The organism is Aquabacterium sp. A7-Y, from assembly GCF_026153205.1.
Lineage (GTDB): Bacteria > Pseudomonadota > Gammaproteobacteria > Burkholderiales > Burkholderiaceae_C > Caldimonas.
The window spans coordinates 1-56,538 of record NZ_JAPFBW010000010.1 but is presented as its reverse complement, the minus strand read 5'-3'; the positions used below and the strand labels follow the sequence as shown (position 1 = coordinate 56,538).

Genomic DNA, 56,538 nt, shown 5'->3' with positions numbered 1-56,538 from the left:
GCTGGCGACTGCGCGAACTCGGCCGCGAGCTGATGCTGCGTGTGCAGCGCCAGGCACCCGATCACCTGGATTTGGCCGACTTCGCGGTGCGCAGCTTTTCGACGCCGCACTGACGCTCGTTTCTCCCGCGCTGGGATTGCAATTTGCTGAAGTCCGGGACGGCGGGGCCGCGGCTCCGCCCTCGCACGCGGCCGGGTCGCGCTTCGCGCCTGTCGCCGCCATGACGGACATCCGCAGGAGGCTCCCCCATGCATCACCCTCACGGCTTGGCGGCAGGTTTGCTGGCCGGGCTGTTGCTCGGCGCACCGCTCGCGCACGCGCAGCTGCCGCCCGGTGACGGGCCGGTCACCCTCACCGGCACCCTCACTGACCCCACGCCGCTGCCTTTCGACGAGAGCCGGCTGGCGTCGCTGAAGCTGCCGCCCGGCTTCAAGATCTCGGTGTTCGCGCAAAACCTGCAGAACGTGCGCTGGCTGCAAGTCGCGCCGAACGGCGACGTCTATGCCTCGCGGCGCCAGCAGGGCGACGTGCTGCTGCTGCGCGACACCAACCGCGACGGCGTTGCCGACGAGCGCAAGACGGTGGCGCAGAACATCAAGTGGCTCAACGGCCTCGCGCTGCACGGCAAGCGGCTCTACATGGTCTCGGACCGCAAGGTGCTGCTCGCCGATGTGCAGCCCGACGGCTCGCTCGGCCTGCCGCGCGTGATCATCGACGATCTGCCCGACGCCGGGCAGCACCCCAACCGCACGCTCGCCATCGGCCCCGACGGGCAGCTCTACATCACGGTCGGTTCGACCTGCAACAGCTGTCGCGAGACGAACGGCGAAAGCGCCACGCTGCTGGTGGCCCGACCCGACGGCAGCGGCCGCAGCGTCTATGCGCGCGGCCTGCGCAACACCCTGGGCTTCGGCTGGCATCCGGGCAGCGGTGCCCTCTACGGCTTCGACCATGGCTCCGACTGGCGCGGCGACGACCAGCCGCCCGAAGAGCTCAACCGCATCGAGAAGAACAAGGACTACGGCTGGCCCTGGTGTTACGGCGAGCGCCAGGTGGACCGGTTGCAGGCCAACGAACCGCCCCACACCACCAAGGCGGACTTCTGTCCCACCACCGAGGCGCCGGCCTTGACCTACACCGCGCATGCCGCGCCGATCGGCATGGTGTTCTACACCGGCAGCCAGTTCCCGGCCGACTACCGCCACAGCGCCTTCGTCGCGATGCGCGGCTCCTGGAACCGCGCCGTGCCGAGCGGCTACAAGGTGGTGCGGGTGCGTTTCGACGCGGCGGGCAAGCCGCTGGCGATCGAGGACTTCGCCACCGGCTGGCTGGTGGCGGCGCCGCCCAATGCGCAGGACCCGGGCCACAGCCACAGCGTGGCTGTGCACCAGAAGGTGCAGCGCCCGGCACGTTTCGGCCGGCTGGCCGGGCTGGCCCAGGCCCCGGACGGCTCGCTGCTGGTCGCCGAGGACGAAAACGGCGTGATCTACCGCATCAGCTACGAAGGACGATGACATGTTGCTGCCCCAGCTTTCATTGACCGCCTTCGCCTGCGTCCTGGCCCTGGTCGGCGGCGCGGCGGCTGCGCAGGCGCCGGGGGCGCGCGCGGTCCTGCTCGACGAGCGCGGCCGCGAGGCCGGCCAAGTGCGCCTGAGCGAAACGCCCGACGGCCTGAGCCTGGACATCGAGGTCCAGGGCCTGGCACCCGGCGCCCACGGCGTGCACATCCACCAGAACGGAGAGTGCGCGCCGGGACCCGACGCGGACACCGGCAGCATCGTCGCCTTCGGCGCCGCCGGTCCCCACTTCGATCCGCGGCAGAGCCGCAACCATGGCCATCCCGAGCAGCCAATGGACCAGGTCCATGGCGGCGACCTGCCCAAGCTCCAGGTCGGCAGCGACGGCCGGGCCCGGCAGACGGTGCAGCGGAAAGGGCCGACGCTCAGACCCGGCCCGGCGGCGGCCATGGGCCGCACGGTGGTGGTCCACGAGCGCAGCGACGACTACGTCACCGACCCGGCCGGCAACTCCGGCGCGCGCCTGCTGTGCGGCGTGATCGAGCCGCACAGCGAGCCCCCGGTGCCGCGCCACACCTTGCCCGGCAGCGATGTGTTCCCGGAGGGAATCGCCGTCGATGAGGCCAGCGGTGTCGCCTATGTCGGCTCGTCCTCGGAAGGCCACCTCTACAAGCTGGAGCCCGGCAAGCCGCGGGCGGAACTGCTGTCCTATGGCGGCTCGCCCGGACGGCAGGCGGCGCTCGGGCTCAAGCTCGACACGCTGGGCCGGCTCTGGGTTGCCGGCGGCGCGGCCGGTACGGTGGCGCTGGTCGATGCGCACAGCGGCCAGACCCTGGCGGTGCTGAAGACGCCGCACAGCCCGCATCCCTTCATCAACGACCTGGTCATATCGAGCGACGGTTTTGTCTACGTCACCGACTCGCAGCGCCCGGTGCTGTTCCGGGCACGCAACGTCGCCAACCAGCCGACCGCGCTGGAGCCCTGGCTGGACCTGGCCCGCACGCCCATCCGGTATGTCGACGGCGCCGTCAACCTCAACGGCATGGTCGTCACGCCCGACGGCCGCTACCTGGTCGCGGTGCAGACGGCGACCGGCCAGCTCTGGCGCATCGACACACGCAGCCGCGAGGTGAGGCAGATCGAGGTGGACGGGGCGCTGCTCCACGGCGATGGGCTGGTGCTGCAGGGCCGGGCCTTGTGGGTGCTGCGCAATGTCGAGAACGAGATCGCGCGTGTCGAGCTCGACGCGGGCTACACCCGCGGGCGCGTCACGCAGCGGCTGACCAGCGCGCGGCTCAAGCACCCCAGCACGGCGGCGCTCGCGCGCGGGACGCTGAAGGTCGTCAACAGCCAGCTCGACCGGCAGAAGAACCCGCCGCCGCTGCTGCCCTTCGACGTCATCGAGCTGCGCCTGCCCTGAGCGGGCGGTCGCCACGGGCCGCACCATGCCGCCGACTTCCGCACCCGCACAGCCCGGTTTGCCGGGCGAGGGCGCGCGGTGCTACCGCATGCTGTTCGAACACAGCCCCTTGCCGATGTGGGTGTACGCACTGGACAGCGGGTGTTTCCTGGCGGTCAATGCGGCGGCGCTGGCGCACTACGGCTACTCGGAGGCCGAGTTCCTCGCGATGGGGGTGGAGCAGCTCGGCCCGGCGGTCGACAGCGCTCCCGGTGCGGAAGTGCCCGGCACCACCGCGCGCCTGTCGCGCCACCGGCGACACGACGGCAGCGAGATCGATGTCGAGCTGCTCAGCGAGGCGGTCGATTTCGATGGCGTGCCGGCCCGGCTCGTGCTGGCGCAAGACGTCACCGAGCGGCTGCGCGCCGAGCGGGGACTGCACGAGAAAAAGGCCCTGCTCGCGCTGGCGGGCCGGGTGGCTCATCTGGGCGGCTGGTCGATCGACGTGCCGGACATGCGCTTGCGCTGGTCGGACGAGGTCTGCGAGATCTATGGCGTGCCGCCCAGTCTCACGCCCGGTTTTGCCGAGGCGATCGAGTTCTACGCGCCGGAGGACCGTCCCCGCTTGCAGCAGGCCCTCGACGCGTGCATGCGCGACGGCCAGGGCATGGACATGGAGGCGCGGCTGCGCACCGCCGACGACCGCCTGCGGTGGGTGCGGGTGATCGGGCAGGCCGAGCGGGACGAACTCGGCCGCGTGGTCCAGGTGCGCGGGGCCATCCAGGACATCACCGAGCGCAAGCTCACGGAGCAGGAGGCGTGCGACCTGGCCGAGCGGCTCAGCACCACCCTGGAGAGCATCACCGACGCGGTCTTCACGCTCGATCGCGACTGGAATTTCACCTATGTCAACCGCAGTGCCGAGCAGGTGCTGCAACGCAGCCGCGAATCGCTGCTCGGCCGGCGCATCTGGGACGAGTTTCCCAAGGCGGTCGGCAGCGTCTTCCAGCGCGAGTACGAACGCGCCCTCGCGCAGAACCGCGCGACCAACTTCAAGGAGTACTACGCGCCGCTGGGTCGCTGGCTGGAGGCGCATGCCTACCCGTCCGAACTCGGGCTCACGGTCTATTTCCGCGACGTCTCCGAACTGCGGGAGGCCGAAGACGCGCGCCAGGCCCGGATCGAGGCCGAGGAATCGAGCCGCAGCAAGACGCGTTTCCTGGCCCGCCTGAGCCACGAGATGCGCACCCCGCTCAATGCCATGCTGGGTTTCGCGCAGCTGCTGTCGCTGGGGCCGGTGCGCGAAGGCGGCGGCAGCGAGCAGGAGGACTATGCCCATCACATCCTGCAGGCCGGCCGCCACCTGCTGGCCCTGGTCAACGACGTGCTGGATCTGCAGCAGGTCGAGGAAGGACGCCTGAAGCTGAACCCGGCCGCCATGGAGCTGCGCGGCGTGGCGGCGACCGCGGCCGAGCTGATGGCGCCACTGGCGGCCACGCGCGAGATCGCGCTGCACAACGACATCCGCCCCGGACTGCGGGTGCTCGCCGACGAGCAGCGGCTGCGCCAGGTCGTCATCAACATCGTCTCCAACGCCGTCAAGTACAACCGCCACGCCGGGCGGGTGCAGCTCACCGCCGAGGCGCGCCGGCCCGGCTTCGTGAGCTTGGCAATCTGCGACACCGGCCCCGGCATCGCGCCCGAGCAGCTGCAGGCGCTGTTCCAGCCCTTCGAGCGCCTTGGCCGCGAAAGCAGCGCCATCGAAGGCACCGGTCTCGGGCTGATGATCGCCCGGCGCATGACCGAGGAGATGGGCGGCACGCTGGAGCTCGACAGCCGGGTGGGCCAGGGCACCTGCGTGAACATCGAGCTGCCGCTGGCGAGCGAGGAGGTGCCGCAGCAGGGGGCCGGCGGCGCCCCGGCACCGGCGCAGCAGCGGTTCGCAACGCGGTCTGCAGCGGTCGCGCCGGCGCACCCGCCGGCGGCTGGCGCGCCACCCCGGCCGACGCCCGAGCGTGCGCTGCGGCTCCTGTATGTCGAGGACAACCCCATCAACGCCTTGCTGTTCCAGGAGACGCTGGCCTTGCATCCCGAGGTGACGCTGCGCATTGCCGACAACGGCAGCCAGGGCCTGCAGGCTGCGAGCGAGGAGCGGCCCGACGTGCTGGCGCTCGACGCCAACCTGCCCGACATGAACGGCTTCGAGCTGCTGAAGCGCATGCGCGAGCTGCCCGGGCTGCAGGACGTGCCGGCCTACATGTGCTCGGCCGACGCGATGCCGGAGGACTTGAGGCGCGCCCGCGAGGCCGGCTTTGCCGGCTACTGGACCAAGCCGGTGGACCTGGCCCAGGTCATTGGCGATCTGCGCGCCCTGCACGCCGCCTTGCGTCGCCCTTGAGCGGCCTCAGCGCGCATCCGCCAGCATCCATTCGGCCGCACGCTCCGCGATCATCAGGGTCGGCGAGTTGGTGTTGCCGCTGGTGATGGTGGGCATGACGCTCGCGTCGGCGATGCGCAGGCCGGCCACGCCGCGCACACGCAGCCGCGCGTCGACCACCGCCATCGGGTCGTCGGCGCGGCCCATGCGGCAGGTGCCGACCGGGTGGAAGATGGTGGTCGCGATGTCGCCGGCCAGCCGGGCCAGCTCCTCATCGCTCTGGTATTGCAGGCCGGGCTTGAGCTCCGCGGGCTGCAGGCGCTGCAGGGCCGGCTGCGCGACGATACGGCGCGTCACGCGCAGCGAATCGGCGGCCACCTGGCGGTCCTCGGGCGTGGAGAGGTAGCGCGCGTTGATGCGCGGCGCGTCCCCGGGCCGCGGCGAGCGCACCCGCACGAAACCCCGGCTGGTCGGGTTGAGGTTGCAGACGCTCGCGGTAAAAGCGTTGAAGCGGTGCAGCGGCTCGCCGAAGGCGTCGAGCGAGAGCGGCTGCACGTGGTACTGGATGTCCGGCCAGGCCTTCTCGGGCGATGAGCGCGTGAAGGCGCCCAGCTGGGAGGGCGCCATGCTCATCGGGCCGCTGCGTCGCCACGCGTACTCCAGCCCGATCAGGGCGCGGCCCCACCAGGAGGCGGCCAGCGTGTTGAGCGTGCTGACGCCCTGCACCGAGTAGACCGAGCGGATCTGCAAATGGTCCTGCAGGTTCTCGCCCACGCCGGGCAGCTCGTGCTGCACCTCGATGCCGTGCTCGTGCAGCCAGGCCCCCGGCCCGATGCCCGAGAGCTGCAGGAGCTGCGGCGTGTTGACGGCGCCCGCCGCCAGCACCACCTCGCGCACCGCGTGCACCTGCTGCAGGCCGCCGGGTGTCATCACTTCGCAGCCGCTGACGCGCAGCGCACCGCTGGTGTCGCGCTCGCACAGCAGGCGGGCCACCTGGGCACCGGTCCACATCTCGAAGTTGGGCCGCTGGTGGCAGGCCGGCCGCAGGAAGGCCTTGGCGGTGTTCCAGCGCCAGCCGGCGCGCTGGTTGACCTCGAAGTAGCCCACGCCTTCGTTGCTGCCGCCGTTGAAGTCCTCGGTGGCCGGGATGCCGGCCTGGCGCGCCGCCTCGGCGAAGGCGTCGAGCACGTCCCAGCGCAGGCGCTGCTTCTCGACCCGCCATTCGCCGCCATGGCCGTGCACGGCCTTGAAGCTCTCGCTGGCGCCCGCCGCATGCAGCGCATCGAGCCGCCAGTGGTCCTCGTGGCGCTTGAAGTAGGGCAGGCAGTGCTCCCAGCGCCAGGCCGGCTCGCCGCACAGCTCGGCCCAGCCGTCGTAGTCGCGCTGCTGCCCGCGCATGTAGATCATGCCGTTGATGCTGGAGCTGCCGCCCAGACCCTTGCCGCGCGGGTAGCGCAGGGAGCGGCCGTTGAGGCCGGGGTCGGCTTCGGTCTGGTAGAGCCAGTCGGTGCGCGGGTTGCCGATGCAGTAGAGATAGCCGACCGGGATGTGGATCCAGTGGTAGTCGTCCTTGCGGCCGGCTTCGAGCAGCAGCACCCGCTTGGCGGGGTCGCGGCTCAGCCGGTTCGCCAGCAGGCAGCCGGCGGTGCCGGCGCCGACGATGATGTAGTCGAAGCTGGGCGCTGTCGCCACGGTGTTCTCCTCGGCCCCGGGGGCGACCGAGGAGCAGCCGGCGGCGGGTCGTCGATCCTGCCGGCGGGCCTGTCGATGGGTTGTGCTCGGCCGCTGCAGTCTACGGGGGCCCGGCCCCGTTCGCACCGCGGCTTTCCCTCACCCTCAGGGCGAGATGACCGTCAGGCTGTGGACATCCACGGCCGGGGCCTCGGAGACCCCGCTCTCGATCTCGCCGATGACCTCCACCGTGGTCTGGCCAGTGATCTTGCTCGGCTCCGGCAGCGGTGTGCCGACGGCATCGATGCGGATGATGCCTGAGCCGTCGGAGAGCAGGTAGCGGCCTTCGCCGACCTGGCGCACCAGCCGGCCGCGCAGACGGATCTCGGTGCCCTCCACAGGCGCTTTCAGGACGTCGGCCACATTGCTCTGCGACGGCCCGGCGCCGCGCGCCGGTGCAGCCTGGCCCCGGCTCGGCGTGGCGGCGCCCAGGGCCGCCAGCAGCACCAGGGCGGACAGCAGCAGCCTTTCTTGCATCTTCATCTCGGGTCTCCCGGCCCCACGGTCGGCATCGACGCGGAGGGCCGACCCGCCGCCGAGGGCCCAGGGTATGGAGCGACTGGCGTGCCGACTCGCACGGCCCGGCCGGCGCGCCCGCGCGCTCGATGTGCGGGACGTTCGCGGGCAGTTCTTGCGGTCCTGCGAAAAAGATACGCACCGCGCCGGGCCCGCTCAGCGCCGGCTCGCCCCCTGCGAATAGCCCTGTGCCCGCCGCGCCGCGGAGAGCGTGCCGGCCCGCAGCCCGCGCAGCAGCTCCTCGACATAGGGCGCGAACTCGATCAGGGCGGCGGCGCCCAGCACCGTCACCACGTACTGCCAGGGCAGCGGATTCTGCTTCAGCTCCAGCGTGAAGCGCGCCGGCTCGCTGCCGGCGCCGAACAGGGCCAGGAACTGCGACCAGTGCATGCCGATGATCAACAGGCCCGCGGCCAGCGGGATCATCTCGAGGAAGCTGTGCACGTGCTGCTCGATCGGGCTGACGCGCCGCCCCGTGACCGCATAGCTGACGTCCCACAGCGCGGTCGCCTCGTGCACGAAAAACAGCACGATGATGAGACCGATGATGAGGGCGTTGACCTCGAAGATCAGCGCCGCCGCCAGCGGCAGGCCGACCTGCACGAACATCAGCAGGTGGATCAGCGATTCCTTGGCCCCGGTGGTGTGCTCGATGTCCGAGGCGCGGTGGCAGAACCAGTCCGCGATGCCGGCGACGAACCAGAGCGGGATGACGAAGTACAGCAGCATCGTCAGCAAGGGGTCGGTGTGCATTGAAAGTCCTCCATGTGGGTGTCGGGCCGCCGCGAGCCCCGCGCGGCGGCCGAGGGCGGCTGTCACCGTTTCGGCAACAGGCATGCCGGCGGCCCGCCATCCCGGAGGAACTGTCAGGTCGACGCACGGCCAGCCGGGGTCGCCGGCGCGCTCCCGAGTTGCGCCGACAGGCCGTACCAGTCCAGCTTGCGCGTCACCACCATGACCGCGGCGAGCACCGCGAACAGCAGCAGCGAACCCAGCACGAGGGCGGTCTGTTCCATCTGCAGCAAGGTGTACAGGGCGCCGTACAGCAGGCCGACGCCTGTCCCGAAGGCCAGGCCCGCGAGCCAGCCGCCCAGGATGTGGCCGCCGTAGTAGGCCAGCAGCAGCGCACAGCCGGTGCTGGCCCCCGCATAGGCGAGGCCGAAGGGCAGGTGTTCGGACAGGCTGACCAGCAGCAGGAAGAAGGTCACCAGCGCACAGCCCACCAGCAGGTACTGCACGGGGTGCACGCGGCGGCGCTTGAGCACTTCGACCATTGCCACAGCCACGAAGGTGAGCCCGATGAACAGCAGACCGTATTTGGTGGCGCGGTCGCCCAGCACATAGGGGTTGACCGGGTCGATGAAGGAGACGCCGAAGGTCTCGATGCAGCCGCCGTCGTCGCCGCTGGCCGCCGTCGACACGTGGTCCTGCGCCGCGTAGCCGCTGTCCGGCAGCGACCATGCCGAGGCGCTGCAGAGCCGCGCGCCACGCACGAAGTCCGCCGGCGCGGTGGTGGCCAGCGACGAGACACGCCAGGTGGCGCTGAAGCCTTCGGGCTTCACGTCGCGGTTGGCCGGCAGGAAGCGCCCGGCGAAGGAGGGATGCGGCCAGTCCGAGTCCAGCTGCACGCGGGTGTCGCCGGCGACCGGCGCCAGCGACAGCTCGGCGGTACCGATCAGCTCCAGCTCCAGCTGCGCCGCCATCGGCTGGTCGAGCGGGAGGGACGCCGGCAGCACTGCGTGGAAGCCGCGCGGGTAACTGCCGTGGAAGGTGCCCGCCTCGGTCTTCAGGGGCTGGCCCTGCACCTGCACCTGGGCAGCGAGAAAGCCGCGCGGGTCGCTGGAGGTCACCATCAGGATGGGCGCACCGCAGTTCATGCGCGAGTCGGCATGCTTGCGTTCCGGTACCAGGGTGGCGAGGCTGTCCCACTGCGCCTTCAGCACCGCCTTGCCGCCGAAACTGTTGACCTTGAAGAGGCCTCGGTAGCGGGGTTGCAGCGACGCGCTCGCCTGCACCTCGAGGCGTGCCGGCACGGCGGTGAGGCGAAACTCGCGCTTCTCGGCCAACAGGCTGCTGTTGGCGCCTTGCCCCACGGGCCGCTCCCACTCCTCGACACAGGAGCGGTGCAGCACCGGGCCGAGCAGGGTCTGGCGCCCGGCCTGGCTCTGCTCGACGCTTTGCTGCGCCTGCTGCTGGCGGGCGCGGCGTTCGTCGACCAGCCCCTCGATGCGCGAAAGCGCCAGCAGCAAGGCGAGAAAGACGGCGACCAGCGCCAGCGACTTGAGGACCAGGGGATGTTTCATGTTCAGTGCGCGACAGTGGAAATGCCGCGCACTGTGTCCAGCGCCGGTGAGGCGCGTTTGAAGTGTGTGAAGCGGGCGTGAAGTGGGGCCGTGCCTTGCAGCCTGGCGCCGCGGAACTTCAGGCCGATGATCGCAGTGGCAGGCTGAGGCGGGCACACAGGCCGGGGTGCGCCGGCTGCAAGCTCAGCCGGCCGCCGTGCAACTCCATGATCTGGTGCACGATGGCCAGGCCCAGGCCGCTGCCCTTGGCGCCGTCGGGCTTCACGGTGGAATAGAACGGTTCGGTCAGGTGCGGCAGGGCGTAGTCGGCCGCGCCCGGACCGTGGTCGCGCACCTCGACCAGCGCCTCCGTGCCGTCGTGGCGCACGGCCAGCTCCAGCACGGAGCCCTGCGGCGCGAAGTCGATCGCGTTCTGCAGCAGGTTGCTCACCGCGACGCTGAGCAGCTCGGCATCGCCGTGCACCTGCAGCGCCTCGCGGGCGCCCCAGGCGACTTGCAGGCGATGGCGCGCCAGCGGTGCCTGCCGATCGGCCAGCGCGCGTTCGACGCAGGCGTCGAGCGTGACCGGCGCGGCGTTCGCCAGCGCGCGCTGGCCTTCGAGCTTGGACAGCTCCAGCATGCGGTCCACCAGGGTGCGCAGGCGCTCGGTCTGCTCGCTGACCTGGGTCGCGAAGAGCCGGCGGTCCGCTGCCGGCAGCTCGTCCTGCAGCAGCTCGGCCGCACCGCGGATGGCCGCCAGCGGACTCTTGAGCTCGTGCGTCAGGGCCCGCACGACCCTCTCCAGGTGCTCACGGTCGTCGAGCCGCTCGCGCATCGCGTCGACCGCGCGGGCCAGGTCGCCCAGCTCGCCCGACAGCCGCGGCACCGGCATCGTCGGTCGCCGCGCCTGCACATGCTGGGCGTAGTGACGCAGGCGCCGCACCGACCAGACCAGCCAAGCGGTGACCGCCACGCCCACCGCCAGCGACAGGCCCAGCAGCCACAGGCCGCTGATGAGGATCTTGCGCTCGGCCCGCTCGATGAACTTCTGCACCGTGACCAGCGGCTTGGCCAGGGTCAGCACGCCGATGATGCGGCCGTCCTGCATCACCGGCGCCGCCACGTACATGACCGAGGTCCGGTCGTCGAGGTAGACCTCGCGTGTGGCGCGTGCGCCGTACTCGCCGCGCAGGGTGCGCGCCACGTCGTTCCACTTCGAAAAGTCCTGACCCAGCGCGGTGCCCTGGCGCGAATCGAAGACCACCCGGCCGCGCGCATCGGTGACGTAGACGCTGAAATCGAGCGAGCGTTTGCTCAGACCCCAGATCTTCGCGTCGATGGGGCGGCTCGCGTAGTGGCGCACCTGCTGGGCAAAACGGCCGTCCTGCAGATGGCCGCCGGCCGGCAGCGCGGTCAGCTCCCCGGCCACCTGCTCGGCCAGCAGGTTGGCCGTGTCGACCATGATGTCTTCCATCACCTCGCGCACGCTGGGCTTCACCTCGGCGACAAACACGCGCAGCACGAAAAAGGCGGCGATGCCGGCGATCAGGAAAAAAACCCAGGAAGAGCCGCAGCCCCAGCTTCATGCAGGCAGTTCCAGCGAGTAGCCCATGCCGCGGTGGGTGGCGATCGGGTCGAGGTCGGCGCGCACCTCGCGCAGCTTGGCGCGCAAGGTCTTCACATGGGTGTCGACGGTGCGGTCGGTGCTGTCGGCGCCCTGGCCCCACACCGCATCGAGCAGCGCCTCGCGCGAGTGGATGCGCCCGGGCGAGCGCAGCAGGAGGCGCAGCAGGCCGTATTCGCGCCGCGTCAGCGTCAGCCACTGCCCGCAGTAACGGATGCGCGCGGCCCCTTCGTCGCATTCGAACAGCGAGGCCGGCGCCGCTGCCGCGGGCGCCGGTGCGCCCAGCCGGGCCCGCCGCAGCAGCGCGCGCACCCGGGCCACCAGCTCACGCGGGCTGAAGGGCTTGGCGATGTAGTCGTCGGCGCCGAGCTCCAGCCCGAGCACGCGATCGGTCTCGTCGCCGCGCGCGGTCAGCAGCACGATGGGCAGCGCCGGCCGCTGGTGGCGCAGTTCCCGGCACAGGTCCAGGCCGCTGCCGTCGGGCAGGCCGACGTCCAGCACCGCCAGCTCGGGCGCATCGGCCGCGCTCAGCCGCGCCCAGGCTTCGCGCACCAGCAGCACGTGCTCGACGACAAAACCCTCGCGCTCCAGCGCATAGGCTACCGTGCGGGCGATGGCGGGGTCGTCTTCGAGCAGCAGCAGGCGGGCAGGCGTGTTCATGGGCGGGGCAGGGCGTTCCGGCGGCGGCAGCTTAGCGCCACACCCGCACATCCGGCGCGCCGGCGAAGTCGCGGCGTTGCGGGTGGACCACGCAGAAGCGGTGGCCGGTGGGCGCCTGCATCACGGTCCAGCGCGCACGCACGTCCACCACCGTCGCGCCCAGGCCTTCGAGCCGCGCCACCTCGGCAGCGATGTCGTCGGTCTCGATGTCGATGTGCACGCGGGGCGCGTGCTCGACCCGCTGCACCAGCACGCGCGCTTGGTCGCCTGGCACGGCGAGGTTGACATAGCGTTCGGCCCAGGCCTCGCTGGTGGTCTCGCGTTCGTAACCCAGCGCACGGCTCCAGAACTCGCCATGGGCGGCGAGGTCCCCGCCCTGGCAGTCGATCACGAGGGCGCCCAGTCGGCTTCGGTGCATCGTTGGCTCCTTGTCGCAAGTGCCTGCCCGGCTCGTTCGGGTCGTGCAGGCTGGGGTGGAAGTCGGCAGCGAAGTGTAGGCCGGCAGGCGGCGACGCCCCTGGGTCTCAGGCGCCTAGCCGGCGACGGCCGGCCAGCTCGTCGAGCTGCGCGATGATCCAGGCAGCGCAGGCTTGGGGCCGGGTCTGCAGCAGGAAGTGCGGGCCGTCGATGGCCTGCACTGCGCAGTCGCTCAGGTGCTGGCTGAACCACCTCGCGGCGGCCGCGGGGACCAGGCGGTCGCCGTTGGCTTGGAGGTAGCGGCAGGGCACCGCGACGGGCCGGTGAGGCGGCTTGCTGCGGGTGCGCAGCAGTGCCATGCGAGACTCCAGCACGGTCGCCGGCACGGCGTTCAATGCCTCCCGCAGCAAGGCCAGGGTGGCAGGGCCCGCGTCTGCGCCGACGCAGAATCGTCGCAGCAGCGCTGCCGGTGCGATACGGGGGAGGCTCCCCAGGCCGGGCAAGCGTGAGGCGAGATCCAGCAAGCAGGGTCGCGGCGGCTCCGCGAAGCAGGCGACAAACAGCCAGGCGGCAATCCGCGGGCAACCCCGCCGCAGCAGTTCGAGCGCGACCAAACCGGAAAAGGACTCGGCCAGCACCACCGTCTCGCCCTCCGGCCACTGCGCTTCGACCCAATCGGCGTACTCCCCGAGGTTCAGCCGGCGCTCTGTCGGGTAGCTCAGAGGCCGCACCCGCAAGTCCGCCGGCAAGGACGCCAACAGGGGACGGAACAACACGGCGGTGCCGTCCAGGCCGGGCAGCAGGACAAGAGTGGGTCGGGTCGGTGCCATATGAAGCGGCGCAGGGCGGTTCGGCAGCGGCATTCTGCCTTCTCTTTTTGCCAGGCGACGCAGCGCCGCGCTGCTGCAGAATCACGCCGATGTCCTCGTTGTTGTCTTCCGATGTCCCGTCTTCTTCCGTCCCGGCCGTGATCGTCGGTGGCGGTCCCGCCGGCCTGATGGCCGCCGAAACACTGGCCGCCGCCGGCTGCAGGGTCGAGCTCTACGACGCCATGCCGTCGGTGGGCCGCAAGTTCCTGCTGGCCGGCAAGGGCGGCCTCAACCTGACCCACTCCGAGCCGATCGAGCCCTTTTTTCTGTCCCGCTATGGCGAGCGGCGCGAGCAGGTGGCACCGTGGCTGGCCCGCTTCAGCCCGCAGGCCTTGCGCGAGTGGGCGCAGGGCCTCGGCGTTTCGACCTTCGTCGGCAGCTCCGGCCGCGTGTTCCCGGCCGAGATGAAGGCCGCGCCGCTGCTGCGCAGCTGGCTGCACCGGCTGCGCGAGGCCGGCGTGCGCTTCCACATGCGGCATCGCTGGCAGGGCTGGGGCGAGGACGGCTCGCTGCGGTTTGCCTCGCCCGCCGGCGAGCAGCGCGTGCAGGCCGGTGCGGTGGTGCTGGCGCTGGGCGGTGCCAGCTGGCCGCGGCTGGGCTCGGACGGGGCCTGGGTGCCGCTGCTCGAAGCGCGCGCGGTGCAGGTGGCACGGCTGCGGCCGTCCAACTGCGGCTTCGACGTGGCCGCCCGGGGACCCGGGGGCTGCGGCTGGAGCGAACATTTTCAAAGCCGTTTTGCGGGCGAGCCGCTGAAGTCGGTGGTCCTCACGCATGCCGGCACCGACGGCCAGTCCTTCAGCCGCCAGGGCGAGTTTGTCGTCACCGGCACCGGCATCGAGGGCAGCCTGGTCTATGCGGCCTCGGCCCGCCTGCGCGACGAGATCGAGCGCCATGGCAGCGCCACCCTCGAACTCGACCTGATGCCGGGCTGGGACCCCGCGCGCGTGCTCAGCGAGGTGGCCCACCCGCGCGGCGCCCGCTCGCTGTCCAGCCACCTGCAGAGCCGGCTTCATCTGAAGGGCGTCAAGATGGGCCTGCTGCGCGAGCTGCTCGATGCCGAGGCCTTCGCCGACCCGGCCCGGCTGGCCCGGGCGATCAAGGGTCTGCCGCTGCGGCTCGTCGCGCCGCGTCCGATCGAGGAGGCGATCAGCACGGCCGGCGGGGTGCGGCTGGAGGCGCTCGACGAGCAGCTGATGCTCAAGGCGCTGCCTGGCGTGTTCTGCGCCGGCGAGATGCTCGACTGGGAAGCGCCCACCGGCGGTTACCTGCTGAGCGCCTGCTTCGCCAGCGGCCGGGTGGCCGGCGCGGCCGCAGCGGCCTGGCAACAGGGAGGTTCGCGGGCTGGTTGAGCGGCTTCGCTTCAGCGCTCACGACCCGGGGCGGCCGTGCCGTGGTGCCGCCGCCAGGTGGCCGAAGGCGTTTCGCCGAACAGCTCGCGGTACTCCTGCGAGAAGTGGCCCAGGTGCCAGAAGCCCCAGTGCAGCGCCGCCTCGGTGACCGAATCGGCGCTGCGCAGCAGGCGGCGCACGCCGGCCAGCCTCACCGCGCGCAGGAAGTGGGCCGGGCTGGTGCCCAGTACGTCCTGGAAGCTGAGCTGCAGGCTGCGCCGGCTGATGCCCAGCTGCAGGCACAGGCCCTGCACGCTGGGCGGCTCGTCGGGCCGGCTCAGCACGATGTCGCGCGCCCGGGCCACCAGCTTCCAGCGGCGCTGCGCGGTCAGGTCGGGCTCGTGCGGCGCCGCGTCGTCGGTCAGCAGCTCCGCCACTGCCTGCACGGCCGCGCTGCGCAGCGCGGCCGCGTGGCGGACCGCCAGTCCGGCCGGCGCTGCCGCCAGCGCCTCGAAGGCGTGTGTCACGAAAGCCCGCCAGGCCGAACAACGGGCGGCAGGGGCGGGCCTCAGGCCGGCCTGCTCCGGCACCCGGCTGCCTGCACCGAGCAGGCCGGCGTCAAGCTCGATGCCCGCCATTACCAGACCGGCCGGCGCACCGAACTCGAAACCGGAAGCGCCCGAGAACACGAACAGGCTGTCGCCATCGCGGGTGCTGGCGGCGCAGAAGGTGGCTGCGGCCGGCAGCGCCAGCGGCACGCCCAGCGCGAGGCGGCCCGGTGACAGCGCACCGACCTGCAGCAGCTGCCGGCTGGTGCGCTCGACAAACAGGTGCACGCTGCCATCGGCCGCGGGCAGCCAGGCCTCGCGGATCTCGCCCTCGAAGACGCCCCGGGAGAGCTGGGCGTAACGCTGGTTCCAGCCACGCAGCAGCGCGGCCTGCTCGTCCACGTCGCAAGTGTGTTGCTGGTGCAGCGTCGGGCTCATTGATTAACCTCCGTGCCGAGCACTGCGGTGCGAGCCCCTTCGGGCGGCCGGGCGGGGCTCATGGCAGTGTTCGACCTGGGGCCCGCGCTCGAAGCAAAAGCCGGGCCGCCGCCGTTGTCCGGAAAGCGTGCCGAAACGGGATAGCGCTGGTCGTCGCCGCCGCCTACCGTGTGGCAAGTGCGACAGGACCCTAGGAGCGAGCGATGCAGCAGCCACAACTCAAGCCCACGCTCAACGCGTGGCATCTCTGGGGCCTGGCGGTGGGCCTGGTGATCTCCGGCGAGTACTTCGGCTGGAGCTACGGCTGGGCCAGCGCGGGCACGCTGGGTTTCCTGGTGACCTCGCTGGTGGTCGCCACCATGTACACCACCTTCATCTTCAGCTTCACCGAGCTGAGCACGGCGATCCCGCATGCGGGCGGGCCCTTCGCCTATGCCCGCCGCGCCTTCGGTCCGACCGGCGGTTTCGTTGCCGGCTTCGCGACACTGGTCGAGTTCGTGTTCGCGCCGCCGGCCATCGCGCTGGCGATCGGCGCCTATCTCAACGTGCAGTTCCCCGCCGTGGATCCCAAGCTGATGGCGGTCGGCGCCTACCTCGTGTTCATGACGCTCAACATCATCGGGGTGCGCACGGCCGCCACCTTCGAGCTGTTCGTCACCGTGCTCGCGATCTTCGAGCTGCTGGTTTTCATGGGCGTGGTCGCGCCCGGCTTCTCGGTCAGCCGTTTTGCCGCCGGCGGCTGGGCCGGGCAGGACGGCTTCTCGATCGCCGCCATCCCCGGCATGTTTGCGGCGATTCCCTTCGCCATCTGGTTTTTCCTCGCGATCGAAGGCGTCGCGATGGCCGCCGAGGAAGCACGCGACCCGCGCCGCACCATCCCGATTGCCTACATCGCCGGCATCCTGACCCTGCTGGCCCTGGCGCTGGGCGTGATGGTTTTCGCCGGCGGCGTCGGCGACTGGCGCCAACTCGCCAACATCAACGACCCGCTGCCGCAGGCGATGAAGGCGGTGGTCGGTGCCGACAGCGGCTGGCTGCACATGCTGGTGTGGATCGGCCTGTTCGGGCTGGTGGCCTCCTTCCACGGCATCATCATCGGCTACTCGCGCCAGATCTTCGCGCTCGGCCGCGAAGGCTACCTGCCGCGCGCGCTGGCCGCCGTGCACCCGCGTTTCGGCACGCCCTGGGTGGCGGTGCTGGCGGGCGGCGCGGTCGGCATCGCGGCCATCTTCAGCGACAACCTGATCACCCTGGGCGGGCAGACGCTGACCGCCAACATCGTCACGATGGCCGTGCTCGGTGCTATCGTGATGTACATCATGTCGATGGCCAGCCTGTTCGCGCTGCGCCGCAAGGAGCCGAGCTTGGCGCGGCCCTTCCCGGCGATCGGCTATCCGCTGTTCCCGGCCGTGGCGCTCGGGCTGGCGGTGGTCTGCCTGGTCACCATGGTGTGGTTCAACCCGCTGGTCTCGGCGCTGTTCGCGGGGCTGATGGCGCTCGGCTGGGCCTACTTCCGCCTGACCGCCGGGCAGCGCGCCGCCATCCCCCCTGCGGCGCCCGCCGCCCGCATCGTCTGAGGCGCGCGCACGATGGCCGGCTTCGCACATGACCTGGGCGGCCAGCGCTGGCGCTTCGCCGACCTCAAGACCTTGCTTGCGCGCGCCACGCCGGCGCGCTCGGGCGACCAGCTGGCCGGCATCGCGGCGAGCACCGCGGCCGAGCGCATGGCGGCGCGCCTGGCGCTGGCCGAGTTGCCGCTGCGGCACTTCCTCAACGAGGCCGTCGTGCCCTACGAAGACGACGAGGTGACCCGCCTCATCGTCGACACCCACGACGCCGACGCCTTCGCCGAAATCGCCCACCTGACGGTCGGCGGCCTGCGCGACTGGCTGCTGTCCGACGCGGCCGACAGCGCCGCGCTGGCGCGCGTGCGCGCGGGCCTCACGCCCGAGATGGCGGCGGGGGTGTGCAAGCTGATGCGCAACCAGGACCTGATCCTGGTGGCCCGCAAATGCCGGGTGGTGACGCGCTTCCGCGACACCCTCGGCCTGCCGGGCCACATGGCGGTGCGCCTGCAACCCAACCACCCGGTCGACGACCCGCGCGGCATCGCGGTGTCGCTGCTCGACGGGCTGCTCTACGGCGCCGGCGACGCGGTGATCGGCATCAACCCGGCGAGCGACAGCCTGGGCGCGCTGATCGACCTGGTGCATGTGCTCGACGAGGTGATCCAGCGTTTCGAGGTGCCAACCCAGTCCTGCGTGCTGACCCATGTGACGAACACCGTCCAGGCGATCGAGAAAGGCGCACCGGTGGACCTGGTGTTCCAGTCCATCGCGGGCACCGAGGCGGCCAACCGCGGCTTCGGCATCGACCTCAGCCTGCTGGGCGAGGCGCGCGAGGCGGCGCTGTCGCTCCGGCGCGGCACCCTGGGCGACAACGTCATGTACTTCGAGACCGGCCAGGGCTCGGCCCTGTCGGCCAATGCCCACCACGGCGTGGACCAGCAGACCTGCGAGGCGCGCGCCTACGCGGTGGCACGCGCCTTCGACCCGCTGCTGATCAACACCGTGGTCGGCTTCATCGGACCCGAGTACCTTTACGACGGCAAGCAGATCACCCGCGCCGGCCTGGAGGATCACTTCTGCGGCAAGCTGCTGGGCCTGCCGATCGGCTGTGACGTCTGCTACACCAACCACGCCGAGGCCGACCAGGACGACATGGACAACCTGATGACCCTGCTCGGCGCCGCCGGCGTCAGTTTCCTGATCGGCGTGCCGGGGGCCGACGACGTGATGCTCAACTACCAGAGCACCTCCTTCCACGACGCGCTCTATCTGCGCCGGGTGCTGGGCCTCAAGCGCGCGCCCGAGTTCGAGGCCTGGCTGCAGCGCATGGGCATCACCGACCCGGCGGGCGAACTGCTTCCCGCCGCGCCGGGCAACCCGCTGCTGGCGCACTGGCCGCTGGCTCGCGACGCAGCGCCGGCCGGCCCGTGGGGGGCGCTGTCATGAACACGGCACGCGGCGGCGACACGGGCCGCGAGATCGACGCCGTGCCGGAGGCAAAAAGCCTTGCGGCGCCGGTGACGCCCGACCCCTGGTCGCACTGGCGCGGGCTCACGCCCGCACGCGTCGCGCTCGGCCGCGCCGGTGCCAGCCTGCCGACGCGCGAGCTGCTGGCCTTCGGTTGCGCCATGCGCAGGCCCGTGACGCAGTGCACCTGCCGCTCGACGTGCCCTCACTGGTGCGGCGCATCGAGGCGCTGGGGCCCGCCGTGCAAAGCGTGTGCAGCGCCGCGCCGGACCGGGCCACCTACCTGCTGCGCCCCGACCTGGGCCGCCGGCTGTCCGATCACAGCGCGGCGGCGCTGGAGGCGCGTGCCGAGCCGCCCTGCGACCTGCTGCTGGTGGTCGGCGACGGCCTGTCCTCGGCCGCGGTCGAGCGGCAGGCGGTGCCGCTGCTGGAGCGCGTGCTGGCGCGTTGCCCGGCGGACTGGCGGCTCGGCCCGGTGGTGGTGGCCACCCAGGCGCGTGTCGCGCTGGGCGACGACATCGGCGAGCGGCTGCAGGCGCGTTTTGTCGCCATGCTGATCGGCGAGCGGCCCGGGCTCAGCTCGCCCGACAGCCTCGGCATCTACCTCACCTATGCCCCGCGAGTGGGCCGCAGCGACGCCGAGCGCAACTGCCTGTCCAACGTGCGGCCCGAAGGCCTGAGCCACGACGAAGCGGCGCGCAAGCTGCTGTGGTTGGCACGCGAGGCGCTGCGGCGCCGCATCACCGGCGTCGCGCTGAAGGACCTCAGCGATGTGCAGGCCTTGCCGGAGGACAAGGCCTGACAGCGCTGACAGCTTGTCCCGGTCAACCGTTCGGTAATGATCGCCCACGAAAGCAGCACAGGCGAAGCGCTTGGTTCCGAGGGCAAGCAGAGGCACTCCGCGCCGCCGCCGGTTCAAGCCGGTGCCCGTCTGCGGTGGGAGACGAGCGTGGACCTGCGCTTGGCGGCGGGCCTGCCCGGCCCGACCACGGGTACGGCACTTGCCGCGCCGCTGAAGGCCATGTCATCACCCTCAAGGAGCCGCACATGCCCCGTTCCACCAATGCGCTGGACGTCTTGCGTCGCGATCACAAGAAAGTCCTGACGCTGTTCCATCGCTTCGAAAAGACCGAAGACGAAGGCGAGCAGCGTGAACTGTGCGACGAGATCGTCAGCGAGCTCAAGACGCATGCCGAGATCGAGGAAGAGGTGTTCTACCCGTGGCTGCGCGAGGCCACCGCGCGCGAGGACCTGTTCGAGGAAGCCTCCATCGAACACCAGACGACCAAGGACCTGCTGGCCCGGCTGGAGGAAGAGCAGGCCGGTACGCCGCGATTCCATGCCATGGTGAAGGTGCTGGGCGAGTACGTGGCCCACCACGTCAAGGAAGAGGAAGGCGAGATCTTCCCCCAGGTCGAAAAGACCGGCGTGGACCTCGACGCGCTGGGCCAGGAGCTCGAAGAGCGGCGCGCCGGCGGCCCCGGAGTCGACGGCGCGGCATCGGCTGCGCCGTCGGGCAAGGCCGAGATCCGGGCGTCACGGCAGGCCGAGCGAGCGGTTTCGGCAGACGACGTGGCGCAAGAAGTCGCGGACCAGGCCGCCGGCGAAGATGCGGCGGACCAGCCCGGCGACGCCCAGGCCGCCCTGGCCGACAGCGACGACTTCGCGGCCGCCCCCAGCGTCGAGGACGACGACCGCTACCTCGAGGAACATGCCGAGGGGCTGTCGCGCAGCACCCGGCACGCCAAGTGGATCCACACCCCCGAGGACGAGCCCGACCACGACGGCCAGACCCTGGCGACCCGCAATCCTGAAGTCATCCGGCGCTGGGCCGAGGCCCGCGGCGCCCGGCCGGCCACCACCCCGGGCGGGGATGCGGAGCGTCCGCGGGTGCTGCGCTTCGACTTCCCGGACTACGACAAGGGCCTGCAGGAAGTCAGCTGGGAAGCCTGGCTGGGTACCTTCGATGAACGCGAGCTCACCTTTGTTTTCCAGGAGCGCCAGAAGGCCGGCAACCAGAGCAACTTCTTCCTGCTCGACAGCCCGGAGCGAGAGGAGGGCTGAGCGGCTCGGGCTCTGAAGGACGCAGACTGTGCAGGACCCAGCCGGACCGGGGCGAAGCGACCGGCCACCATGGTGGCAGTCGGCCGTGATCTGCCAGGTCTATCCACTCTCCTTCCAGGACAGCGACGGCGATGGCCGCGGTGATCTGCCGGGCCTGCTGTCGCGCCTGGACTACCTCTGCGAGCTGGGCATCGACGCGATCTGGCTGGCTCCGGTGTACTGCAGCCCGATGCGTGACTTCGGCTACGACGTCGCCGACTTCACCGGCATCGAGCCCTGCTTCGGCAGCCTCGGCGATTTCGACCGGCTGGTGCAGGCCTTGCACGAGCGGGGCATGCGCCTGGTGCTGGATTTCGTGCCCAACCACACCGCCGACACCCACCCCTGGTTCGTCGCCTCGCGCAGCTCACGCAACCACCCGCAACGCGACTGGTATGTCTGGGCCGACGCGGGGCCCGACGGTGGGCCGCCCAACCGCTGGACCAGCCGCTTCGGCGGCAGCGCCTGGGAGTACGACGCCGGCACCGGCCAGTATTACTACCACGCCTTCCTGAAGGAGCAGCCGGACCTGAACTGGCACAACCCCGAGGTGCGGCAAGCCATGGCAGAGGTGCTGCGTTTCTGGCAGGCCCGCGGCGTCGACGGCTTCCGCATCGACGCCGCCGCGGTGCTTGCCGAGGACGTGAAGCTGCGCGAGGACCCGCCCAAGCCCGACGCCGACGGACAGACTCCCGAGCCCGAGCGGGTCGAGCGCGTCTACACCGACTACCGGCCGGAAGTGCTGGACTGGCTGGCCGAGCTGCGCCGGTGCGCCGAGGCCGATGGACCGTCACTGCTGCTGGGCGAGGTGGACGGCTCCGGCGACCGCATCGTCGACTTCTACGGCGATGCGGGCCGCCCCATCCTGCACCTGCCGCTCAACTACCGCCTGATCGACACCGACTGGCAGGGGCCCCTCCTGCGCGAGACCGTGGAGCACTACCTGACCCTGCTGGACGCCCTCGGCCCCGAGCCGGGGACCGCCGGTGCGCGGCAAGGCGGTCCCGGCAAGCCGAAGGGCTGGCCGTGCTGGGCCGTCGGCAGCCACGACAAGCCTCGCGTCGCGCGCACGCTGGGCCCCGAACGGGCCCGGCTGGCCGCGCTGCTGCTCTTCACGTTGCCCGGCACCGCGCTGTTTTTCGCCGGCGACGAGCTCGGCCTGGAGGGCTGCCCGGTGCCGAGCGAGCAGAGCCGCGACCCCTTCGAGCGCCAGCTGCCCGGTTTTGGGCTGAACCGCGATCCACAGCGCGCGCCCATGCCCTGGAGCGACGCGCCGCAGGCGGGCTTCACCACCGGCGAACCCTGGCTGCCGCTGGAGCCCGGTCATGAGCAGCGGCATGTGGCACGCCAGCAGCGCGACCCGGCCTCGATGTGGTCGCTCTACCGGCGCCTGATCGCACTGCGCAAGGCGGAGGCGGCGCTGGGGGTCGGCAGCTGCTTCGGGTTTTTCACCGCCGATGCCTTGCTCGGCTTCCAGCGCGCCTGGGCCGGGCGACGCCTGCAGGTGGTCGTCAACCTCGCGGGCACACCACAGGTGCACCGGCCCGACGATGGCCGGCCGGCGCGGCTGCTGCTGTCGACCCGGCCCGATCCCGAGGCGCCGGGCAGCAGCGAGGGGATCCGGCTGGAGGGCTACGAGGGCGTGGTGCTCGTACTCGACTGACGCCTGTTGGTGCTCAGCCGGCCTGCCAGCCGCTCGCCAGCGTGGCGACCAGCTGCGCGGCCGGCATGGGCCGGGCCAGCGGCACCGCCTGGCCGGCCCACAGCGACAGGAACTGCGCCGCACCGGCCTTGCCGGCAGCCTGTCGCAGCGGGCGGGTCAGGGCATTGGGGATGGGGAAGTCGGGCAGCGCCAACGGAGCCATCTCACGCATGAAACGGTTCTCGATGCCGCGCGCCCAGCGGCCGCTGAAGGCGCGCGTGAGCGCGGTGTCGCTGTCGGCCGCCTCGGACAGCGCCGCCTTGTAGGCGGCCGAGATGGGGCACTCGTCGGCCAGCAGGAAGGCCGTGCCGACCGCGGCGGCGCTCGCGCCCAGCGCTTGCGCGGCCCGCACGCCGCGGGGGTCGGCGATGCCGCCGGCCGCGATCACCGGGATGTGCACCGCGTCGACCACCTGGGGCACCAGGGCCAGGGTGCCGACCAGACCCTCGTCCCGCGTGCCGAGGAAGCTGCCGCGATGGGCGCCGGCTTCCGCGCCCTGGGCCACCACTGCGTCGGCACCGCCGGCTTCGAGCTGGCGGGCTTCGCGCACCTGGGTGGCGGTGCCGACCACCAGGGTGTCGCGCGCCTGCAGCGCGCGCGTGAGGGTCGAGCCCAGATCCCCGAAGGTGTAGCTGAACAGCGGCACGTCGGCCGAGAGCACGGCCTCGAACTGCTCCTCGAAGGACTCTTCGAAACGCTGCGGCACCTGCGGCGGTGGCAGTCCCAGTTCCTGGTGGTAGACCGACAGGGCTTCGATGAAGGCGGCCAGGCGCGCCTCGTCGCGCTGCCAGGCTTGCGGACAGAAGAGGTTGACGCCGAAGGGCCGGTCGGTGAGGGCGCGGATCTCCGCGATGGCCTCGACGATGCGGGCGGGCGTCATGTAGGCCGCCCCCAGGATGCCCAGGCCGCCGGCCTGCGAGACGGCCGCCACCAGCGCCGCGGAAGCGGCTTCGCCGCCCATCGGGGCGAGCATCACGGGGTGGCGGATGCCGAGGCGTTCGATCAGTGGGTTCATGGTGTTCAGGCCCCGAGGGCGGGGAAGAGCTTCGCCAGGCCGTCGGCCATGATCTCGACCGCCAGCGCGGCGAGGATCAGGCCCATCAGCCGGGTCATGATGTTGATGCCGGTCTGTCCGAGCAGCCGGGCGATGCGACCGGACGCCGACAGCGCGAGAAAGGCCGCGGCGCCGATCACGATGCCGTAGCCCACCAGCACGCCCAGTTCCCACCAGTGGTGGGTCTTCTGGGCGTAGATGACCATGGTCGAAATGGTGGCCGGGCCGGTGAGCAGCGGGATGGTCAGCGGCACCACCGCGATGCTGGCGCCGGCGTCGGCCTTGGAAGCGCCTTCGTTGACGTCCTCCTTGCTGGTCTCGGCCGGGTGGGCCTGCAGCATCTGGATCGCGCTGATCAGGAGCAGCAGCCCGCCGCCGACCTGGAAGGAGGCGATCGAGATGCCGAAAAACTTGATCACCTGCAGCCCCGCGAGCGCGCTCACGGCCACCACGACGAAGGAGCTGAAGGCGGCGACGCGGATGGTGTGGCGGCGCTGCTCGGCCGTGAAGCCGCGGGTGAAGTGGATGAAAAACGGCACCACGCCGATCGGGTTGACGATCGCCAGCAGCGCGATGAGGGGTTTGAGCAGGTCCATGCCGGATTGTGCTCAGCGCCCGCCGCCCACGTCCAGCAGCGCGCCGGTGGTGTAGCTGGCCCGCTCGTCGAGCAGCCAGACGATGGCCTCGGCGATTTCCTCGGGCCGCCCGGGGCGCTGCATCGGGATCTGGGGCGCGAGCTGCCAGGCGCGTTCGGGCTGCCCGCCCGAGGCATGGATGTCGGTCTCGGTGATGCCCGGGCGCACTGCATTGACCCGGACACCCTCGGTCGCGACCTCCTTCGACAGGCCGATCGTGAAGGTGTCGATGGCGCCCTTGGCGGCGGCGTAGTCGACGTACTGCGAGGCGCCGCCGCCGCGAGCGGCGACCGACGAGACATTCACGATGGCGCCACCGCGCCCGCCGTGCCGGGTGCTCATGCGCCGCACGGCCTCGCGGGCGCACAGGAAGGACCCGAACACATTGATCGCGAACATGCGCTGCAGCCGCGCCAGGTCCATCTCGTCGACCCGCGCCGTCACGTCGACCACGCCGGCGTTGTTGACCAGCCCGGTCAGCGGGCCCCAATGCCGGTCGACGGTCTCGAACAGGCGCAGCACCTCGGCCTCGACCGAGACGTCGGCCTGCACCGCCAGCGCGCTGCCGCCGGCGTCCTGCACCTGCCGCACCACCTGCTCGGCGGCGGCGGCGTCGCGCGCATAGTTGACGACCACACGTTGCCCGCGGGCAGCGCACAGAAGCGCGGTGGCGGCGCCGATGCCGCGGCTCGCGCCGGTGATGAGCGTGACGGGCGTCTGCATGGGCGCCATTGTGCGCGAAGCCCGCCGCGAGGGTCTTCAGGTACAGGGGTTGCTGAACATCAAAAGAAAAGTCCTGCCAAGGAGTGATGCATGCAGAACCCGACTTTCCGCGCCTTGCGGCCCGCCGATCTGGGCGGCGACCAGGCCGACAGCGTCGACGACCGCGTCCGACGCGCCACTGAGGCGCGCATTGCCGAAGCCGCTCAGCGGGGGCCCGAGTACATCGAGGTCCGTCTCGCCGAGTTGGAGCGGGAATGGGATGTCGACCGCTGGCTGGAGACCGGCGCCGCCTCGGTCAGCCTGCTCGGAGCGGCGCTGGGCGCCACCGTCAACCGCAAATGGTTCCTGCTGCCGGCCGCAGTGGCCGGCTTCCTGCTGCAGCACACGGTGCAGGGCTGGTGTCCGCCGCTGCCGCTGTTGCGCCGCCTGGGCGTGCGCACCTCGGACGAGATCAACCGGGAGCGTTATGCCCTCAAGGTGCTGCGTGGCGACTTCGCCGAGGTGCCGTCCACCGACGCCTCGCACAGCGTCGACGAGGTGATCCACGCGACACGGCACTGAGGTCGACGCAAAGGCATCAGTCGGGGTCGAGCGGCGCGAGTCTGGGAGGATCGCGGTGCTGCTCCAGGTACCAGGCCCGCAGCCCGTCGTCTTCGAAGGCGTAGGTGCCCCGCCCCGCACGCCACAGCAGCTCCTTGTCGCGCAGTGCATCGAGAGCAGACTGCACGCTGGACGCAGCCAGCCGCTTGCCCGTGAGCGTCTGGTACGCCGCGTGCGCTTCTTCGGAAAACGGCTCGTAGTCCGGTGACAGACGTGCGACGCCGTCCAGCACCGCTTTCTGCGAGTCCGTCAGGGTGTTGTACAGCGATTCGAAGTCGCGCCATGCGCGGCGTTGGAGTTCTTTCGCGTTCTCCATCAGCTGCGCCGAGAGCGCGGCCGCCCCTCCGAATTCAGACACGGCTTCTCCCACGATCCGCTTGAGCATCTCGGGGCGACGCCCGACCAGATCGAAGGCTTGTTCAAGCACTTCAACGGGGAACTCCATGCCTTGTGCGAACTGCCGGTTCAGCCATTGGGCGTAAGCCTCCACAAAACCGCGATCGAGCAAGGGGAAGCGTGTAATGCCCGCGCCGTAGAATGGCTCGCTCTTGCGCAGCACCAGGTGGGCCAGCTTGTCGCGGTTGGAGCCGGTCATGACCAGATGAAGGCCGAACTTCCCGGTCCCCTGGTTGAGCCGGTCACGGGCGGCCTTGAGCGCGAACATGGTTCGGGTCCCACCCTCAGTGGACAAGGCGTGCTGCGCCTCGTCGACAAGCAGTGCAAGCGGCTTGCCGGCCTGCTGGCGCAACTGCTCCAAGGCATCCGCGAGGGTGGCGCCGCCCGGCTGCCCAATCTTCGAGAGATCCAGCGACAGCGTCCCCATGACATTGAGCCGGTCAAGGCCAATCCGCTTGGCGGCTTTCAGGACAACGCCGTCTTGCTGGTCGAGCGCCTTCCGGATCGTCCCGGCGATCAGTTCGCCAGGCTCGCGGTCCCGGTCCGACCAGAGATCAACATACACGGGCTCCCACCCACGCTCTCGCATGACAGGGATCAGGTCTTCCCGCAGGAAGGTCGATTTCCCGGTGCGCCGTGGCGCTGCCAGGAAAAGCCCTGACGTGAAGTCCAGCACGCCTCGGCCTTCGAGCGCGTCGCAATAGATGCGGGCCAGTTCTGTGCGACGGTGGACGAAGGGAAAAGCCGGCTCCATCGGTCCTTCTCCGATTACGCAGCAATTACGTCATTCTACGTAATTGTGCGAACCCTCGTGTAATAGGGTCGGAAAGCAGAGCACTGGTTCGGGGCTGCTTCCGATCCGCCCGCACCGGATCGGACCGAAACCCTCAGGCGGCGGCCGCCCCGGCGCCGGCCGAATGCGCCAGCCGGCGGCGCGCCCACACACCCAGCGCCAGCAGGCCCACGGCGCTCAAGGCCCAGGTGCCGGGCTCGGGCACCGGCGCCAGGGCGACCAGGGACACATAGTTCCAGTTCACCGGCGACAGGCCCAGGAAGCCGTCGAGCAGCCAGAAGCTGAAGGACGTGCCGTCGGCCCAGCTGCCCGAGAGGTGGTGGTTGGCATAGCTGAAATCTCGCCCGTAGATCGTCACGCGGGCGCCCTCGGCACGGTGCAGCCAGGACAGCTCGCCGCCGCGCAGCACGGCGCTGGCGTTGTCGGCCAGGTCCAGGAAGGAGACCGAGCCGCCGTTGAGCTCGAACCGGCTCTGGTCGGCACCGCTGTAAAAGGAAATGCGGCCGGCCGACTGGGTCGTGAGGCTGCTGCCGAAGGCGTCCAGCCAGCCGATGTCGCCGCCCTCGTTGCTGATCACCGAGGCACCGTGAGCGCGCACCGAGGTGGCCCGGTCGCCGTCCTGATAGGTGGCGAAGATCTCGCCCTTCGCGCCGGGGCGGCCGGCGCCCGCCGCATGACCGGGCGCGGCCTGGGCGGCCTGGACGGACCCCAGCAGTGCAAGGGCACAGGCCGCGATGGGCAGGGAAAAGCGGGAGGACGCGAAACGCGCGAGAGTCGTCAAGTTCACCTCGGCAGAACAGTTGTGCTTGTTATGGTTCGCGCGGCGGGCCCAGCGCGCAGGAAGGCCGAATTGTAGCGAAATGTAGAGGAAGGCGGCGCCTCAGCTGAAGACGATGGCGGTCTTGTGGTCGATGCTCAGCGTGGCGGCTTCGTAGAGCGAGAGCCAGGCCTGCTTTTCGATCCAGAAGTTCTCCTGCGTCGCGATGTCACGGTTGAGCCGCGTGGCTTCCTCGTCGGTCAGCACCCCGGCCTGCAGCTGCACACCGATGTAGGGCGCCACCAGCACCAGTTCACCGAGCAGGCGATAGCTGGAGCCCAGCACCCCGCCCGCCAGCTGGCGGGTGTCGTCGAAGATCAGCTCGGTGAAGTCCACCGGCACATAAAAGCCTTCGCAGTCCGAATGGCACAGCAGGTGGCTGTCCAGGCGCTCGGTCAGCGCGCGCACCAGCGGGTCGTCGGCCGGGTCGCCGTGCTCGTCCAGCGGCGAGGGCGTCCACTGCGCGTCCGCGGCGGCATGGGCGTAGACCCGGCGCAGGCGGTGCAGGCTGGTGTAGGAGTGACTGCGCGCTTGCGCACGCGTCGCGCGCTGCGCCAGCCTCTCGGGCTCACGGTGGCAGGGCCAGCCGTGTGCCTCCAGCAGGTCATTGATCAGATCGAATTGGGTCCGCCACAAAGTGGCGGTCTCGGTGCTGTTCACGGCCGGGTCTGCGAGCAGACCCGTTTTGATGGCGAGCCCCATGCGGCCCTCCCTTTCGGCTGTTCTGTCGATGCTTCCTGCCCGCCCCCACGCGGGACGCCTAAAGGGTAGCGCGACTCATCGTGCGAACAGCGTGCAGGGTGCACACATTCGGGCTTGATGCGATGTGCAGTTCTCACGCCGGGCGCAAGGGCGCGGCCCGGCGTTTCAGCCGATCAGCAGGGCCAGCGGCAGGACGGCGGCGACGGTGCCCAGCGACACCAGCAGGCCGATGCCGGCAGCGCGCCAGTTCGAGTGCAAGGCGCCGGCGCGGCTGAGGTGCGGGTCGACATCGTGGAGCTGGTGAGGTTTGGCGACCTGGTAAGCCGCCAGCAGCTGGGGCAGGGAGAACACGAGTGCCGGCACGTTCTCGGGCAGCACGAAAACCAGCATCAGCAGGACCACCATCCCGGCGACCGCGAGCAGCATGGCGTCGCGCGCCTTGCGGGGCTGGCCGAGCGCCCTGTAGTTGTGGGCCATCAGCAAACCGGTGGCGAACAGGTTGCCGATGAAGGTGGCCCACATGATGCCGCCCATGGAGTACAGGCGGGGGCCGGCCGCGGTCGCCGGCTGGGCGCCGCCGGCCACTGCGGCCGGGGCGGTCTGGATCTCGTTCAAGCTCACTCCCTCGGTGTTGTCGATCTGTCGGCCGCCAGCATAGAAGCGAGGGTGCCGATGCGACACCCCCGAAGCGGGCGGCACCGGCCTTGCACCCCCCCATCCCGGGGTGCAAGGCCGGCGCCGCCGCGGACACACCTTGAGCGGGCCTCAGGGTCCGCTGCTGTCCACAATCGCTCGCTGTCCCCACGATCACACGCGATGCCATGGCCAAAGACCACAGCTTGATGGAAGACTCGAACCGCTCTTCCAATCCCGACATCCACCGCCTGTCCGACCCCGCGCGTCGCACCTGGGTGCACGGCGGCCTGTCCGCCATCGTCGCCGGGCTGTTCGCGCCGCTGCTGCCGGGCTGCGCCGCGACCCCGGGAGCCGGCACGCCGAAGATCGGCTTCAAGTCGGTGCCGGTGACGGTGGGCGACACGCTGACGGTGCCGGAAGCTTATGTGGCGAGTGTGCTCGCCGCCTGGGGCGACCCCGTGGGCATCGCGGGGGACATGCCGGCCTTCCGGCCCGACGCGAGCAACACGGCCGCCGAGCAGGCCGCCCAGATGGGCATGCACCACGACGGCATCCATTTCTATCCGCTCGGCGCCGGCAGTGACCGCGGCCTGCTGGTCATGAACCACGAGTACACCGACGACGGGCTGCTGCACCGCGACGGCATGCTCACCTGGTCGGCCGAGAAGGTGCGCAAGTCGCAGGCCGCCCACGGCGTCGCGGTGATCGAGGTGGCGCGCCAGGGGGCCGGCTGGCAGGTGGTGCGGCCCTCGCGCTATGCACGCCGCATCACGGCCTACACACCGATGCGCGTGGCAGGCCCGGCCGCCGGGCATGCGCTGATGCGCACCGCGGCCGATCCGGCCGGCACGACGGTGCTCGGAACCCTGAACAACTGCGCCAGCGGCAAGACGCCCTGGGGCACCTACCTTGCCGGCGAGGAGAACTTTTATGGCTACTTCCACGGCCCGGCCGAGCCCGACGCGCATGCCAGGCGCTGGGGCCTGCGTCCCGGCGGCTGGGGCTACCGCTGGCACGAGCATGACGAGCGCTTCGACGCGACCCGGCACCCCAACGAGATGAACCGCTTCGGCTGGATCGTCGAGATCGACCCGATGGATCCGGGCAGCCACCCGGTCAAGCGCACCGCGCTCGGCCGCGGCACCCACGAGGGCGCCACCGTGGCCGTGACGCGCGACGGCCGGGCGGTGGTCTATTCGGGCGAGGACGCGCGTTTCGAGTACATCTACAAGTTCGTCTCGCGCGACGCGATCCGCCCGGGCGGCGGCGCCGCCAACCGCGAGCTGCTCGACCACGGCACCCTCTATGTCGCGCGCTTCGATGCGGACGGGCGCGGTCGCTGGCTGCCGCTGAGTTTCGGCAGCGGGCCGCTGACGCCGGCCAAGGGTTTCGCCGACCAGGGTGAGGTGCTGGTCAAGGGGCGCCAGGCCAGCGACGCGCTGGGCGCCACCAAGATGGACCGGCCCGAGTGGCTGGCGGTGGACAGCGAGCAGCGCGAGGTCTACTGCTCGCTGACCAACAACTCCAACCGCGGCACCGAGGGCCATGCGCCGGTCGATGCGGCCAACCCGCGCGCCGCCAACACGATGGGCCACATCATCCGCTGGAAGGAAGACGGCGACTTCGACGCTGTCGAGTTCCGCTGGACGCACTTCGTGCTGGCCGGCGATCCGGCCAACGGCCGGCCCGAGTCCCGCGGCAACGTGAAGGGGGACGCCTTCGGCAGCCCCGACGGCCTGTTCATGGATCCGCGCGGTGTGCTGTGGATCCAGACCGACGCTTCCCCGACCGCGATGGGCAAGGGCGACTACGCCCGGCTGCCGCAGAACATGATGCTGGCGGCGGACGTGGCGACCGGCGAGATCCGCCGTTTCCTGGTCGGACCGCCGGGCTGCGAGGTGACCGGCGCCGCGATGGCCCCCGACCTCTGCACGCTGTTCGTCAACATCCAGCATCCCGGCGAGACGCCCTCGGAGCGCAGCGACCCGGCCGCGGTGAGCCGCTATTCGAGCTGGCCGGACGGCGGGCGGCCGCGCTCGGCCACCGTGGTGATCAGGCGTCGCGACGGCGGGGTGGTCGGGACCTGAGCACCGGCCGGCAGACGGCTTGGGTCATGGTGCGAAGCAGCAGGGCGCCTGGCCGGGGATGTCGGTCTGCACCGCGAACAGCGCGCCGGCCAACGGCTGCTCGCGCTGCTGTTCGGGCGTGAGGCCCCAGCGGGCGGTGGTCACGTAGAGGGTGCGCAGTTGGGCACCGCCGAAAGCGACATCGCTGACCTGGCGCACCGGCAGCTGCACGCGCATCAGCTCGCGGCCGTCGTCCGGCGCGTGGCAGCTGACGCAGCCGCCGCCCCAGCGGGCGACCCACAGCCGCCCATCGGCGTCGACGCTCATGCCGCGCGGCTGGCCGTCGGCGGCATCGAAACGCAGCCAGTCGCGGCGCTTGTCGAGCTGCCCCCGCGCGGCATCGAAGTCGAAGGCGCAGATGCAGCTTGTGCCGTCGTTCAGGTAAACCGTGCCTCCGTCCGGCGACCAGCTGATGCCGTGCGCGAGCGCGCTGTCGCCACCGAGCAGGCGCGCGCAGCGGCCCTCGCCGTCGCAGCGGTAGAGCGCGCTGCGGCCCGACTGCCCGGCCTCGGCGGTGCCGGCCCAGAAGCGCCCCTGCGGGTCGCAGCCGCCGTCGCAGAAGGGTTTCCCGGGCGCCTCGGTCACCGCTCCGCGCAGGGGCTGCACCTGCCCGTAGCCGTCGTTGGCCTCGGGATCGAACAGGGCCAGGCTCCGCCCGAGCGCCACCAGCAGCAGGCGCTCGCTGCGGCACTCCGCCACCGCGGAGATCGGTTCGTAGAAATACCAGCGCTCGCGGTGACCGGTGGCTGGCGTGTAGCGGTAGAGGCGCTGGGCGAGCACATCGACCCAGTAGAGCGCCTGGCGCCGCGGCGACCAGCACAGGCCATCGCCCAGCACGGCGCGTGCGCGCCAGACCGCCAGCAGGTCGCTGTGCAGCTGGGGAATGTGGGCGGCAGCGTGGGCGGCGGGCGCAGCGGGGGACATGCCGGCAGCAGATCGAAGGCGAAACGAAGAGTCCCGGCGACCGGCTCGCGAGGGCGCGGCAGGAGGTCGATTGCGCGATCGCTGCGGCTCAGTGCGAGACACGCGGAAGACCGGGCGTACGGCTGCCATGCACGAGGGCAGGGGGCAGCAGGACGAGTCGGTCGCGCGTGCACCGCGTACTGCTTGACTGGCCGACGCTCGGCTTCCGCGGCGCCCCGTCCGGCGGGTCGACCGTGAACTCTTCGTCGCTCAGGATCTGCAGCAATCGGTATGCCTAATGGGAGAGCCGTCCATGAAAAAGGGCCGGTCGTGCACCGGCCCGGGGATCTGGGCGAAGGGCTGCGGCGTGTGCTCGGGCTCGGGCCGACGCGCCGCGGCGGGCGCTCCCTACTTCGCGGTCGGCATCACGAACTCGGCGCCCTTCGCCGTGCTCTCGGGCCAGCGCTGCATCACCGACTTCTGCCGCGTGTAGAAGCGCACCCCCTCCTCACCGTAGGCGTGCATGTCGCCGAACAGGCTCTTTTTCCAGCCGCCGAAGCCGTGCCACGCCATCGGCACCGGGATCGGCACGTTGATGCCGACCATGCCGACCTGGATGCGGCGCGCGAATTCGCGCGCCACGTGTCCGTCGCGGGTGTAGCAGGCGACGCCGTTGCCGAACTCATGGGCATTGACCAGGTCCACGGCGGCCGCGAAGTCCTCGACCCGCACGCAGGACAGCACCGGGCCGAAGATCTCTTCACGGTAGATGCGCATCTCGGGTGAGACGTGGTCGAACAGCGTGCCGCCGACCCAGAAGCCCTGCTCATGGCCCGGCACCTGCAGGCCGCGTCCGTCGACCACCAGTTGCGCGCCGCTTTTCACACCGTCCTCGATGTAGCCGCAGATGCGGTCCAGCGCCTGGCGCGTGATGACGGGGCCCATCTCGGCATCGGGCTGCATGCCGTTCTTGATCTTGAGCTGCCGCGCGCGCTCGGCCAGGCGCGGCACGATCTGGTCGGCGACGTCGCCGACCAGCACCGCGACCGAGATCGCCATGCAACGCTCGCCGGCCGAGCCGTAGGCCGCGCCGACCAGCGCGTCGACCGCCTGGTCGAGATCGGCATCGGGCATCACCACCATGTGGTTCTTGGCGCCGCCCAGGGCCTGGACCCGCTTGCCGAAGTGGGCGCCGCGCTCATACAGGTACTGAGCGATGGGCGTGGAGCCGACGAAGCTGAGGGCCTTCACGTCGGGGTGTTCGAGCAGGGCATCCACCGCGACCTTGTCGCCCTGGACGACGTTGAAGACGCCGTCGGGCAGGCCGGCCTGCTGCAGCAACTCGGCCAGAAACAGCGAGGCCGAGGGATCGCGCTCGCTCGGCTTGAGCACGAAGCTGTTGCCGCAGGCCAGCGCCACCGGGAACATCCAGCAGGGCACCATGCAGGGGAAGTTGAAGGGCGTGATGCCGGCGACCACACCGAGCGGCTGGCGCAAGGTCCAGTTGTCAATGCCGGTGGACACCTGGTCGGTGTAGCCGCCCTTGAGCAACTGAGGGATGCCGCAGGCGAACTCGACCACCTCGATGCCGCGTGTCACCTCGCCCTGGGCGTCGCTGAAGACCTTGCCGTGTTCGCTGGTGATCAACGCCGCCAGCGTGTCCCGGTGCCGGTTCAGCAGCTCGAGGAACTTCAGCAGCACGCGTGCGCGCCGGATCGGCGGCGTCTCGGCCCACTGCGGGAAAGCCGCCTGGGCGGCCGCCACGGCCGCCGCGACATCGTCGATGCTCGCCATCCGGACCTGCCGGCTCACCTCGCCGGTGGCTGGGTTGAAGACGTCCTGCAGGCGCGCACCGCTGCCCGCTACCGGCTTGCCGGCTATCCAGTGCGACACGGTGGTGGACAAGGACGGGGAAGTCGGAAGATCGGATGCGCCCACGGCAGCTCCTCAGGGGGGATCAAGCTGCGCAGAGTCTAGGTGGCGGGGCCGGCTTTGAAAATACGGCTGTGCTGATTACATTGTTCAGCAAAACGAACAATCGCTGCTCCGCGCCGCTTCCATCCTCATGAGCGCTCACCAGATTGCCCCCGTCCTGACCGATCTGCACTTGCTGACGGTGCTCGCCGAAACGCGCAGCTTCACGCAGGCGGCCCGCCGGCTGGGCGTCTCCAAGGCCTCCGTCAGCACACGCATCAGCGAGCTCGAGCGTGCTGCCGGGGTGCCGCTGGTGCGCCGCACGACACGCTCGGTCGGGCTCACCGAGGCGGGCCAGCAACTGGTGGCCGACACCCAGGCCGCCTTCGTGCACATCGAGCAGAGCTTCGCCAGCGTCCGCGACCTGGCCGGCACGCCGCGCGGTCTGGTGCGCGTCACCGCGCCGGTCGCGCTGGGGCGTCAGCATGTCGCGCCCGGCCTGACGGCCTTCCTGCGGCGTTATCCCGAGATCCGGCTGGAACTCGAGCTGACCGACCGTTTCGTCAACCTGGCCCAGGAAGGTTTCGATCTCGCGATCCGCCATACCCAGGCGCCGCCCGAAACCCATGTCGCCTGGGCCTTGTGCCCGACCCGCTCGCTGCTGGTGGCGCAGGCCGACTACCTGCAGCGACGCGGCGAGCCGGCGCACCCGGCCGATCTGGCCTCGCACGACTGCCTGCTCTATCTGCGCGACGCGGGGGCGCAGAGCTGGGCTTTCGAACGCAGTGCCGGGCGCCGCCCTGCCGAGCGGGTGAGCGTGCCGGTCAGCGGCCCGCTCAAGGCCAACAACAGCGAGGTGCTGCGTGAAGCGGTGCTGGGCGGACTGGGCATTGCGATCCTGCCGGACTTCAGTGCGGTGCCGGAGCTGCGCGCCGGCCGTCTGCAACTGCTGTTGCCAGCCTGGCGACCGGTGGGCGTGTTCGGGGAGCGGCTTTTCGCGCTCCGTCCCTGGACCGCCCAGGTGCCGCGTGCGGTGCAATGTTTCGTCGACCACCTGCGGCAGTCGCTGGCGGGCGGCTTCGATGTCTGAGGGGTGGGGTTGCCGGCAGGGGGGCGGGGTAAAAAAAGAGCCCATCCGGCAGAACCGGATGGGCTTTTCAAGTCCTCAATAGGACGTCGTTGGGAGCGGTTGGTCTTGTCGCGTCTTATAGCGCTCTGAGTCGCCTGGCGACGCGTGCCGAATTGAAAGAATCCCGGTTCCGTGTGACAGCTACTGGGAAGCAACTGTACTGGGCAGCCAGCATCGCAACATCCCTCAAGTAGGGGAGACAGGTCGATTGCTGCACAGTGCGACACGAAAAATATGAAAGCAGTCGTAAGAAGGCCGGCACCCTTGCTTGTCCAACGTGGGATGGCCTTCTTTCCCTTCTGGTGCGAGCAAGGCCGCGGACAGATTTACATTTTCCGGCCCGCTCGGGCCAATCGTCCAGCGGCGTGTCTATCATCATCTTGACGTCGGACAAGCCGTCCGCGGTCGGCCCGGGCCATGCTCTGCCACCGCCCTCGGGTTTCACAAAAGACAGGAGTAGCTCGATGAAGATTCTGATTGCTGTCGACGGCAGCGAATACACCCAGCACATGCTCGACTACGTGGCCGCCCACGCCGAGCTGTTCCGGCCCGATCAGGAATACGCCGTCCTCACGGCGGTCCCCGCGGTGCCGCCACGCGCTGCCGCCGTGATCGACAAGCAGACCCTCAGCGAGTACTACGCCGAGGAAGCCGAAAAGGTGCTGCAACCGGTGCGGGCCTTTCTGGACGCACGCGGCCTGAAGGCGCAAACCGACTTCAAGGTGGGCCACCCGGGTGAGGTGATCGCCAAGACCGCCGACAGCGGCGGCTTCGGCTTGGTGGTGATGGGCTCGCACGGCCACTCGGCGCTCGGCAACCTGGTGCTCGGCTCGGTCGCGACCAATGTGCTCGCGCACAGCAAGGTGCCGGTCCTGCTGGTGCGCTGAAGCCCTGCAGGGCGCCGCCGGTTCAGCGTCGGTTGCCCCACCTGGGTCTGCCCGGTGGGGGCACCGGCCGGCGGCCTGCGCCGGTGGAGTCCGCCATGACGGCCGGACCCTGCGAAGCCAGGCGCATCTCCAGCCCCAGCTCCGTCCCCTGGTCGGCCGGATCGCTGCGCGCCGTGCTGTCGCTCGTGGTGTCGCGCTGCTTCGACGGCTGCAGCCACGCCGGTAGTTGAAAACCGCCCATACGAACCCCGCTTCCGACCGGCGCAAGCCACTGCGCCGCCTGAAACCAGTGTGCCGAGGACGCGTCGCCGGCGACATCCCGAAATGAGGGGGAAAAGCACCTCAGATCGGGGACTCGGCGGTGGCCGACCCGCCGCCGTCTCAGACGTCGCGCTGCACGCCGGCTCGCCCGCTCTCGACGACAAAGGCCGCCTGGGTGTGCAGGCGCGCCTGCTCGGCCACCGGGAAGGCGGTGGCGCGGAACTCGCAGCGCGCCTGCTGCGGCCGCAGGTCGATCATCGCGTAGCCGCGCTCGTCGCCGCGGGCATGCAGCAGGTCCGGATTGGCGGCCCGGATCAGCGCGGTCGCGACGCCGGGTAGGCCACGTGAGGTGATGGAGCTGGTGACGAACTCGCTCGCCACGATGGGCGAGGCCGGGTCGTTGGACGCCAGCCGGAGTTGCGCGGCCACGTGACGGTGCACATCGCCGCCCAGCGCTATCACGTCGCGCAAGCCGGCGTCCGCCATGCCGCGCAGCAGCCGCTCGCGTGCTGCCGGATAGCCGTCCCAGGCATCGCTGTAGACGCTGCGGCCGAGCGGCGTGTCCACGCCCCAGGAACTGAGCTGGCTGGCCTGGGCCAGCAACTTCCAGGTGCGCGTGCTGGTGTGCAGGCCGCTTTCCAGCCACTGCTCCTGCTCCGTGCCGAACACGCTGCGGCCGACCTCGGCCATCGCGGCACAGTCGGTCAGCACACGGCCCCCGCGCACCGGACCGTCCTCGGGGCAGGCTTGGGGGCTGCGGTACTGCCGGCCGTCCAAGGTCCACAGTTCAGCCAGCCGTCCCCAGCTGTAGCGGTCGTGGATGCGCATCGCCGGGCCGACCGGCGCGCGCTCGGGCGCGATGGGCAGATGCTCGAAATAGGCCTTGTAGGCCGCGGCCCGGCGCCGCAGGAAATGCTGCGGGTCGCCGCCGAAGCGGGAATGTTCGCCGGCGTAGTCGTTCTCGACCTCGTGGTCGTCCCAGGTCAGGATCCAGGGATGCGCCGCATGGGCGGCACGCAGGTCGTGATCCAGCTTGTAGGTGGCGTGGCGCCGGCGGAAGGCCTCCAGTCGGGTCGGAGGCGGACCTTCGTGGCGCCGCACCATGAAGCTGGGGTGGCTGGACTCGTAGATATAGTCACCGACAAAGAGTACGAAGTCGAGGTCGCGCGAGGCGATCTCGCGATGTGCCGCATAGTGGCCTTGCTCGTAGTGCTGGCAGGACGCGAGTGCGAAGCGCAGCCGCTGCACCGGTGCATCCTCCGCGGGCGCGGTGCGGGTGCGACCGATGGGGCTGACCGCGTCGCCGCAGAGGAAGCGGTAGAAAAACATCCGTCCGCTCTCCAGGCCCTCGACCTGCACGTGCACGCTGTGGCCGTGCTCGGGCAGCGCCAGCTGCTCGCCGCTGGTGACCAGCCGGCCGAAGTTCTCATCGTCGGCAAGTTCCCAGCGCACCACCAGGGGCCGCGGCGGCAGGCCGCCGCCCTGGTCCAGCGGCCGCGGCGCCAGCCGGGTCCACAGCACCACCGAAGCCGGGCGCGGCATGCCGCTGGCGACACCCAGCGTGAAGGGGTAGTTGTCGAAGCGCGGCGCCAGCGGTGTCGGCACCGGCCGCTGCCCCGGCGAGGAGCCGAACAGGCTGCAGAGCGCCAAGGCCGCCGCACTGCGCGACAGATGGGCCAGTAGCGCGCGCCGTTCAAAGGTCTTTTTCATCGCTGCCCTCCTCGGCCGGGCCGGGCTGGGGCGAAGACGGCGCCGCCAGCGCCCGGCTCGCGCCCTGCAGCAAGGCGTCGCCGATGCGGTCGAGCAGCGCGGCGCGCGCCTGGGGGCGCTGCTCGCTGCCCAGCTTCCACTGGTGCCAGTGCAGCGCCACCTCGAGGTGCACCTCGGGATGCAGGGGCAGCAGCTCGCCGCTGTCCAGCCAGTCGCACGCCTGAAGCTCCGGCACCACACCGATCCCCCAACCCATCCGCACCGCCCGCAGATAGGCCTCGGACGAAGGCACATAACGGTCGCGCAGGCGCGGCGAGGGCAAGCCGAAGGCGCGGCCGACCCACTGCGACTGCATGTCGTCCTTGCGGTTGAACACCAGGAAGGGGACACGCGCGAAGTTGGCCCGCGTCAGCCCCTGCGGCAGCTCCCGGGCCACGAAGGCGGGGCTGGCCACCGCGACATAACGCATCACGCCCAGCGGCACCACCCGGCAGCCGCGCAGTGCCTGCGGCACCGTCGAGACGCAGCCGAGCACGGCACCCTGGCGCAGCCAGTCGTGCGTGAAATCCTGGTCGTCGACCACCAGCTCCAGCGAGACGCCCTGCTGCACCAGCGGATCCAGCGCCGGCAGCACCCAGGTCGCCAGGCTGTCCGCGTTCACCGCGATGGGCAGGCGCTCGTCGGGCGTCGCGCTTTCCTCCAGCTCGCGCGCGACATCGGCACGCAAGGCCTGCCATTGGCGCGCGAAACGCAGCAGCACCTTGCCGGGCTCGGTCAGCCGCAGCGGCCGCGCGCGCACCACCAGCAACTGGCCCACTTGTTGCTCCAGCCCGCGCAGACGCTGAGACACCGCGGACTGCGTGATCGACAAGCGTGCAGCGGCACGCTCGAAGCTGCCCTCGTCCACCAGGGCGGCGAGGCAGTCAAGGGCGGCGGGGTCGAAGTCCTGCATAAGCGAAGCTAATGTAACCCGATGGATATTCATCTCGCTTCACGCGGGCGCGCCGGCTGCGGAGAATCACCGGATGTCAGCAGCCGTAACGTTTGCCTCCGACAATCCGACCGTGCTGGCCGCCGGCCTGCAGGGCCTGCTCGCGATGGCCGGCCTGATCGTCGCGATCGGAGCTCAGAACGCGCTGGTGCTTCGGCAGGGCTTGAGCCGTTCGCATGTCGGCGTGGTGGTGCTGGTCTGCACGGTGTCGGACTGGCTGTTGACCTCGCTGGGCGTGTATGGCCTGGGAGGGCTGATCGCCGCCTCGCCCTTGGGGCTGGAACTGTGCCGCTATGGCGGAGCCGGCTTCCTGCTCTGGTACGCGTGGCGCGCTGCCTTGCGCGCGGCACGCGGGCCGGGGGAAACGCTGATCGCCGGCGCCACGGCCGGACGGCTCGGACCGACACTGGCCGCCACGCTGGCGATGACCTATCTGAATCCCCACGTCTACCTCGACACCGTCGTGCTGATGGGCACGCTAGGCGCTGGGCATGTGGGTGCGGCCCGGCTGTCCTTCGTCGCCGGGGCGGGGCTGGCCTCCTTGCTGTGGTTTTCGGCGCTCGGCTTCGGCGCCGTGGTCGCCGCGCGCTGGCTCAGGCAGCCGCGGGTCTGGCGCGCGATCGATGCCGGCATCGCCAGCGTGATGGCGTGGATGGGCCTGCAACTGCTGCTGCAGCCCCTGAAGATCTGAAGTTTTCTCGTCCGAAGCAAACCCACCGAGCACTCACAAGGAGCTTGTCATGCGAGTTTTAGTCCTCGGCGCCGGCATCATCGGCGTCAGCACGGCCTGGTACCTGCGCAAGGAGGGCCACGAAGTGACCGTGGTGGACCGCCAGGCCGACGCTGCGCTGGAGACCAGCTTCGCCAACGGGGCCCAAATCTCGGTGAGCTTCTGCGAGCCGTGGGCCAGCGCGGATGCGCCGCTGAAGGTGCTCAAGTGGCTGGCCCGCGACGACTCGCCGCTGCTGTTCCGCCCCAAGTTCGATCCCCAGCAATGGCGCTGGGGACTGAGCTTCCTGATGCAGTGCAGCGATTCGGCCTTCGAGCGCAACGTGCGCCAGCTGGTCGCGCTGGGGCGCTACAGCCACGAGTCGCTGAAGTCGCTGGTGGCCGAGACCGGTATCGAGTACCAGCGACTGGAGCGCGGCATCCTGCATTTCTTCTCGACGCAGCGGGACCTGGAGCTGGGCGCGGCGGGCGCCGAGCTGATGCGCCGCTACGGCGTCGACCGCCAGGTGCTGAGCCGGGAGGAGGTGTTGAACGTCGAGCCCTCGCTGGCCGTCTTCGGCCCGCAGATCGCTGGCGGTACCTACACCGCCAGCGACGAGTCGGGCGACGCACGCGTGTTCACGCAGGCTTTGGTGCGCCGCTGCCAGGCCCTCGGCGTGAAGTTCCTGTTCGACCACGACATCGAGGCGCTGCTGGCTGCGGGCGGGCGTGTCGAGAGCGCCCGCGTGATCGACCGGCGCAGCGGGCAGGCCAGCGTGCTGAAGGCAGACGCCTTCGTCGGCGCGCTCGGCTCCTATACCGCGCCGCTGCTGCGCCCGCTCGGCGTTGCGCTCAACATCTACCCGGCCAAGGGCTACTCGGCGACCTTGCGGCTCAAGCACCCCGAGCGCGCCAGCACCGTCAGCCTGCTGGACGACTCGCGCAAGATCGCGATCTCGCGGCTGGGCAACCACATCCGCATCGCCGGCACCGCCGAACTGGCCGGCTTCGACACCCGGCTCGACACGCCCACCGCGCGGGTCCGTTGTGAAGCGCTGGTGCGGCGCTACGAGGAGTTGTTCCCGGGCGTGGCAGACACCAGCCAACCCAACTACTGGACCGGCCTGCGCCCCAGCACGCCCACCAACATCCCCTACATCGGCCGCACGCGGCTGCCCAACCTGTGGGTCAACGCCGGCCACGGTACGCTGGGCTGGACCCATGGTGCCGGCTCAGGCCGCGCCCTGGCCGAGCTGATCAGCGGCCGCCGCCCGGCGCTGGACTTCGGCTTCCTGGAAGGCGCCGGCTGCGCGCCCGTGCCGGCGCGCAGCCACCGCGTCGCGGCCTGAGGCTCCTGGCAGCCTGCCGCGCCGATTCCTAGTCTTCGCCCGGCGCAGAACTGGCCCCGGGCGCCGACCGCCTGGCGCCCCGCAGTGCGCCGACCGCCAGGATCTGCTCCCGCATCCAGCGGTGCGCGGGGTCGCTGTCATGGCGCTGGTGCCACAGGACTTCCACGTGCACGCCCTGCAGCGCCAGCGGCAGCGGCTTCTGCGTCAGCTCGTGCTCGAAGCCGGTGGCCGGCAGGAAGTCGCGCGGCAGCACCGTCAGCAGGTCGGAGTGCATCACCACCCGGCCCGCGGTGAAAAACTGGTTCACCGTCAGCACGATGCGCCGGGTGCGCTTCAGGATGGCGAGGGCCTGGTCCACAAAACCGTGGGCGCGGCCCGAGAAGCTCACCAGCAGGTGATGGGCCGAACAGAAATTGTCGAGCGTGAGCGGCTGGCTGGCCAAAGGGTGGCCCTTGCGCATCACGCAGACGTATTCCCCGTCCCACAGCCGCTCGTGATGCAGCAGTGCCGCGCTGCCCTGCGATGTCAGGGCCGCCACCGCGTCGGGAAAGTAGCCGATCGCGAAATCCACCTCACCCTTGTCCAGCAAGCCCCGCGGGTCGCGTGTGGTGAGCGGAAAAACGCGCACGTTGGTGAGCGCTTGCGTCTTTTCGATGCGCTCGACCAGGGGCGGTAGCAGTGTGGCGGCGGTGGCGTCCGCCATGGCGAGCCGGAAGGTGGCTTCCGAGGCGCCGGGGTCGAAGTCCGCCGGGTCCAGCGCGTCACGCAGGCGCGCCAGTGCCGCACGCACCTCCGGCCACAGGGCCTCGGCCCGCGGCGTTGGCTTGACGCCGAAGGCGGTGCGCACCACCAGGTCGTCGCCCATCGCCTCGCGCAGCCGGCGCAAGGCGTTGCTGACCGCCGGCTGGGTCATGGCCAGCCGCTCGGCGGCGCGCGTCAGGTTCTGCTCGGCCATCACCTGGTCGAACACACGCAGCAGGTTCAGGTCGAGGGTCCGGAAGTTCATCTGATATCACCATGGTGAATTTCTAAGATTCACACAATTCATTGGCAGCATATCTAGGGTTTACCCCATACTTGCCACCATTGAGTCCCAACAAGGCCCTTCACCATGACCCCCACCACCATCACACTGCAGCTCGCTCGCCGCAACGTCGCCCCCCGCGGCGCCGACGCGCTCGCCGCCTTGTGCGCCGGGCTCGCCCGTCTGGTGACCCTCCCGGTGCGGGCTCTGGCTCAACGGCCGCATGCCACCCGCGTGGCCCACGACCTCAACAGCCTGGCCGACCGCTACCAGGCTTCCCAACCGCTTGAAGCGGCAGAACTGCGCGCCGCTGCCCAGGCCTATCTGGCGCGCTGACTCGATCTCGCTAGGAGAAGAACATGACTGCAACCACCATCAACGTGCACCTCGCCCACCGTAGCCTCGCTCCGCGCGGTGCCAACCCGCTCGCCGAACTATTTGCCGCTGCCTACCAGGGCGTCCAGCGTCTTGGCAAGCTGCTGCACCGTGAACCGGACCACTTCGAGTCGGTCCAGGCCGTGCTGGCCATGGCCCGGGAATACGAGCGCACCCAGCCCGGCTTCGCGGCCGACCTGCGTGCCGCGGCCTGCCGCTTCGATGGCGAACTGGATCGCTGAACAAGCCGCCGCGCACGAGGGGCGTACTGCCCGCGACGCTGCCGCTCCGGTGGCGCCTCGCGTGGGGGCAACAACAACCCGCGGCCGGTGCCGCGGGTTTTTTGTTTCCGCTCGGCCGCGCAAAAAAGCCGCCCGAAGGCGGCTGGATGGAGAAGCAGGGCCGGGGCGGCCCGGCCGGCGTTCAGAAGCTCGCGTCTATCGTGTAGCGGCCCTGGTCGCCCGTGTCGCCGTCGTAGTAGCGCACCTCGATGTAATAGGTGCCGCCGCCGCTGCCGCCCGAGACCGACAACACGTCGCGCAGGCCCCGGCCACGCAGGCTGCGTCCGACCAGTCGGCTGCCGGCGTCGTAGACGTAGAGGTCGTAGTCGGACGTGGAGTTGGGCGTCAGGCCGATCGTCAGCGTCCGGCCGGCGCCCAGCGCGACGCTGTAGTAGTCGTGATCCGAGTCGCTGGCCATCGCGCCGCGCACGGTGCTGCCGCTGATCGCGATCACCTGCGCCTGCGAGGTGGTGTCGTTCGGCTCGACTTCGGTCACCTCCTCGGGATCGCCATCGCCACCGCTGGCTGCCGCGACGGCGGCCGCCGCATCGACAATGCCGCGCCCGCAGCCGCTGCACGCGGCGGGGAAGGCTCGCGCACTGTTCTGCAGCAGGGTGCTGACTGCATCGGACGAGAGGTTGCTGTTGCGCTCCAGCACCAGCGCGACGACGCCGGCAACGTGGGGCGCGGCCATTGACGTGCCCTGGTAGAACGCAAAGCTGTCAGCGCCCGGAGTTCTCTGGCCGGCGTTGAGCGTGGACAGGACGCCGTTGGCGCGGCTGCTGCTCGTCTCCCCGCCGGGCGCGGCGACCTCCACCGTGCTGCCGTAGTTGGAGTAGTAGCTGCGGCCGCCGCTTCGGTTGGTCGCTGCGACGGTGACCACACCCTGGCAGTTGGCCGGCGTGAAGGAGCGGGCGTCCGAGCTGGAGTTGCCGGCCGCCACCACCACCACTGTGCGGCGACTGCGCGCGGAATTCACTGCGTCCTGCATCGTCTGGTCGCAGCTGCCAAAGCCGCCCAGCGAGAGGTTGATGACCCGTGCCGGCGTCGCGTTCGCGGGCACGCCGCTGACGCTGCCGCCCGAGGCCCAGATCACGGCTTCGGCGATGTCCGACATGTAGCCGCCGCACCTGCCCAGCACGCGCACCGGCTGGATCTTGGCGTTGTAGGCGACGCCGACCACACCGGTGCCGTCGGCGGCCGCGGCCACCGTGCCTGCCACGTGGGTGCCGTGCCAGCTGCTCGACTCGTCCTGGATGGGCTGACCGCCGCCGCATTCGCCCGCCAGCACGCCGTCACCGGGGTCGCTCGGGTCGCTGTCGCGGCCATCGCCGTCGTTGGCGACGAAGACGTCGTTGACGAAGTCATAGCCGGCGATCAGATTGCGCCTGAGGTCGGCATGCGGGCGGAAGCCGGTGTCCAGCACGGCGACCACCACCCCCGAGCCCGTCGAGTGGTCCCAGGCGGCGGGGAGGTTCAGGCCGCCGGTAGGCTCGAAGTAGTGCCACTGCTCGCCGTAGCGCGGGTCGGTCGGCGTGGCCTGGATCGTGAGGATGCGGTCGGGCTCGGCGTATTCGATGTTGGGGTCGTCGGCCGCGAGCTGGCGGGCCAGGTCGCTGGCTTCATCGAGGCGCAGCTTGCGGGACAGCCGCAGCACCTGCGTCTGGGCGCTCAGTGTGCGCTGCGCCTTCATCTGCACGCCGAGCTGTGCCATGGCCGCGCTGGCGGCCGGCCGGTGTGCCGTCGCCGCCGCACCGAGGCGCAGGGCCTGGGCGGTGCGGTACTTCACGATCAACTGATCGGTGCCGCGCTGCGACCCCTGCCACGCCGCCATGGCAGGGTGGAGTGGCGCGTCGCGGAAGCGCTCCGGGCCGCCACCGGCTTGGACGAACTGGGGCAGGAGCAGGCAAACCGCAGCAGCCAGGCTGGCGCTGCCTACAGCGCGGCGCAGGGCCGAGGGTTGGAGTCGACTGTTCATCTGTGGAACCTCGCGAGTCAAGGTTGGACGCCAGGGGATGCAGCGCCGGCGCATGTGGGCCGCGGTTGCGACCGGGGCAGCCGTCGAGCAGTAACAGAAACCCCAGCGCACAACAGGCTTCCGAGACGAAGTGCCTCTGGCTCGCGCCCGAAGCGTGTGCCGGAAAACGGCCCCCGGATCGGGGACCGCATGCCGCGCGGAGCGGTTTCCGCGCCTCGCGTGGACGGGTCCCGGTATGGACCATCCTGCGCATGGCCGCCGGGGATCCTAGTCTTCGCAGTTGGTGCTCACAAGCGAGAAATACCTCTGCTGACAAGTGATTGTTTGCCATCTGCTCGATGGTGCGCCGAAGCAGACAAAAGGTAGTAAAGCGCCCCAGGCTGCGGCGTATGCGCACTTCCAGGTGGCTGCGGGCACCGCCAAAGCGCCGGCTCGGCACCGCGGCGGTGCCGCGCGCACAGGGCAGAAAAAGCGTGACAAAGACGCAGGCCGACAGCACCGGCCTGCAGGAGTCGGGAAAAGCAAAGGGCACCCGAAGGTGCCCTGAATTGGAAACGGCGGGGAGAGAAACTCAGCCGATGCGCGTCTGGAACTTGCGCTTGACCTCCAGCAGCGCGGGCGGCACCCGCCCACCCAGCTGCGCGAACAGTTCGTCGTGCAGCAGGAACTCTTGCTGCCATGCGGCGCTGTCGATGCTCGCCACCTGACCGTAGAGCTGCTCGCCGAAGTTGCTGCCACGCCATTCGATGTCCTGGTAGCGCGGCGAGACGCCGAACACGTGTTCGCTGCCCTCTGCCTTGCCTTCAACCCGGTCCAGCATCCACTTCAGCACGCGCATGTTGTCGCCGAAGCCGGGCCAGACGAACTTGCCGTCCTCGCCCTTGCGGAACCAGTTGACGCAGTAGATCTTGGGCAGCTTCGCGCCGCTGGCCTGCAGCTTCTCGCCCAGCGCCAGCCAGTGGCGGAAGTAGTCGGCCATGTGGTAGCCCATGAAGGGCAGCATCGCGAAGGGGTCGCGGCGCACCACACCCTGCTGGCCGGCGGCTGCGGCGGTGGTCTCGGAGCCCATCGTGGCAGCCATGTAGACGCCCTCGGTCCAGTCGCGTGCCTCGGTCACCAGGGGCACCGTGGTGGAGCGTCGGCCGCCGAAGATGAAGGCATCGAGCGCGACGCCGCGCGGGTCGTCCCACTGGTCGTCGAGCGCCGGGTTGTTGGTCGCCGCGACGGTGAAGCGGGCGTTCGGATGAGCCGCCTTGCGGCCGGTCTCCTTGGCGATCTCGGGCGTCCAGTCCTGGCCTTGCCAGTCGATGCAGTGGGCGGGCGGGGTGTCGGTCATGCCCTCCCACCAGACGTCGCCGTCGTCGGTCAGCGCGACATTGGTGAAGATGACGTCGCGGTCCAGTGAGGCCATGCAGTTCGGGTTGGTCTTGACATTGGTGCCCGGGGCCACGCCGAAGTAGCCGGCTTCGGGGTTGATCGCGTAAAGGCGCCCGTCGGCGCCGGGCTTGATCCAGGCGATGTCGTCGCCAATGGTCGTGACCTTCCAGCCCTCGAAGCCGGCCGGCGGAATCAGCATCGCGAAGTTGGTCTTGCCGCAGGCGCTGGGGAAGGCCGCCGCGACGTGGTACTTCTTGCCCTCGGGCGAGCTGACGCCGAGGATCAGCATGTGCTCGGCCAGCCAGCCCTGGTCGCGGCCCATCGTCGAGGCGATGCGCAGCGCGAAGCACTTCTTGCCCAGCAGCGCATTGCCGCCGTAACCCGAGCCGTAGCTCCAGATCTCGCGCGTCTCGGGGTAATGGACGATGTACTTGGTCTTGTTGCAGGGCCAGGACACATCCTGCTGGCCCGGACGCAGCGGCGCGCCCACGCTGTGCACGCAGGGCACGAACTCGCCGTCCACGCCCAGCACGTCGTACACCGCGCGGCCCATGCGCGTCATGATGCGCATGTTCACTGCCACATAGGGGCTGTCCGACAGCTCGACACCGATGTGCGCGATGGGCGAGCCCAGCGGGCCCATCGAGAAGGGCACCACATACAGCGTGCGGCCGCGCATGCAGCCCTGGAAGAGTGCGTCGGGGCCGGTCTGCAGCGTCGTGCGCATCTGCGCCGGTGCCATCCAGTTGTTGGTGGGGCCGGCGTCGGCCTGGTTCTCGGTGCAGATGAAGGTGCGGTCTTCGACGCGCGCCACGTCGCTCGGGTCGCTCCAGGCCAGGTAGCTGTTGGGGCGCTTGGCATCGTTGAGCTTGCGGAAGGTGCCGGCCTGCACCAGTTCCTGGCAGAGGCGGTCGTACTCCTGCTGGCTGCCATCGCACCAGTAGATGCGTTCGGGCTGCGTCAGGGCGGCGATCTCGGCCACCCAGGCCAGCAGCTTGGCGTTCTTCACATAGGCGGGCGCATTCAATTGCAGCCCCTGCATGACAGGCTGGTTCATGGATTCTCCAAACATCGAAAACACGGAATTCGGAAAGCCTGGTGCGAGGCGCGAGGGCGCACAGCGTGCACTCGGCTTTCCGGATGCCGCGAAGACGGGTTTCGGGCGGTTACCCGTCGACGACACGCTCGACGGCGGCCGGGACAACGGGACTAGCAAACGTCGTGCAAGGCTTTTGGCGTGGACGGATGCGGGCTTGGCGCCGGATGGGCGGCACAAAGCCGCCCGGAGGCGGCGGCGACGTCGAGTGTAATCCTCAGGTAACCCGGTCCGCCTGCCCGGTTATGCGTAAACGGAATGGATGAATGCATCATTTGTGCACGGTCGTGCGTTTTTCCGCCCAGCGGCGCTTGGTCGCCGACCGGCGGTCACGGCCGGCCGCCGCGGAGTTTCGTGATTAAGATGCGGGCGCCTTCGGTTACGCCTTTTCCGGCAGTCTCCTCATGCAGCTTGTTCGTCGTCGCTTCCTGACCTTGCTGGCCGGCAGTGCCGCGCCGGCCTGGGCGGTGGCCCAGCAGCGCCTTCCGCAGCAGAGTGCACTGCTGGTCGGTGTGGCGACTTCGCTGGCCGACTGCGGGCTGGCTCAGCGCCTGAAGGTCGCGGTGGCGCGCGACACCGGGCTGGCGATCCAGCTGGTGCCCGGGCCCAGCGGCAAGGTGCTGAGCCTGCTGGAGCAGGGCGAGGTGGATGCGGCCGTCACACACGCCCCCGAACTCGAGCTCGCGCTGGAGCGGCGAGGCCTGGCCCACGACCGCCGTTTTGTCGCCGCCAACGACTTCGTGATCGCCGGCCCCCTGCCGCGCAAGGGCGGCGACCCGGCGGTGCTGCCCTTGCGCGGGGAGCGCGACGCGGTGCGCGCAATGGCCGCCATTGCCGAGGCCGGCGCCCGCGGTGCCGCCCGCTTCGTCTCGGGTGCAGAACGGTCGGGCAGCCAGCTCAAGGAAAGCCAGCTGTGGGGTCTCGCCAAGGCGGTCCCCCAAGGGCCGTGGCACCTCCGGGCCGGCGCCGGCATGGGCGAGACGCTCGCCATCGCGAACGACCAGCAAGCCTTCGTGCTGGTGGACCGGGCGACCTGGCTGACGTCGTCACGCCGTGCCCGCCTCGGCCTGCTGGTCGAAGGCGATCCGCGCCTGGCCGATGCCTATCACGCCATGCTGCCTTTCCGCGCCACGCACCCCGGCGCGAAGCTGTTCATGAACTGGCTCAGCGGGCCGACCGGCCGGCGAGTGGTGCAGAGGGCGCCGGGCGGCTTTCGCGCGCGGCCTGTGGCCGGTTGAAGGAGCAGCCCATGGGACAGCTTCTGTCAGTCAATGTCGGTGTGGTGAGGCCCGTGCAGATCCAGGGCCGTGAGGTGCTGACCGGTTATGCCAAGCAGCCGGCACCGGGCAGCGTCGCGGTGCGCATGCTAGGCCTGGAGGGTGACGAGCAGGCCGACCTCAGCGTGCACGGCGGCCTGGAGAAGGCGGTCTATGCCTACCCGCAGGAGCACTACCGCTTCTGGTCCACCGTGAAGGCGCAGGCAGGGCAGGGCGCCTGGAACCAGGAACTGCCGCCCGGCAGCCTGGGCGAAAACCTGACGATCAGCGGACTGCTCGAAGCAGGCGCCTGGGTCGGCGACCTGTTGCGTTTCCCAGGTTGCACGCTGGCGGTCAGCGCGCCGCGTTTTCCCTGCTTCAAGTTCGAGGCGGCGATGGGCTTCCGGCAGGCCAGCAAGATGATGGCTCAGTCGGGCTACTGCGGCTTCTACCTCGCGGTGCGCGAGCCGGGGCAGATCCGCGCCGGCGAGAGCTTCGATCTGGTACCCGGGCCTCGGGAGGTCTCGATCGCCGAGCTGTTCTCGGCCCGCATGCGCCGGGGGCGCTGAAGCTCAGCGGCCTGGGCGAACAGCGGCGCGGCGGCCTTCGCTCCAGCGGAACAGCGGCCCCGCCAGCAGCACCACGGCGGTCATGCGCGTCACGTGGAAGGCGGTCACGATGGGCACGCCGAGCTGCAGCACCTTGGCCGTGATGCACATCTCGGCAATGCCGCCCGGCGAAGTGCCCAGCAGCACGGTGGCCGGATGAAGTCCGGCCCAACGCGCCAGGCACCAGGCGAAGCCAGCGCTCGCGACGATCGTGGCCAGCGTGCCGGCCGCCACCGTGAACAGCCAGCGTGGCGCGGTGTGCACGAAGGCGGGCGTGAAGCGGGTGCCCAGCGCCACGCCGATGAAGAGCTGGCCCAGGTTCGTCATCCACCGCGGCAACGCCGAGAGCTCGACGCCGCTGGCCGTCAGCGTCGCGGCGGCGGCCAGCGAGCCGAGCACCCAGGGGTTGGGCTTGTTCAGCTTCTGCAGCAGAAGCGAGACCGCGCCGGTCACTGCGATCAGGCCCAGCAGCCCCGTCGGGCTGACACGAGCCGGGCCGGGGATGAAGGGATCGAGCCCGTGCACGCCGGCGAACTGAAAGCCGAAGGGGATCGTGAGGACCACGATCATGATGCGCACGCTGTGGGCCGACGCGACCAGGTCGACCCGGCCGCCGTGGCGGTCGGCCAGCACCGCCATCTCGGATGCCCCGCCGATCGCGCTCGAAAAAAAGGTGGTGGCGCGGTCGAGCCCCGCGATGTGCGGGTTGCTGTAGCGCAGAAACACGCCGAAGGCCATGCCGATGGCGAGCGCCCAGACGATACCCGCGACGATGGCGCCGGCATGGCTCGCCACGATGCCGACCACCTGCGGCGTGAAGTACAGGCCCAGTGCGGCGCCGATGGCCCATTGCCCGGCGTTGCGCAGCGGTCCAGCGCTCGCCAATGGCAGGCCGAGCATGCAAGCCACCGCAGTGCCCACCAGAGGCCCTATCATCCAGGGCAGCGGCGTACCAAGGGATTCGCACGCGAGCGCCAGCAAGGCAGCGAGCGACAAGGTGAGGCCGACGCGCAAGGCGAGCGGTCCGGTCTGGGAGGGGAGGAGGGGCACAGCGATGGTGAGGTCCTGCGTGAGCAACTCGGTTCGGGCGCACCGTCGGCGTGGCGCGGCTGCCGCCGCCGCATGGCGTCGCTTCGTACCCTACCAGTCTGTCCTGTCAAACCGCTGTCCACGCCGTTTGTACTTCGCCGCCCCCTTGCTTCGTTCACGAACGCTCTTGTGGAATGTCCGTAACCCGTTTTGCAAGCTAGAGTGTTGCGTGCGGGCGGGGATGGCTGTGACCGGCCCTTTTGCATGGCGGGCCGTTGCCATGTCGTTTGAACAACTACAAGCCCGGCGACCCAGCGACGAGCTCACCAACCTCTATCAGCAATGAAGCTACGCACTCGTCTTGTTGTACTCGTCCTGGCCGCGCTTGCGCCAGTGATGGTCGTCGAGACTGTCGAGCAGGTGGAGCAGTTCAAGCGACAGGAAGAGGCGGCCTTCCAGGAGGCTCAGCGGCAGGCTGAGGTTTACGCGGGCCGACTCCAACAAATGAGCATCGGTTTTCGCGAGCTCCTGATCGCGATGTCGCTGAACCCCGTCGTCCAGAACAGGGATCCGGAAGGGTGTACCGCTTACGCAAAGGCCTTGCAGGAGCACTTCAGGAACACGTTTACCGTGGGTGGGGTCAACGAGCAGGGCCAGTTGTACTGTCTGGGAGTTCCCAACACCTACGCAGGCAAGGCTGACGATCGCTGGTACTTCAAGCTAGCCATGGCGACGAACGGATTTGCGGCCGGCGAGTTTGCGGTCGCACGCAACATCAACCACGCCGTTTTTCACTACGCCTATCCGACGCGCGCGGAGAATGGGAGTCCGAACGGTGTCGTTTTCGCCTCCCTGAGTTTGGTCGCGCTCGCCCAACGACTTAGCGAAACTCCGTTGCCGCAGGACAGCAGTCTCATCGTGACGGACCGAAATGGCACCGTACTTGTACAGCTGCCTGACACGTCTAGGAAGGGGACCAAGGTATCTTCGGCTCTCATGGCGTTGCTGAGCAGGGACAAACCGGGTGCTGAGGTTGTCACGCTTGAACGGCAGCCTTCGCGTATTGTGGGATACGTGCCGCTCAACAGTGTTGCCGAGGGCGTTGCGATCGCACTGAGCTTCCCGCGGGAAGCCGTCATGAGGCCCGTCCAGACGATGGTGGTTCGACGAGCGCTGACTGTTTTTGGTGCCGTCGCGTTGGCTCTGTTGCTGGCCTGGCTCGTCGCACGGGCAGGTCTGTACCGACCGCTTTCCCGTCTGACTGAAACAGCGCGCCAATGGCGAAGCGGAGATCTCCACGCCAGAACAAGGCTTGGACAGCTGCGGGACGCCGAGTTCGGGGAACTGGGCGCGACGCTCGACGAAATGGCAAAGAACCTGGCCTTGAGGCAAGAGCAGTTGTCTCAGGCCAACGAAGAGATGCGTCGGTCCCGGGACGACGCAGTACAGGCGAACAAGGCGAAGACTTATTTCGTTGCCGCCGCCAGTCACGACCTGCGCCAGCCGCTGCAGGCCATGCACCTCAATATCGCTCTCCTGGCAGCGCGGAAAGAAGAAAACAACGAGGGCGACACCGTCGAGCGGCTGCGCAAGTCAGTGGCCAATCTTGTCGACCTGCTCACAAGCTTGCTTGATGTCTCGCAGCTCGATGCTGGCCTCATCACGCCGACTTTTGTCGACTTCGACCTGCAGAAGGTGCTCCAAACGATAGGGGACGAATTCGGGGCGGCGGCGCAACTCAAGAAGCAGGAGTTCTATATTCAGCCTTGCCGTTGTGCGGTGAGGAGCGATAAGGTGTTGCTCGGCCGCATGATCCGCAACCTGATTAGCAACGCGATCAAGTACACGCCAGTGGGCGGTTCGGTAAAGGTCTATGTGCGCCACCGGGGCGACAAGGTCTACATCCTGGTGGCCGACTCAGGTGAAGGCATTCCACCCGAAAAGCAGGAGGTGATCTTCGAGGAGTTTCACCAGCTGGGGAACCCGCAGCGCAATCCGTCCTTCGGACTTGGCCTCGGGCTGGCCATTGTCAAGCGGATGAGCATCCTGCTCAACCATCCTGTTGCGCTCAAGTCCGAGTCGGGCAAGGGCACCACTTTCACCATCACGGTGCCGATGGCCGAGCACGCAGCACCCGAGCCGCTCCCCGAAGACACACCTGTGCTTGAAGGTCGCGCCCTGGTGGTGGATAACGACTCTCTGGGGGCAGAGAGCTTGGCCGAATTGCTGCGGACCTGGGGCTTGGAAGTGGCGGTAGCCGAGGACGCGCCTGCTGCCGTCCGCGAACTCGAGGATCCTGCTCGGCGGTGGAGTGTGATCATTGCCGACTATCGTCTTCCGAACCGCTCAGGGTTGGAAGTGCTTCAGCATGCGCGCAAGCTGTTTCCCCAGCTGCTCTCCGTCTTGCTGATGAACGATTCAGCGGATGCGCAGCAGGTACGAGAGAAGCACCCGGAACTGCCTGTGATCCAGAAGCCGATCAACCTCAAAGTGCTGAGCGCGACGCTCGCAAGTCTTGCTCCAGCTGAACCTCAACCGACTTTCCTGCCGGATGACGCAGAAGCGCACGCGAGTCCCAAGGACGAGTCCTCGAGCTGAGGACGGCGGAAGGAAAGATTGCAAGAAATGAGGCGGGCATGTGCCCGCCCCACTTCAGTCTTTATCCGCAAAAGGCAGCCACGGTGCTACGCCGGGCGCGTTGGCCATTGCGCGCGACAGCGACGATGTCCCTAGCGGCTTTCCAGGCGGCTTTTTGTGCTTCAGACCGTTGGACCGACTCGATCTGTTCCCAGTCGCCCAACCGGTCCACAGACTCACCGAACTCACGCTCGTACTGCTCACGCATAAAGTCCGTAGCGGCAGCATGCTGGGCCGCGTCTTCGTCGCCTTGCACACCGAAGTAGGGGAAGTGGTGCAGAAAATGGCCGAAGACACGCTCGCAGTCCTCAGCGTACTTGCGCGTGTCGAGGATGTGGTTGTGCCAAAACTGGTCGGCATCGCGGGTCGGCGGGATCATGACGTCAGGGTGCAGGACCCGCAACTTCAAGTAACGCCGGTAGCCCAGCTCGGCCGAGGCCACGCGCTCGGCGGACCAGCGGAAATCGCCGCGGTCGTGCGTTAGCTGAAAACGGATCGCTTCCAGGTCCAATGCGTCGATCTCGCGTAGGGCGTGTTCGTGGTCGTAGCGCGAAGAGATTGTTTCCATGTTTCCTCCAAGCAAATGGGGTGACTGCTGTTGCCTGCCATAGCCCCTGCACCGTCATGCTCTGGAACCGGGCCTACAGCTGAATTTGCAACCGAGCGTACTGTTACTTTCGGATCCACGGGGGTCGATGTAAGTAACGATACGTGACGCTTGTCTCCTGTAAAAACTACAGAACCGGTCGGCAGACCGTGGCAACAGGCGGGGTTCCACGGGTTGCACCCGGTGTAGAAACGTCCCACTACCACAGTCTGCGCCACGCCAAAGCAAAACCTATTCCGTGATTTCACGGGTAGCTCTTCCAGAACCGGGTTTTTCCACCTTAGACCTTGCGAAAGCCCGCTTGACGTGCCGGCAAATGCCGTTCGAACTTGCGACCCCCCTCATTCGCGGGGGTGATGTGACGCCAGCCCATGGCGGCCCACCGGTGCCGACGTTTGAATCACTTTGTTGCGGCGCAGCTCTGGGTAAGCCCTCAGGCGAGCAGGGGCTCGCGGTCCTCCAATCGAGACCGCTGCGCGGCCTGTCTGGCGCCTGCCGGGGCTGCGTGTTTCCCCCGATGAACGAAGAGGAGTACCCCGATGAAGCGACACCCTGTTCGCAGCTTTGCGGCTGCAGCCTGCCTCGGCTGCAACCTCACGCTGGCTGCCGCGCCCGCCCCGGCCCTCGCCGCCGACACCTACACGCAGACCCGCCACCCCATCGTTCTCGTCCATGGCCTGTTTGGCTGGGACTCGATGGGCATCGCCGACTACTGGTGGGGCATCAGCGGCGCGCTGCGCTCGGGCGGCGCCACGGTGCACATCACCCAGCAGTCGGCCGCCAACAGCAGCGAGGTGCGCGGCGAGCAGCTGCTGGCCGAGCTGCGGCGGCTGCGTGCGGCGCACGGATACCAGCGCTTCAACCTGATGGGCCACAGCCACGGTGGGCAGACGGTGCGTTATGTCGCCGCGGTCGCGCCCGAGCTGGTCGCCTCGGTCACCACGGTCGGCACCCCGCACCAGGGCAGCCCGGTGGCCGACGCGATGAAACGGGGCACCGACGCGACCGGCAGCGGCGAGCTGGTCGCCTCCCTGGTCAACGGCTTTGCCCACCTCATCGGCCTGCTCTCGGGCAATGACGGCCTGCCGCAGAACTCGGAGGCGGCCATGCTGTCCCTGACCACCGCCGGCGCGGCCAGCTTCAACGCGCGCTTCCCGGCCGGTGCACCGACCTCCAGCTGCGGTGATGGCCCGGCCGTGGCCAACGGCGTGCGCTACTACTCGGTGGGCGGTACCTCGGTGCTGACGCACCTGCTCGACGCGGGCGATGCGCTGCTGGGTGTCGGTTCGCTGTTCTTCAAGGGCGAGGCCAACGACGGCCTGGTAGGCCGCTGTTCGTCACGCTGGGGTCAGGTGTTGCGGGACAACTACGACTGGAACCACATCGACCAGATCAACCATGCCTTCGGCCTGCGCGGCTGGTTCTCGGCCGACCCCGTGTCCTTCTACCGCTCGCAGGCGAACCGGCTGAAGTCCGCCGGGCTCTGAGAGCGGCAGGGCCGCCCAGAGCGCGAAGCCCTGCCGACATCAGGGGTGCGTGCAGCCGTAACACCTCGCTACGGTTCTCCCCGCGGCGGGGCGGCGCGGCCACCCGGGCGAGCGCACTCCAGAGCTGCGCCGGGGCGCCAGCGACCCCTGCCGGATCCCGTACCGCTGCTTGCAATTGCAGTGTGGCGGCATGGGCAGCTTGCCCGATTCTGAGCGACCTGCGCTGTCCGGGCGTCGACCGGAACATGCCTGCACCGCAGCGATGCCTCCTTCGGGGGCGTGCGGCCAGCGTGAGACGCAGAAGGGTCGCGGGGGCTGCCAGCAAGCCCACCGTGGGGCAACAACGGTCGAGGAGTAGCTGCATGAACGACCGCCCCGCTACGCTGCGCTGCGTCTTGCGCCTTCCGCCGGCCCTCGCGCGACGTGCTGCGGCTGCCGGCCGCCGAACGCCGAGGCGGGCAGGCGGGGCCCTGCTCGCCGTGGCGGCGGCTGCTGCTGCGACGGCGGCACCGCCGGCCGAAACCCGCTGGACCGCGGGGGCCGGCGCCGGGCGGTCCTTCTGGGACCTGGGCGACAACTGGTCGCACGGCATTCCGGCCGCCGACACGACCCGCGTCCAGCTCGGCGACTTCGACACCACGCTGCGCAGCGGCAGCTTCCGGCTCAGTGCGATGAACGGCAGCGCGGGCCTGAGCGTGGACGGCGGAAGCCTGAACCTGAACAGCCCGGGCTCATCCCTCGGCCGGCTGGACCTGCGCGGCGGCGACGCCTGGCTGCAGGGGCCCGGCAGCCTCGAGACCGGGCGCCTGCAGTGGTCGGCCGGCTCCCTGGGTGCTTCGGCCGCCTCGCCTCTGGCGCAGGACCTGCGCGTGACCGTGACGGGTGAAGCCCGGTTCGACGGCGCCGGTGCCAAGCGCATCGGCCGGCAGGCCAGCCTGGAGCTGCGTGGCGTCGCGCGCTGGAGCGACGGCACCGCGGCGACCCTGCACAATGCAGGGCTGCTGCACGTCGCCGCCGGCGCGCTCTTCACCGATCACGCGGACAGCGCGGATCACCGCCTGGTCAACGCCGGCGGCAGTTTCGTCAACGGTGGCCGTTACCTCAAGAGCGGCGCTGCCGGCACCCGCATCGAGCACGTGTCCGGCAGCGCCGGGCTGTTGAACCTGGGCCTCTTCACGGTGCAGCAAGGCAGCGTCGAGGTGCAGGGCCGGGCGGGCGGCGGCTGGTGGCGCAACGAAGGCACGCTGCACCTCGACGGTGGCAGCTACAGCGTCGAGCTGGAGCAGGGCTCGCTGTGGAACAGCGGCACCATCGAGGTGGTGGGAGGCCGGCTCTCCTTCGCCACCCGTGAGCTTGGCCTGCAAAGCAGCGGCGACTGGCGCATCGGGGCCGAGGGCAGCGTGCATCTGCAGGCACCGGCGGCCGAAGACGGCGACCCCGCCGCACCCGCGAGCGGCCGCCACCTCTTCACGGCCGGCACCTTCTCGAACCAGGGCCGCGTGGCCCTCGACGGGGGCCACGCGGTCTTCGGGCCTGCGGCGCTGCTGGCCGGGGGTGGCCGTGTCGAGGTGGGCGACGGCGGGCGGCTGGAGGTGCAGCGCGGGCTGTCGATCGGCACGCTGAAGCTCGACACCCCCCTGACGGCGAAGCCGGGCGGCGCGATGGGCTATAGCGAAGTGGCCGTGGACGGCGGCCTGGGCCTGCAGATCCTGCACTGGGGCGCGGCTCGCCTGAGCGCGACCCGGTCGATCACGGTGAGCGGGCCGGCCGAGCTGAGCCGGGGGGCCGCGTACCCAGCCGGGGAGGCCGCGCCGCGCCATGGCAAGCGGATCGACAGCGAGTTGCGGCTCGACGGCGGCGCGTCCTGGGACGGTGCGGCCGACCTTTTCGGCGCCGGCCGCGT

The 56,538-nt window shown here is 69.9% G+C and carries 48 protein-coding genes and 1 pseudogene (1 of these 49 only partly in view); 24 read left to right on the top strand and 25 right to left on the bottom strand.

Annotation, left to right across the window (positions count from 1 at the left end; translation table 11 throughout):
- The 4 genes from OOT46_RS10970 to OOT46_RS10955 all read left to right on the top strand — a co-directional run.
- On the top strand, positions 1-113 hold the 3' end of the coding sequence (locus tag OOT46_RS10970; RefSeq protein ID WP_265403638.1) for an HD-GYP domain-containing protein. The gene continues 1,174 nt to the left of window position 1, outside the view; only the last 113 of its 1,287 coding nucleotides appear in the window; its start codon lies off the left edge, out of view; the stop codon is at positions 111-113.
- 135 nt (positions 114-248) lie between these two features.
- Entirely contained in the window at positions 249-1,514 is a 1,266-nt protein-coding gene (locus OOT46_RS10965) for a PQQ-dependent sugar dehydrogenase (protein WP_265403637.1), read from the top strand.
- A gap of 1 nt (position 1,515) precedes the next feature.
- Entirely contained in the window at positions 1,516-2,937 is a 1,422-nt protein-coding gene (locus OOT46_RS10960; RefSeq protein ID WP_265403636.1) for a superoxide dismutase family protein, read from the top strand.
- Between the two features lie 88 nt (positions 2,938-3,025).
- The gene (locus OOT46_RS10955; protein WP_265403635.1) at positions 3,026-5,314 is read left to right on the top strand and encodes an ATP-binding protein; all 2,289 of its coding nucleotides are present in this window, start codon (positions 3,026-3,028) and stop codon (positions 5,312-5,314) included.
- A 6-nt stretch (positions 5,315-5,320) separates the two neighbouring features.
- Here OOT46_RS10955 and OOT46_RS10950 read toward each other — a convergent pair whose 3' ends face one another.
- The 8 genes from OOT46_RS10950 to OOT46_RS10915 form a co-directional block, all read right to left on the bottom strand.
- Positions 5,321-6,985 carry a GMC family oxidoreductase gene (locus OOT46_RS10950; RefSeq protein WP_265403634.1) on the bottom strand — a complete coding sequence of 555 codons (1,665 nt, stop codon included), beginning with the start codon at positions 6,983-6,985 and terminating at the stop codon, positions 5,321-5,323.
- A gap of 144 nt (positions 6,986-7,129) precedes the next feature.
- Positions 7,130-7,507 carry a NirD/YgiW/YdeI family stress tolerance protein gene (locus tag OOT46_RS10945; RefSeq protein ID WP_265403633.1) on the bottom strand — a complete coding sequence of 126 codons (378 nt, stop codon included), beginning with the start codon at positions 7,505-7,507 and terminating at the stop codon, positions 7,130-7,132.
- Positions 7,508-7,696: 189 nt separating this feature from the next.
- Positions 7,697-8,293 (bottom strand): diguanylate cyclase, encoded by a 597-nt coding sequence (locus tag OOT46_RS10940; protein WP_265403632.1) that lies wholly within the window; start codon positions 8,291-8,293, stop codon positions 7,697-7,699.
- Positions 8,294-8,406: 113 nt separating this feature from the next.
- The gene (gene creD, locus OOT46_RS10935) at positions 8,407-9,843 is read right to left on the bottom strand and encodes a cell envelope integrity protein CreD (protein WP_265403631.1); all 1,437 of its coding nucleotides are present in this window, start codon (positions 9,841-9,843) and stop codon (positions 8,407-8,409) included.
- Positions 9,844-9,961: 118 nt separating this feature from the next.
- Positions 9,962-11,344 carry a two-component system sensor histidine kinase CreC gene (gene creC, locus OOT46_RS10930; protein ID WP_322114250.1) on the bottom strand — a complete coding sequence of 461 codons (1,383 nt, stop codon included), beginning with the start codon at positions 11,342-11,344 and terminating at the stop codon, positions 9,962-9,964.
- A gap of 60 nt (positions 11,345-11,404) precedes the next feature.
- On the bottom strand, positions 11,405-12,106 hold the full coding sequence (gene creB, locus OOT46_RS10925) for a two-component system response regulator CreB (protein WP_265403630.1): 702 nt from the start codon (positions 12,104-12,106) through the stop codon (positions 11,405-11,407).
- Between the two features lie 31 nt (positions 12,107-12,137).
- Positions 12,138-12,524: a VOC family protein gene (locus OOT46_RS10920; RefSeq protein ID WP_265403629.1), complete on the bottom strand. Its 387-nt coding sequence runs from the start codon at positions 12,522-12,524 to the stop codon at positions 12,138-12,140.
- Between the two features lie 106 nt (positions 12,525-12,630).
- Positions 12,631-13,353, bottom strand: a complete 723-nt coding sequence (locus tag OOT46_RS10915; protein ID WP_265403628.1) for an alpha/beta fold hydrolase — start codon at positions 13,351-13,353, stop codon at positions 12,631-12,633.
- A gap of 89 nt (positions 13,354-13,442) precedes the next feature.
- Here OOT46_RS10915 and OOT46_RS10910 point away from each other — a divergent pair, with 89 nt between their 5' ends.
- Positions 13,443-14,741, top strand: coding sequence for an NAD(P)/FAD-dependent oxidoreductase (locus OOT46_RS10910; RefSeq protein ID WP_265403627.1), 1,299 nt, complete (start codon positions 13,443-13,445; stop codon positions 14,739-14,741).
- Between the two features lie 11 nt (positions 14,742-14,752).
- Here the strand turns inward: OOT46_RS10910 and OOT46_RS10905 are convergent, their stop codons facing one another.
- Positions 14,753-15,706, bottom strand: coding sequence for a helix-turn-helix domain-containing protein (locus OOT46_RS10905; RefSeq protein WP_265403626.1), 954 nt, complete (start codon positions 15,704-15,706; stop codon positions 14,753-14,755).
- A 203-nt stretch (positions 15,707-15,909) separates the two neighbouring features.
- Here OOT46_RS10905 and eat point away from each other — a divergent pair, with 203 nt between their 5' ends.
- The 5 genes and pseudogenes from eat (at position 15,910) to OOT46_RS10880 (ending at position 22,507) form a co-directional block, all read left to right on the top strand.
- Positions 15,910-17,283: an ethanolamine permease gene (gene eat, locus OOT46_RS10900; protein ID WP_265403625.1), complete on the top strand. Its 1,374-nt coding sequence runs from the start codon at positions 15,910-15,912 to the stop codon at positions 17,281-17,283.
- Between the two features lie 12 nt (positions 17,284-17,295).
- Entirely contained in the window at positions 17,296-18,720 is a 1,425-nt protein-coding gene (locus OOT46_RS10895; RefSeq protein WP_265403624.1) for an ethanolamine ammonia-lyase subunit EutB, read from the top strand.
- Positions 18,717-19,543, top strand: a pseudogene (gene eutC / locus OOT46_RS10890) (ethanolamine ammonia-lyase subunit EutC). The gene OOT46_RS10895 and the pseudogene eutC overlap by 4 nt, the downstream one beginning before the upstream one ends.
- A 245-nt stretch (positions 19,544-19,788) precedes the next feature.
- The gene (locus OOT46_RS10885) at positions 19,789-20,805 is read left to right on the top strand and encodes a hemerythrin domain-containing protein (protein ID WP_265403623.1); all 1,017 of its coding nucleotides are present in this window, start codon (positions 19,789-19,791) and stop codon (positions 20,803-20,805) included.
- A 28-nt stretch (positions 20,806-20,833) separates the two neighbouring features.
- Complete coding sequence (locus OOT46_RS10880) at positions 20,834-22,507, top strand: alpha-amylase family glycosyl hydrolase (RefSeq protein ID WP_265403622.1); 1,674 nt, start codon at positions 20,834-20,836, stop codon at positions 22,505-22,507.
- A 13-nt stretch (positions 22,508-22,520) separates the two neighbouring features.
- Here the strand turns inward: OOT46_RS10880 and OOT46_RS10875 are convergent, their stop codons facing one another.
- The 3 genes from OOT46_RS10875 to OOT46_RS10865 are packed head-to-tail and all read right to left on the bottom strand — an operon-like array spanning position 22,521 to position 24,958.
- Positions 22,521-23,561, bottom strand: coding sequence for an NAD(P)H-dependent flavin oxidoreductase (locus OOT46_RS10875; protein WP_265403621.1), 1,041 nt, complete (start codon positions 23,559-23,561; stop codon positions 22,521-22,523).
- 5 nt (positions 23,562-23,566) lie between these two features.
- Entirely contained in the window at positions 23,567-24,196 is a 630-nt protein-coding gene (locus OOT46_RS10870; protein WP_265403620.1) for a MarC family protein, read from the bottom strand.
- Positions 24,197-24,208: 12 nt separating this feature from the next.
- Positions 24,209-24,958 carry an SDR family oxidoreductase gene (locus tag OOT46_RS10865; protein ID WP_265403619.1) on the bottom strand — a complete coding sequence of 250 codons (750 nt, stop codon included), beginning with the start codon at positions 24,956-24,958 and terminating at the stop codon, positions 24,209-24,211.
- A gap of 90 nt (positions 24,959-25,048) precedes the next feature.
- Here OOT46_RS10865 and OOT46_RS10860 point away from each other — a divergent pair, with 90 nt between their 5' ends.
- Positions 25,049-25,519 carry a DUF2892 domain-containing protein gene (locus OOT46_RS10860; protein WP_265403618.1) on the top strand — a complete coding sequence of 157 codons (471 nt, stop codon included), beginning with the start codon at positions 25,049-25,051 and terminating at the stop codon, positions 25,517-25,519.
- Positions 25,520-25,535: 16 nt separating this feature from the next.
- Here the strand turns inward: OOT46_RS10860 and OOT46_RS10855 are convergent, their stop codons facing one another.
- From OOT46_RS10855 to OOT46_RS10840, 4 genes are all read right to left on the bottom strand, one after another.
- On the bottom strand, positions 25,536-26,708 hold the full coding sequence (locus OOT46_RS10855; RefSeq protein ID WP_265403617.1) for a hypothetical protein: 1,173 nt from the start codon (positions 26,706-26,708) through the stop codon (positions 25,536-25,538).
- Positions 26,709-26,841: 133 nt separating this feature from the next.
- Positions 26,842-27,534, bottom strand: a complete 693-nt coding sequence (locus tag OOT46_RS10850) for a PEP-CTERM sorting domain-containing protein (protein WP_265403616.1) — start codon at positions 27,532-27,534, stop codon at positions 26,842-26,844.
- Between the two features lie 93 nt (positions 27,535-27,627).
- Complete coding sequence (locus OOT46_RS10845) at positions 27,628-28,266, bottom strand: hypothetical protein (protein ID WP_265403615.1); 639 nt, start codon at positions 28,264-28,266, stop codon at positions 27,628-27,630.
- A gap of 165 nt (positions 28,267-28,431) precedes the next feature.
- Positions 28,432-28,881: a hypothetical protein gene (locus tag OOT46_RS10840; protein ID WP_265403614.1), complete on the bottom strand. Its 450-nt coding sequence runs from the start codon at positions 28,879-28,881 to the stop codon at positions 28,432-28,434.
- A gap of 206 nt (positions 28,882-29,087) precedes the next feature.
- On the opposite strand from OOT46_RS10840, the gene OOT46_RS10835 reads away from it, so the two are divergent.
- On the top strand, positions 29,088-30,989 hold the full coding sequence (locus OOT46_RS10835) for a PhoX family protein (RefSeq protein ID WP_265403613.1): 1,902 nt from the start codon (positions 29,088-29,090) through the stop codon (positions 30,987-30,989).
- Positions 30,990-31,013: 24 nt separating this feature from the next.
- On the opposite strand, the gene OOT46_RS10830 is transcribed toward OOT46_RS10835, so the two are convergent.
- A complete protein-coding gene (locus tag OOT46_RS10830) occupies positions 31,014-31,952 on the bottom strand; it encodes an SMP-30/gluconolactonase/LRE family protein (protein ID WP_265403612.1) in 939 nt (312 codons plus the stop codon).
- Positions 31,953-32,339: 387 nt separating this feature from the next.
- Positions 32,340-33,869, bottom strand: a complete 1,530-nt coding sequence (locus tag OOT46_RS10825) for a CoA-acylating methylmalonate-semialdehyde dehydrogenase (protein ID WP_265403611.1) — start codon at positions 33,867-33,869, stop codon at positions 32,340-32,342.
- Between the two features lie 127 nt (positions 33,870-33,996).
- Here OOT46_RS10825 and OOT46_RS10820 point away from each other — a divergent pair, with 127 nt between their 5' ends.
- The 3 genes from OOT46_RS10820 to OOT46_RS10810 all read left to right on the top strand — a co-directional run bounded on the left by OOT46_RS10820 (position 33,997) and on the right by OOT46_RS10810 (position 36,091).
- The gene (locus OOT46_RS10820) at positions 33,997-34,935 is read left to right on the top strand and encodes a LysR family transcriptional regulator (RefSeq protein WP_265403610.1); all 939 of its coding nucleotides are present in this window, start codon (positions 33,997-33,999) and stop codon (positions 34,933-34,935) included.
- 503 nt (positions 34,936-35,438) lie between these two features.
- A complete protein-coding gene (locus tag OOT46_RS10815) occupies positions 35,439-35,861 on the top strand; it encodes a universal stress protein (RefSeq protein WP_265403609.1) in 423 nt (140 codons plus the stop codon).
- 95 nt (positions 35,862-35,956) lie between these two features.
- A complete protein-coding gene (locus OOT46_RS10810) occupies positions 35,957-36,091 on the top strand; it encodes a hypothetical protein (protein WP_265403608.1) in 135 nt (44 codons plus the stop codon).
- A 151-nt stretch (positions 36,092-36,242) separates the two neighbouring features.
- Here OOT46_RS10810 and OOT46_RS10805 read toward each other — a convergent pair whose 3' ends face one another.
- The gene (locus OOT46_RS10805; RefSeq protein ID WP_265403607.1) at positions 36,243-37,832 is read right to left on the bottom strand and encodes an alkaline phosphatase D family protein; all 1,590 of its coding nucleotides are present in this window, start codon (positions 37,830-37,832) and stop codon (positions 36,243-36,245) included.
- On the bottom strand, positions 37,816-38,784 hold the full coding sequence (locus tag OOT46_RS10800; protein WP_265403606.1) for a LysR family transcriptional regulator ArgP: 969 nt from the start codon (positions 38,782-38,784) through the stop codon (positions 37,816-37,818). Before OOT46_RS10800 ends, OOT46_RS10805 begins: the two co-directional genes overlap by 17 nt.
- 73 nt (positions 38,785-38,857) lie before the next feature.
- Here OOT46_RS10800 and OOT46_RS10795 point away from each other — a divergent pair, with 73 nt between their 5' ends.
- On the top strand, positions 38,858-39,514 hold the full coding sequence (locus tag OOT46_RS10795) for a LysE/ArgO family amino acid transporter (RefSeq protein WP_265403605.1): 657 nt from the start codon (positions 38,858-38,860) through the stop codon (positions 39,512-39,514).
- Between the two features lie 49 nt (positions 39,515-39,563).
- Positions 39,564-40,880: a D-amino acid dehydrogenase gene (locus OOT46_RS10790; protein ID WP_265403604.1), complete on the top strand. Its 1,317-nt coding sequence runs from the start codon at positions 39,564-39,566 to the stop codon at positions 40,878-40,880.
- 28 nt (positions 40,881-40,908) lie between these two features.
- Here the strand turns inward: OOT46_RS10790 and OOT46_RS10785 are convergent, their stop codons facing one another.
- The gene (locus OOT46_RS10785; RefSeq protein WP_265403603.1) at positions 40,909-41,886 is read right to left on the bottom strand and encodes a LysR family transcriptional regulator; all 978 of its coding nucleotides are present in this window, start codon (positions 41,884-41,886) and stop codon (positions 40,909-40,911) included.
- Positions 41,887-41,991: 105 nt separating this feature from the next.
- Between OOT46_RS10785 and OOT46_RS10780 the strand changes: the two genes are divergently transcribed.
- Both OOT46_RS10780 and OOT46_RS10775 read left to right on the top strand, forming a co-directional pair.
- Positions 41,992-42,240 carry a hypothetical protein gene (locus tag OOT46_RS10780; RefSeq protein ID WP_265403602.1) on the top strand — a complete coding sequence of 83 codons (249 nt, stop codon included), beginning with the start codon at positions 41,992-41,994 and terminating at the stop codon, positions 42,238-42,240.
- A gap of 23 nt (positions 42,241-42,263) precedes the next feature.
- Positions 42,264-42,521, top strand: a complete 258-nt coding sequence (locus OOT46_RS10775) for a hypothetical protein (RefSeq protein ID WP_265403601.1) — start codon at positions 42,264-42,266, stop codon at positions 42,519-42,521.
- Positions 42,522-42,702: 181 nt separating this feature from the next.
- On the opposite strand, the gene OOT46_RS10770 is transcribed toward OOT46_RS10775, so the two are convergent.
- Positions 42,703-44,538: a S8 family peptidase gene (locus OOT46_RS10770; RefSeq protein ID WP_265403600.1), complete on the bottom strand. Its 1,836-nt coding sequence runs from the start codon at positions 44,536-44,538 to the stop codon at positions 42,703-42,705.
- 571 nt (positions 44,539-45,109) lie between these two features.
- Positions 45,110-46,972 (bottom strand): phosphoenolpyruvate carboxykinase (GTP), encoded by a 1,863-nt coding sequence (locus tag OOT46_RS10765; RefSeq protein WP_265403599.1) that lies wholly within the window; start codon positions 46,970-46,972, stop codon positions 45,110-45,112.
- Between the two features lie 443 nt (positions 46,973-47,415).
- Between OOT46_RS10765 and OOT46_RS10760 the strand changes: the two genes are divergently transcribed.
- The gene (locus tag OOT46_RS10760) at positions 47,416-48,249 is read left to right on the top strand and encodes a substrate-binding domain-containing protein (protein WP_265403598.1); all 834 of its coding nucleotides are present in this window, start codon (positions 47,416-47,418) and stop codon (positions 48,247-48,249) included.
- An 11-nt stretch (positions 48,250-48,260) separates the two neighbouring features.
- The gene (locus OOT46_RS10755; protein WP_265403597.1) at positions 48,261-48,836 is read left to right on the top strand and encodes an MOSC domain-containing protein; all 576 of its coding nucleotides are present in this window, start codon (positions 48,261-48,263) and stop codon (positions 48,834-48,836) included.
- Between the two features lie 3 nt (positions 48,837-48,839).
- Here OOT46_RS10755 and OOT46_RS10750 read toward each other — a convergent pair whose 3' ends face one another.
- Entirely contained in the window at positions 48,840-49,925 is a 1,086-nt protein-coding gene (locus OOT46_RS10750; RefSeq protein ID WP_265403596.1) for an AbrB family transcriptional regulator, read from the bottom strand.
- Between the two features lie 321 nt (positions 49,926-50,246).
- Between OOT46_RS10750 and OOT46_RS10745 the strand changes: the two genes are divergently transcribed.
- Positions 50,247-52,502 carry an ATP-binding protein gene (locus OOT46_RS10745; protein ID WP_265403595.1) on the top strand — a complete coding sequence of 752 codons (2,256 nt, stop codon included), beginning with the start codon at positions 50,247-50,249 and terminating at the stop codon, positions 52,500-52,502.
- A gap of 61 nt (positions 52,503-52,563) precedes the next feature.
- Here the strand turns inward: OOT46_RS10745 and OOT46_RS10740 are convergent, their stop codons facing one another.
- Positions 52,564-53,109: a glycine-rich domain-containing protein gene (locus OOT46_RS10740; protein ID WP_265403594.1), complete on the bottom strand. Its 546-nt coding sequence runs from the start codon at positions 53,107-53,109 to the stop codon at positions 52,564-52,566.
- 578 nt (positions 53,110-53,687) lie between these two features.
- Here OOT46_RS10740 and OOT46_RS10735 point away from each other — a divergent pair.
- On the top strand, positions 53,688-54,635 hold the full coding sequence (locus tag OOT46_RS10735) for an esterase/lipase family protein (protein WP_265403593.1): 948 nt from the start codon (positions 53,688-53,690) through the stop codon (positions 54,633-54,635).
- Positions 54,636-54,997: 362 nt separating this feature from the next.
- Positions 54,998-56,538 (top strand): hypothetical protein (locus tag OOT46_RS10730; RefSeq protein WP_265403592.1); only part of this gene is annotated, 1,541 nt, incomplete at its 3' end.

Bases quoted from the DNA above. Each gene is read 5' to 3' on its own strand.
- OOT46_RS10965 (WP_265403637.1), top strand. From the start codon at position 249: ATGCATCACCCTCACGGCTTGGCGGCAGGTTTGCTGGCCGGGCTGTTG.
- OOT46_RS10960 (WP_265403636.1), top strand. From the start codon at position 1,516: ATGTTGCTGCCCCAGCTTTCATTGACCGCCTTCGCCTGCGTCCTGGCC.
- OOT46_RS10955 (WP_265403635.1), top strand. From the start codon at position 3,026: ATGCTGTTCGAACACAGCCCCTTGCCGATGTGGGTGTACGCACTGGAC.
- OOT46_RS10945 (WP_265403633.1), bottom strand. From the start codon at position 7,507: ATGAAGATGCAAGAAAGGCTGCTGCTGTCCGCCCTGGTGCTGCTGGCG.
- OOT46_RS10940 (WP_265403632.1), bottom strand. From the start codon at position 8,293: ATGCACACCGACCCCTTGCTGACGATGCTGCTGTACTTCGTCATCCCG.
- creD (WP_265403631.1), bottom strand. From the start codon at position 9,843: ATGAAACATCCCCTGGTCCTCAAGTCGCTGGCGCTGGTCGCCGTCTTT.
- creB (WP_265403630.1), bottom strand. From the start codon at position 12,106: ATGAACACGCCTGCCCGCCTGCTGCTGCTCGAAGACGACCCCGCCATC.
- OOT46_RS10920 (WP_265403629.1), bottom strand. From the start codon at position 12,524: ATGCACCGAAGCCGACTGGGCGCCCTCGTGATCGACTGCCAGGGCGGG.
- OOT46_RS10915 (WP_265403628.1), bottom strand. From the start codon at position 13,353: ATGGCACCGACCCGACCCACTCTTGTCCTGCTGCCCGGCCTGGACGGC.
- OOT46_RS10910 (WP_265403627.1), top strand. From the start codon at position 13,443: ATGTCCTCGTTGTTGTCTTCCGATGTCCCGTCTTCTTCCGTCCCGGCC.
- OOT46_RS10905 (WP_265403626.1), bottom strand. From the start codon at position 15,706: ATGAGCCCGACGCTGCACCAGCAACACACTTGCGACGTGGACGAGCAG.
- eat (WP_265403625.1), top strand. From the start codon at position 15,910: ATGCAGCAGCCACAACTCAAGCCCACGCTCAACGCGTGGCATCTCTGG.
- OOT46_RS10895 (WP_265403624.1), top strand. From the start codon at position 17,296: ATGGCCGGCTTCGCACATGACCTGGGCGGCCAGCGCTGGCGCTTCGCC.
- OOT46_RS10885 (WP_265403623.1), top strand. From the start codon at position 19,789: ATGCCCCGTTCCACCAATGCGCTGGACGTCTTGCGTCGCGATCACAAG.
- OOT46_RS10875 (WP_265403621.1), bottom strand. From the start codon at position 23,561: ATGAACCCACTGATCGAACGCCTCGGCATCCGCCACCCCGTGATGCTC.
- OOT46_RS10870 (WP_265403620.1), bottom strand. From the start codon at position 24,196: ATGGACCTGCTCAAACCCCTCATCGCGCTGCTGGCGATCGTCAACCCG.
- OOT46_RS10865 (WP_265403619.1), bottom strand. From the start codon at position 24,958: ATGCAGACGCCCGTCACGCTCATCACCGGCGCGAGCCGCGGCATCGGC.
- OOT46_RS10860 (WP_265403618.1), top strand. From the start codon at position 25,049: ATGCAGAACCCGACTTTCCGCGCCTTGCGGCCCGCCGATCTGGGCGGC.
- OOT46_RS10855 (WP_265403617.1), bottom strand. From the start codon at position 26,708: ATGGAGCCGGCTTTTCCCTTCGTCCACCGTCGCACAGAACTGGCCCGC.
- OOT46_RS10845 (WP_265403615.1), bottom strand. From the start codon at position 28,266: ATGGGGCTCGCCATCAAAACGGGTCTGCTCGCAGACCCGGCCGTGAAC.
- OOT46_RS10835 (WP_265403613.1), top strand. From the start codon at position 29,088: ATGGCCAAAGACCACAGCTTGATGGAAGACTCGAACCGCTCTTCCAAT.
- OOT46_RS10830 (WP_265403612.1), bottom strand. From the start codon at position 31,952: ATGTCCCCCGCTGCGCCCGCCGCCCACGCTGCCGCCCACATTCCCCAG.
- OOT46_RS10820 (WP_265403610.1), top strand. From the start codon at position 33,997: ATGAGCGCTCACCAGATTGCCCCCGTCCTGACCGATCTGCACTTGCTG.
- OOT46_RS10815 (WP_265403609.1), top strand. From the start codon at position 35,439: ATGAAGATTCTGATTGCTGTCGACGGCAGCGAATACACCCAGCACATG.
- OOT46_RS10810 (WP_265403608.1), top strand. From the start codon at position 35,957: ATGACGGCCGGACCCTGCGAAGCCAGGCGCATCTCCAGCCCCAGCTCC.
- OOT46_RS10805 (WP_265403607.1), bottom strand. From the start codon at position 37,832: ATGAAAAAGACCTTTGAACGGCGCGCGCTACTGGCCCATCTGTCGCGC.
- OOT46_RS10800 (WP_265403606.1), bottom strand. From the start codon at position 38,784: ATGCAGGACTTCGACCCCGCCGCCCTTGACTGCCTCGCCGCCCTGGTG.
- OOT46_RS10795 (WP_265403605.1), top strand. From the start codon at position 38,858: ATGTCAGCAGCCGTAACGTTTGCCTCCGACAATCCGACCGTGCTGGCC.
- OOT46_RS10790 (WP_265403604.1), top strand. From the start codon at position 39,564: ATGCGAGTTTTAGTCCTCGGCGCCGGCATCATCGGCGTCAGCACGGCC.
- OOT46_RS10785 (WP_265403603.1), bottom strand. From the start codon at position 41,886: ATGAACTTCCGGACCCTCGACCTGAACCTGCTGCGTGTGTTCGACCAG.
- OOT46_RS10780 (WP_265403602.1), top strand. From the start codon at position 41,992: ATGACCCCCACCACCATCACACTGCAGCTCGCTCGCCGCAACGTCGCC.
- OOT46_RS10775 (WP_265403601.1), top strand. From the start codon at position 42,264: ATGACTGCAACCACCATCAACGTGCACCTCGCCCACCGTAGCCTCGCT.
- OOT46_RS10770 (WP_265403600.1), bottom strand. From the start codon at position 44,538: ATGAACAGTCGACTCCAACCCTCGGCCCTGCGCCGCGCTGTAGGCAGC.
- OOT46_RS10765 (WP_265403599.1), bottom strand. From the start codon at position 46,972: ATGAACCAGCCTGTCATGCAGGGGCTGCAATTGAATGCGCCCGCCTAT.
- OOT46_RS10760 (WP_265403598.1), top strand. From the start codon at position 47,416: ATGCAGCTTGTTCGTCGTCGCTTCCTGACCTTGCTGGCCGGCAGTGCC.
- OOT46_RS10755 (WP_265403597.1), top strand. From the start codon at position 48,261: ATGGGACAGCTTCTGTCAGTCAATGTCGGTGTGGTGAGGCCCGTGCAG.
- OOT46_RS10745 (WP_265403595.1), top strand. From the start codon at position 50,247: ATGAAGCTACGCACTCGTCTTGTTGTACTCGTCCTGGCCGCGCTTGCG.
- OOT46_RS10740 (WP_265403594.1), bottom strand. From the start codon at position 53,109: ATGGAAACAATCTCTTCGCGCTACGACCACGAACACGCCCTACGCGAG.
- OOT46_RS10735 (WP_265403593.1), top strand. From the start codon at position 53,688: ATGAAGCGACACCCTGTTCGCAGCTTTGCGGCTGCAGCCTGCCTCGGC.